The organism is Mycobacterium sp. NGS22, assembly GCF_059813095.1.
On record NZ_JCALDY010000012.1, the window covers coordinates 115,343 to 172,036 of the forward strand.

General features: G+C 66.7%; 51 protein-coding genes and 3 pseudogenes (1 of these 54 running past the window's edge). 31 read left to right on the top strand and 23 right to left on the bottom strand.

The features are described 5' to 3' along the window. Nucleotides 1–434 carry the start of a hypothetical protein gene (locus AC5Y47_RS13720; RefSeq protein WP_499944529.1) on the bottom strand. Its footprint begins 1,072 nt before the window's first position, so 434 of the gene's 1,506 nt are visible here — the first part of the coding sequence; its start codon is at nucleotides 432–434; its stop codon lies beyond the left edge, outside the window. Between the two features lie 270 nt (nucleotides 435–704). Here AC5Y47_RS13720 and AC5Y47_RS13725 point away from each other — a divergent pair, with 270 nt between their 5' ends. From AC5Y47_RS13725 to AC5Y47_RS13735, 3 genes and pseudogenes are all read left to right on the top strand, one after another. Next, the gene (locus AC5Y47_RS13725) at nucleotides 705–1,229 is read left to right on the top strand and encodes a PAS domain S-box protein (protein ID WP_499944606.1); all 525 of its coding nucleotides are present in this window, start codon (nucleotides 705–707) and stop codon (nucleotides 1,227–1,229) included. Next, a pseudogene (locus AC5Y47_RS13730) lies at nucleotides 1,157–1,624 on the top strand (diguanylate cyclase domain-containing protein); the annotation flags it as partial. The gene AC5Y47_RS13725 and the pseudogene AC5Y47_RS13730, both read left to right, overlap by 73 nt. After that, the gene (locus AC5Y47_RS13735; protein ID WP_499944607.1) at nucleotides 1,607–2,464 is read left to right on the top strand and encodes a putative bifunctional diguanylate cyclase/phosphodiesterase; all 858 of its coding nucleotides are present in this window, start codon (nucleotides 1,607–1,609) and stop codon (nucleotides 2,462–2,464) included. The pseudogene AC5Y47_RS13730 and the gene AC5Y47_RS13735, both read left to right, overlap by 18 nt. Nucleotides 2,465–2,708: 244 nt before the next feature. On the opposite strand, the gene secG is transcribed toward AC5Y47_RS13735, so the two are convergent. Together secG and AC5Y47_RS13745 are read right to left on the bottom strand one after the other, a co-directional pair. Then, nucleotides 2,709–2,942, bottom strand: coding sequence for a preprotein translocase subunit SecG (gene secG / locus AC5Y47_RS13740; protein ID WP_499944530.1), 234 nt, complete (start codon nucleotides 2,940–2,942; stop codon nucleotides 2,709–2,711). A 47-nt stretch (nucleotides 2,943–2,989) separates the two neighbouring features. Continuing rightward, nucleotides 2,990–4,078, bottom strand: coding sequence for a S1C family serine protease (locus tag AC5Y47_RS13745; protein WP_499944531.1), 1,089 nt, complete (start codon nucleotides 4,076–4,078; stop codon nucleotides 2,990–2,992). A 117-nt stretch (nucleotides 4,079–4,195) separates the two neighbouring features. On the opposite strand from AC5Y47_RS13745, the gene ppc reads away from it, so the two are divergent. Continuing rightward, nucleotides 4,196–7,003, top strand: a complete 2,808-nt coding sequence (ppc, locus tag AC5Y47_RS13750; RefSeq protein ID WP_499944532.1) for a phosphoenolpyruvate carboxylase — start codon at nucleotides 4,196–4,198, stop codon at nucleotides 7,001–7,003. 40 nt (nucleotides 7,004–7,043) lie between these two features. Here ppc and AC5Y47_RS13755 read toward each other — a convergent pair whose 3' ends face one another. The 7 genes from AC5Y47_RS13755 to tkt all read right to left on the bottom strand — a co-directional run bounded on the left by AC5Y47_RS13755 (nucleotide 7,044) and on the right by tkt (nucleotide 14,700). After that, nucleotides 7,044–7,712: a TetR/AcrR family transcriptional regulator gene (locus tag AC5Y47_RS13755; protein ID WP_499944533.1), complete on the bottom strand. Its 669-nt coding sequence runs from the start codon at nucleotides 7,710–7,712 to the stop codon at nucleotides 7,044–7,046. 93 nt (nucleotides 7,713–7,805) lie between these two features. Beyond that, nucleotides 7,806–8,204: a plant Invertase/pectin methylesterase inhibitor family protein gene (locus AC5Y47_RS13760; RefSeq protein ID WP_499944534.1), complete on the bottom strand. Its 399-nt coding sequence runs from the start codon at nucleotides 8,202–8,204 to the stop codon at nucleotides 7,806–7,808. A 25-nt stretch (nucleotides 8,205–8,229) separates the two neighbouring features. Further along, nucleotides 8,230–8,976, bottom strand: coding sequence for a 6-phosphogluconolactonase (pgl, locus tag AC5Y47_RS13765; protein ID WP_499944535.1), 747 nt, complete (start codon nucleotides 8,974–8,976; stop codon nucleotides 8,230–8,232). Beyond that, nucleotides 8,973–9,884: a glucose-6-phosphate dehydrogenase assembly protein OpcA gene (opcA, locus tag AC5Y47_RS13770; protein ID WP_499944536.1), complete on the bottom strand. Its 912-nt coding sequence runs from the start codon at nucleotides 9,882–9,884 to the stop codon at nucleotides 8,973–8,975. The genes pgl and opcA overlap by 4 nt, the downstream gene beginning before the upstream one ends. 52 nt (nucleotides 9,885–9,936) lie before the next feature. Continuing rightward, on the bottom strand, nucleotides 9,937–11,478 hold the full coding sequence (gene zwf / locus AC5Y47_RS13775; protein WP_499944537.1) for a glucose-6-phosphate dehydrogenase: 1,542 nt from the start codon (nucleotides 11,476–11,478) through the stop codon (nucleotides 9,937–9,939). Continuing rightward, the gene (gene tal, locus AC5Y47_RS13780; RefSeq protein ID WP_499944538.1) at nucleotides 11,475–12,593 is read right to left on the bottom strand and encodes a transaldolase; all 1,119 of its coding nucleotides are present in this window, start codon (nucleotides 12,591–12,593) and stop codon (nucleotides 11,475–11,477) included. The genes zwf and tal overlap by 4 nt, the downstream gene beginning before the upstream one ends. A 16-nt stretch (nucleotides 12,594–12,609) precedes the next feature. Beyond that, a complete protein-coding gene (gene tkt / locus AC5Y47_RS13785) occupies nucleotides 12,610–14,700 on the bottom strand; it encodes a transketolase (RefSeq protein WP_499944539.1) in 2,091 nt (696 codons plus the stop codon). A 243-nt stretch (nucleotides 14,701–14,943) separates the two neighbouring features. Between tkt and AC5Y47_RS13790 the strand changes: the two genes are divergently transcribed. Continuing rightward, nucleotides 14,944–15,882 (top strand): heme o synthase, encoded by a 939-nt coding sequence (locus AC5Y47_RS13790; protein WP_499944540.1) that lies wholly within the window; start codon nucleotides 14,944–14,946, stop codon nucleotides 15,880–15,882. A gap of 73 nt (nucleotides 15,883–15,955) precedes the next feature. On the opposite strand, the gene AC5Y47_RS13795 is transcribed toward AC5Y47_RS13790, so the two are convergent. After that, the gene (locus AC5Y47_RS13795) at nucleotides 15,956–16,933 is read right to left on the bottom strand and encodes a quinone oxidoreductase family protein (protein ID WP_499944541.1); all 978 of its coding nucleotides are present in this window, start codon (nucleotides 16,931–16,933) and stop codon (nucleotides 15,956–15,958) included. Nucleotides 16,934–16,953: 20 nt separating this feature from the next. Here AC5Y47_RS13795 and AC5Y47_RS13800 point away from each other — a divergent pair. Further along, nucleotides 16,954–17,133: pseudogene (locus AC5Y47_RS13800) on the top strand (DcsG N-terminal domain-containing protein); the annotation flags it as partial. Nucleotides 17,134–17,619: 486 nt separating this feature from the next. Here the strand turns inward: AC5Y47_RS13800 and AC5Y47_RS13805 are convergent. The 4 genes from AC5Y47_RS13805 to mptB all read right to left on the bottom strand — a co-directional run bounded on the left by AC5Y47_RS13805 (nucleotide 17,620) and on the right by mptB (nucleotide 22,141). Then, on the bottom strand, nucleotides 17,620–18,633 hold the full coding sequence (locus AC5Y47_RS13805) for a COX15/CtaA family protein (RefSeq protein ID WP_499944608.1): 1,014 nt from the start codon (nucleotides 18,631–18,633) through the stop codon (nucleotides 17,620–17,622). Nucleotides 18,634–18,720: 87 nt separating this feature from the next. Next, on the bottom strand, nucleotides 18,721–19,497 hold the full coding sequence (locus AC5Y47_RS13810; RefSeq protein WP_499944542.1) for an ABC transporter permease: 777 nt from the start codon (nucleotides 19,495–19,497) through the stop codon (nucleotides 18,721–18,723). Then, complete coding sequence (locus tag AC5Y47_RS13815) at nucleotides 19,494–20,435, bottom strand: ABC transporter ATP-binding protein (RefSeq protein ID WP_499944543.1); 942 nt, start codon at nucleotides 20,433–20,435, stop codon at nucleotides 19,494–19,496. The genes AC5Y47_RS13810 and AC5Y47_RS13815 overlap by 4 nt, the downstream gene beginning before the upstream one ends. Then, the gene (gene mptB / locus AC5Y47_RS13820; RefSeq protein WP_499944544.1) at nucleotides 20,432–22,141 is read right to left on the bottom strand and encodes a polyprenol phosphomannose-dependent alpha 1,6 mannosyltransferase MptB; all 1,710 of its coding nucleotides are present in this window, start codon (nucleotides 22,139–22,141) and stop codon (nucleotides 20,432–20,434) included. Before mptB ends, AC5Y47_RS13815 begins: the two co-directional genes overlap by 4 nt. Nucleotides 22,142–22,359: 218 nt before the next feature. Here mptB and AC5Y47_RS13825 point away from each other — a divergent pair, with 218 nt between their 5' ends. The 7 genes and pseudogenes from AC5Y47_RS13825 to AC5Y47_RS13855 all read left to right on the top strand — a co-directional run bounded on the left by AC5Y47_RS13825 (nucleotide 22,360) and on the right by AC5Y47_RS13855 (nucleotide 29,656). Continuing rightward, a complete protein-coding gene (locus AC5Y47_RS13825; protein ID WP_499944545.1) occupies nucleotides 22,360–23,106 on the top strand; it encodes a helix-turn-helix transcriptional regulator in 747 nt (248 codons plus the stop codon). Next, nucleotides 23,103–25,661 (top strand): Fe-S cluster assembly protein SufB, encoded by a 2,559-nt coding sequence (sufB, locus tag AC5Y47_RS13830; RefSeq protein WP_499944546.1) that lies wholly within the window; start codon nucleotides 23,103–23,105, stop codon nucleotides 25,659–25,661. The genes AC5Y47_RS13825 and sufB overlap by 4 nt, the downstream gene beginning before the upstream one ends. Next, nucleotides 25,658–26,812, top strand: a complete 1,155-nt coding sequence (gene sufD / locus AC5Y47_RS13835; protein ID WP_499944547.1) for a Fe-S cluster assembly protein SufD — start codon at nucleotides 25,658–25,660, stop codon at nucleotides 26,810–26,812. The genes sufB and sufD overlap by 4 nt, the downstream gene beginning before the upstream one ends. Next, entirely contained in the window at nucleotides 26,809–27,591 is a 783-nt protein-coding gene (gene sufC / locus AC5Y47_RS13840; protein WP_499944549.1) for a Fe-S cluster assembly ATPase SufC, read from the top strand. The genes sufD and sufC overlap by 4 nt, the downstream gene beginning before the upstream one ends. A 1-nt stretch (nucleotide 27,592) precedes the next feature. Continuing rightward, nucleotides 27,593–28,828, top strand: coding sequence for a cysteine desulfurase (locus AC5Y47_RS13845; RefSeq protein WP_499944550.1), 1,236 nt, complete (start codon nucleotides 27,593–27,595; stop codon nucleotides 28,826–28,828). Nucleotides 28,829–28,844: 16 nt separating this feature from the next. Continuing rightward, a pseudogene (gene sufU, locus AC5Y47_RS13850) lies at nucleotides 28,845–29,298 on the top strand (Fe-S cluster assembly sulfur transfer protein SufU); the annotation flags it as partial. Beyond that, nucleotides 29,288–29,656, top strand: a complete 369-nt coding sequence (locus AC5Y47_RS13855) for a metal-sulfur cluster assembly factor (protein WP_499944551.1) — start codon at nucleotides 29,288–29,290, stop codon at nucleotides 29,654–29,656. The pseudogene sufU and the gene AC5Y47_RS13855, both read left to right, overlap by 11 nt. A 2-nt stretch (nucleotides 29,657–29,658) precedes the next feature. Here AC5Y47_RS13855 and AC5Y47_RS13860 read toward each other — a convergent pair whose 3' ends face one another. After that, entirely contained in the window at nucleotides 29,659–31,488 is a 1,830-nt protein-coding gene (locus AC5Y47_RS13860) for an acyl-CoA dehydrogenase (protein WP_499944552.1), read from the bottom strand. 101 nt (nucleotides 31,489–31,589) lie between these two features. Then, a complete protein-coding gene (locus tag AC5Y47_RS13865; protein WP_499944554.1) occupies nucleotides 31,590–32,711 on the bottom strand; it encodes a PE family protein in 1,122 nt (373 codons plus the stop codon). A 174-nt stretch (nucleotides 32,712–32,885) separates the two neighbouring features. Between AC5Y47_RS13865 and AC5Y47_RS13870 the strand changes: the two genes are divergently transcribed. From AC5Y47_RS13870 to AC5Y47_RS13885, 4 genes are read left to right on the top strand one after another with little or no spacing between them, the layout of a single operon-like run. Beyond that, entirely contained in the window at nucleotides 32,886–33,251 is a 366-nt protein-coding gene (locus tag AC5Y47_RS13870) for a thioredoxin family protein (protein WP_499944555.1), read from the top strand. Nucleotides 33,252–33,300: 49 nt separating this feature from the next. After that, nucleotides 33,301–33,642, top strand: coding sequence for a thioredoxin (gene trxA / locus AC5Y47_RS13875; protein ID WP_499944556.1), 342 nt, complete (start codon nucleotides 33,301–33,303; stop codon nucleotides 33,640–33,642). Between the two features lie 10 nt (nucleotides 33,643–33,652). After that, on the top strand, nucleotides 33,653–34,492 hold the full coding sequence (locus tag AC5Y47_RS13880; RefSeq protein WP_499944609.1) for an enoyl-CoA hydratase: 840 nt from the start codon (nucleotides 33,653–33,655) through the stop codon (nucleotides 34,490–34,492). A gap of 30 nt (nucleotides 34,493–34,522) precedes the next feature. Beyond that, nucleotides 34,523–36,151, top strand: coding sequence for an ABC-F family ATP-binding cassette domain-containing protein (locus AC5Y47_RS13885; protein ID WP_499944557.1), 1,629 nt, complete (start codon nucleotides 34,523–34,525; stop codon nucleotides 36,149–36,151). 6 nt (nucleotides 36,152–36,157) lie between these two features. On the opposite strand, the gene AC5Y47_RS13890 is transcribed toward AC5Y47_RS13885, so the two are convergent. Beyond that, nucleotides 36,158–36,736, bottom strand: coding sequence for a TetR/AcrR family transcriptional regulator (locus AC5Y47_RS13890; RefSeq protein WP_499944558.1), 579 nt, complete (start codon nucleotides 36,734–36,736; stop codon nucleotides 36,158–36,160). 20 nt (nucleotides 36,737–36,756) lie between these two features. Beyond that, complete coding sequence (locus tag AC5Y47_RS13895) at nucleotides 36,757–39,579, bottom strand: aconitate hydratase (RefSeq protein WP_499944559.1); 2,823 nt, start codon at nucleotides 39,577–39,579, stop codon at nucleotides 36,757–36,759. A gap of 237 nt (nucleotides 39,580–39,816) precedes the next feature. Here AC5Y47_RS13895 and AC5Y47_RS13900 point away from each other — a divergent pair, with 237 nt between their 5' ends. From AC5Y47_RS13900 to AC5Y47_RS13925, 6 genes are all read left to right on the top strand, one after another. Next, nucleotides 39,817–40,386: an Rv1476 family membrane protein gene (locus AC5Y47_RS13900; protein WP_499944560.1), complete on the top strand. Its 570-nt coding sequence runs from the start codon at nucleotides 39,817–39,819 to the stop codon at nucleotides 40,384–40,386. Nucleotides 40,387–40,628: 242 nt separating this feature from the next. Further along, complete coding sequence (gene ripA / locus AC5Y47_RS13905) at nucleotides 40,629–42,053, top strand: NlpC/P60 family peptidoglycan endopeptidase RipA (protein WP_499944561.1); 1,425 nt, start codon at nucleotides 40,629–40,631, stop codon at nucleotides 42,051–42,053. A 9-nt stretch (nucleotides 42,054–42,062) separates the two neighbouring features. Further along, nucleotides 42,063–42,788 carry an NlpC/P60 family peptidoglycan endopeptidase RipB gene (ripB, locus tag AC5Y47_RS13910; RefSeq protein WP_499944562.1) on the top strand — a complete coding sequence of 242 codons (726 nt, stop codon included), beginning with the start codon at nucleotides 42,063–42,065 and terminating at the stop codon, nucleotides 42,786–42,788. 152 nt (nucleotides 42,789–42,940) lie between these two features. Next, on the top strand, nucleotides 42,941–44,059 hold the full coding sequence (gene moxR1 / locus AC5Y47_RS13915) for a chaperone MoxR1 (protein WP_499944563.1): 1,119 nt from the start codon (nucleotides 42,941–42,943) through the stop codon (nucleotides 44,057–44,059). Between the two features lie 53 nt (nucleotides 44,060–44,112). Continuing rightward, nucleotides 44,113–45,024, top strand: a complete 912-nt coding sequence (locus tag AC5Y47_RS13920; RefSeq protein WP_499944610.1) for a DUF58 domain-containing protein — start codon at nucleotides 44,113–44,115, stop codon at nucleotides 45,022–45,024. Between the two features lie 28 nt (nucleotides 45,025–45,052). Next, nucleotides 45,053–46,060, top strand: coding sequence for a VWA domain-containing protein (locus AC5Y47_RS13925; RefSeq protein ID WP_499944564.1), 1,008 nt, complete (start codon nucleotides 45,053–45,055; stop codon nucleotides 46,058–46,060). A 20-nt stretch (nucleotides 46,061–46,080) separates the two neighbouring features. Here the strand turns inward: AC5Y47_RS13925 and AC5Y47_RS13930 are convergent, their stop codons facing one another. Continuing rightward, nucleotides 46,081–47,598, bottom strand: coding sequence for a hypothetical protein (locus AC5Y47_RS13930; RefSeq protein WP_499944565.1), 1,518 nt, complete (start codon nucleotides 47,596–47,598; stop codon nucleotides 46,081–46,083). A gap of 66 nt (nucleotides 47,599–47,664) precedes the next feature. Between AC5Y47_RS13930 and fabG1 the strand changes: the two genes are divergently transcribed. From fabG1 to AC5Y47_RS13945, 3 genes are read left to right on the top strand one after another with little or no spacing between them, the layout of a single operon-like run. Beyond that, nucleotides 47,665–48,432 (top strand): 3-oxoacyl-ACP reductase FabG1, encoded by a 768-nt coding sequence (gene fabG1 / locus AC5Y47_RS13935; protein ID WP_499944566.1) that lies wholly within the window; start codon nucleotides 47,665–47,667, stop codon nucleotides 48,430–48,432. Between the two features lie 23 nt (nucleotides 48,433–48,455). Then, a complete protein-coding gene (gene inhA / locus AC5Y47_RS13940; RefSeq protein ID WP_499944567.1) occupies nucleotides 48,456–49,265 on the top strand; it encodes an NADH-dependent enoyl-ACP reductase InhA in 810 nt (269 codons plus the stop codon). Between the two features lie 6 nt (nucleotides 49,266–49,271). Then, nucleotides 49,272–50,273, top strand: a complete 1,002-nt coding sequence (locus AC5Y47_RS13945; protein ID WP_499944568.1) for a ferrochelatase — start codon at nucleotides 49,272–49,274, stop codon at nucleotides 50,271–50,273. 230 nt (nucleotides 50,274–50,503) lie between these two features. On the opposite strand, the gene AC5Y47_RS13950 is transcribed toward AC5Y47_RS13945, so the two are convergent. After that, a complete protein-coding gene (locus AC5Y47_RS13950; protein WP_499944569.1) occupies nucleotides 50,504–51,382 on the bottom strand; it encodes an Rv1486c family protein in 879 nt (292 codons plus the stop codon). A gap of 67 nt (nucleotides 51,383–51,449) precedes the next feature. Between AC5Y47_RS13950 and AC5Y47_RS13955 the strand changes: the two genes are divergently transcribed. From AC5Y47_RS13955 to AC5Y47_RS13965, 3 genes are read left to right on the top strand one after another with little or no spacing between them, the layout of a single operon-like run. Further along, nucleotides 51,450–51,884: an NfeD family protein gene (locus tag AC5Y47_RS13955; protein WP_499944570.1), complete on the top strand. Its 435-nt coding sequence runs from the start codon at nucleotides 51,450–51,452 to the stop codon at nucleotides 51,882–51,884. 21 nt (nucleotides 51,885–51,905) lie between these two features. Next, nucleotides 51,906–53,036: an SPFH domain-containing protein gene (locus AC5Y47_RS13960; protein WP_499944571.1), complete on the top strand. Its 1,131-nt coding sequence runs from the start codon at nucleotides 51,906–51,908 to the stop codon at nucleotides 53,034–53,036. 9 nt (nucleotides 53,037–53,045) lie between these two features. Beyond that, nucleotides 53,046–53,411, top strand: a complete 366-nt coding sequence (locus AC5Y47_RS13965; protein WP_499944572.1) for a DoxX family protein — start codon at nucleotides 53,046–53,048, stop codon at nucleotides 53,409–53,411. A 135-nt stretch (nucleotides 53,412–53,546) separates the two neighbouring features. Here AC5Y47_RS13965 and AC5Y47_RS13970 read toward each other — a convergent pair whose 3' ends face one another. Beyond that, complete coding sequence (locus tag AC5Y47_RS13970; RefSeq protein ID WP_499944573.1) at nucleotides 53,547–53,966, bottom strand: hypothetical protein; 420 nt, start codon at nucleotides 53,964–53,966, stop codon at nucleotides 53,547–53,549. A gap of 72 nt (nucleotides 53,967–54,038) precedes the next feature. Beyond that, nucleotides 54,039–54,329, bottom strand: coding sequence for a hypothetical protein (locus tag AC5Y47_RS13975; RefSeq protein WP_499944574.1), 291 nt, complete (start codon nucleotides 54,327–54,329; stop codon nucleotides 54,039–54,041). Nucleotides 54,330–54,416: 87 nt separating this feature from the next. On the opposite strand from AC5Y47_RS13975, the gene AC5Y47_RS13980 reads away from it, so the two are divergent. Then, nucleotides 54,417–55,148: a response regulator transcription factor gene (locus tag AC5Y47_RS13980; protein ID WP_499944575.1), complete on the top strand. Its 732-nt coding sequence runs from the start codon at nucleotides 54,417–54,419 to the stop codon at nucleotides 55,146–55,148. Further along, a complete protein-coding gene (locus AC5Y47_RS13985; RefSeq protein ID WP_499944576.1) occupies nucleotides 55,145–56,602 on the top strand; it encodes an ATP-binding protein in 1,458 nt (485 codons plus the stop codon). The genes AC5Y47_RS13980 and AC5Y47_RS13985 overlap by 4 nt, the downstream gene beginning before the upstream one ends. Nucleotides 56,603–56,694: the final 92 nt, after the last annotated feature.

Sequence of the window (56,694 nt, forward strand, 5' to 3'; positions counted from 1 at the left end):
TCTCCGGCCTCGGAGTGCCCGAACCGGATCAACGCATCGTCACCGTCGTCGACGACCAGCCTGATGAACTCGATTCCACTGCGGCGGAACGGTTCCTGATCCGGAGACAGAAACAACCACCACAGCGTGTCGCTGGTGCGCCAGCCCAAGCGTGCGTCCAATTCGAGCTTGCGCCAATCCTCGAGAAACATCTTGGAATGCTTCTCGTCTTCCAGGGTGCCGAGATTGATCACCCATTCGTATTCGGTGTGCGGCTCGGGGAACCGCAGCACCCACCGGTTCATGTCCCGGAACTGCATGATGAACAGTGCGCCCGCTGGACCGATGGACAACCGGTCCTGGGCTGGGACCCGATCGCTGGTCAGCCAGTCGAAGAACGCGTGTCCTCTGACAGCTTGTTGCCCTGCATCCCGCAGACGCATCACATGTTTCATTGCGAGGTCATTCCTTCGCTGACTTCATCCACCGATTGTTGAACCGCTACGCGCCACGGACCTTTCGCAAAAGGTGCGGCAATTGTACGTCTGCGCAACGCGAGCCGAACGTCGGACAGGAGTCACCCGCGAACGTGGCGGGAACTCGTCGATTCTGTTTACCCCAATCCGCCCATTTCTATGTGTTGCATGAGAAAGTAGCTGTGCAGCGGGCAGCGTTGATCTGGCTTTCTCGGTAGCAACCCGGGGGAGGAGGTGGAGTCGGTGGTAATGATCGACCACGACGACAGGCGCGAAGATTCCGCGGGCGATGTGCCCGCCGAAACCAGCCAGCCGACGCCTGACGAAAACTGCGCGCTCGAGTCGATGCTCACCGGACGCGCGAGTGGCCGCGATGCCGAGCTGCTGCGCGCCGTGTTCGCGCAGACCGGAATCGGGGTCGGCCTCTCCGACATGGCCGGCAAGATCCTGGTGGTCAACACCGCATTTGCCCGCATGTTCGGTTACGAGGTCGAAGAATTCGTCAAACTGCACATCACCGACCTCAACCACCCGGACGACACCTCGGAGACCTGGCAGCAGTACGCGGCGTTGATGCGCGGTGACGTCGACCGGGTCAGCCTGGAGAAACCGCACCTGCATCGCGACGACACACCATATGGAACAGCGTCAACGTCTCGCTGGTCCGGGACGCCAACGGCGTCCCCATCCACACCGTGGCGATGTTCGAGGACGTCACCGATCGTCACCAGCTCGAACAGCAACTGCGCCACCAGGCTCTCTTCGATCCGCTGACCGGCCTGCCGAACCGGGTGCAGTTCTTCGAGCGTCTCGGTGCGGCGTTCGACAATCCGCATTCGCGGGTCGGGATCTGCTATATCGACCTGGACTGTTTCAAGGATGTCAACGACACCCTGGGCCACGACATCGGCGACAAGGTCCTGGTCAAGGTCGCCGACCGACTTTCGTTGTGCCTGCAGCGATCTGAACAGATGGTCGCGCGGCTGGGCGGCGACGAATTCGTGTTCTTCGTACCAGAACCCAGTGGCACCAACGAGGTCACCGAGCTGGCCGACTCGGTGCTGCGGGTCCTGGAGTCGCCCTTCGACATCGACGGGCACCTGATCAACATCTCCGCCAGCGTGGGCGTCATGGAGCAGGAAGTCTCCGAGATGTCCCAGGTCGACCTGATGAAGGGAGCCGACATCACGCTGGCGCGGGCCAAGCAAGCCGGCCGCAACCGATGGGCGCTGTATGACCGCGACCACGACAACACCCCGATCTACAAGGCGCTGGACCGCGGTGAGTTCTTCCTCCTGTACCAGCCGATCGTGCGGCTGTCCGACAACTCCATCATCGGCGCCGAGGCCCTGCTGCGGTGGGCGCACCCCACGTTGGGCACGCTGCTTCCCGAGCGATTCATCAATCTGGCCGAGCGGAACGGGATGATCGTGCCGCTCACCACGTTCGTCGTCGAACAAGCCTGCCGCGACCTGCGTGCCTGGCATGCGGGCGTCACCGCCGACCCGTTGCCGTTCGTCAGTGTCAACGTCTCCGTCCGCAGCATCTGCGCTGCCGGCTTCATCTCGGTCGTCAAGAATGCCGTGCAGGACAGCGGGCTGCCGTCACACGCGTTGCAGCTGGAACTGACCGAGAATGCGATCCTCGGCAAAGACGAGACGTCGGTGACGCGGTTGCAGCAGCTGTCGGCGATGGGCGTGGCGATCGCCATCGACGACTTCGGCACCGGCTTCTCCAGCCTGGCCTACCTGCGCAACCTGCCCGTGGACGTGGTCAAGCTGGCCGGTGAGTTCATCAAGAACATCGGTGGCAACATCCACGGCAGGCTGGCCGACGAGCAGATCACCCGGGCGATGATCGACCTGGCTCACACGCTGGGCCTCAGCGTCACCGCAGAGCAAGTCGAGACCGCCAGTCAGGCCGCCCGGTTGCGGGCCTTCGGCTGCGACGCCGCGCAAGGCTGGCACTTCGCCAGGCCGATGCCCGCCGACGAATTGTTCGGACGCTGAGCGGCCGCGCCGCGAACGTGCCGCTACTGCGAATACCCGGCCCTGATTTTCGCAGCGGCAACACACTCGGCGAACCTGCCTGTGGCCCCCTTCGCCGAACGTGTAACCGCTGCCAAATCCAGGCCGAAATTTCGCAACAGCGACACGCTCGGCGCTCACCACCACGCCATGTTGTCTTGACCACTTGACAATGGGGGCCTGATTTTCGCAGCGGCAACACACTCGGCGAGAGGCTGCCGCTAGCTCACTTGTATTTGATCAGCAGTGCCATGCCGATGATCGACACCAGCCAGATTCCGGTGATGAACAGCGTCAACCGGTCCAGGTTCTTCTCGACGACGGTCGACCCGGACAGACTGGACTGCACTCCGCCACCGAACAGTGTCGACAGGCCGCCGCCCTTGGCGCGGTGCAGCAGCACCAGCAACACGACCAGCACGCTGGTGACCACCAGGGTGATCTGCAGGGCCAACTCCATAACGGGCAGCCTACCGAACGTGGCCGGACGGGCCGCGACCGCCAGGCTCAGTTGGGCGGACCAACCACCAGCGTCACCGGCACGGTGCGACTGACCTGCCCGCCGTCCAGGTAGGTGACCATCACGGTTTCGTCGGGACGACGCCGGTCCAGCACGTCGGTGAGGACGGTTGCGTCGGGCACCTGCGTGCCGTCGATCGCCGTGATGACGTCGCCGCCGTCCAGGCCCGCCGCCTCGGCGGGTGAGCCGCGCAGGACGCCTTCGACGGGGACGCCCCCGCCGCGGCTGTTGCTGACCGCCACACCGAGGATGGCCGTCGGGCCGACATGGATCGACCCGGCAGGGGTGCCGGAGCGGACGGCGTCGGCGATCCCCAGCGCGCGATTGAGCGGGATGGCAAAGCCGCCGGTGCTGACCATCTGGTAGGTCTCCGAGGCGGCGGTGACGATTCCGACGACCTGGCCGTTCCGGTCGACCAGGGGGCCGCCGGAATTGCCGGGCCGGACGTTGGCGCCGAACTCGATGAGGTCGCTGAGTTGCTCGCTGCTGCCGGTGGTTCGATCGTTGGCGACGATGCTCTGGCCGAGCGCCCGGACAGCCCCGCCCGCCGGGGTCAATCCGCCGCCCTCGGGGAATCCGACCGCGGTCACCGGGTCGCCGACTCGCACGCTCGAGGAATCCGTGGTGGGAGCGACGGGCAGGCCGGCCGCACCGCGTAGTTGCAGGACGGCGATGTCACTCTTGCGGTCGTACCCGAGCACGTCGGCCGCGTAGGCCTGCCCGTTGCCCACGTTGGTCACCGTGATGTCCGTGGCGCCCCGGATGACGTGGTTGTTGGTCAGCACGACGCCGTCCGGGCTCAGCACGATCCCGGTGCCGGTGCCGGTCGCCCGTTCGAACGGGATGTTGGTATCGATCCGCACGACGCCCGGCTCGACGCGGGTGGTGTCGACGACGAGGCTCGGTGCCGTCTTGATGCCGTCGTGCGGTCGCCCGCCCGACGACACGTCGGCGGAAGCCTCGGGTGTGGCGGTAGTGAGTCCGGCGGTGGTGAGAACCAGGACGAGCATCAGCAGGTAGCGGCTGATCCGCGCGCGCAGCGCCCCTGCTGGGTGACGCCCATTGGTCGAAAGCATGTCTGGTTCCTTTGGTTACTGGGTCAAAGCGACGGTTGGCGTCCTTTACCCAGGCCCGAGCTGGCTAAACTCGGCGCCAAATGGCCGAGTCGACAGCCGGCACCGATACTTGGACGCATGGTCGAGGTCTCAGACACCGCTTTAGAGCCGATCGGCGACGTCCATCGGACCGCGTTGGGTCGGGAGGCGACCGAGCCGATGCGCGCCGACATCAGGCTGTTGGGCGCCATCCTCGGTGACACCGTGCGCGAGCAGAACGGCGAAGAGATCTTCGACCTCGTGGAGCGGGCCCGCGTGGAATCCTTCCGGGTGCGACGCTCGGAAATCGACCGCGCCGAGGTGTCGCAAATGTTCGACGGCATCGACATTCACCAGGCCCTGCCCGTGATCCGCGCGTTCACCCACTTCGCGTTGTTGGCCAACGTGGCCGAAGACATCCACCGCGAACGTCGCCGTAGCGTCCACGTCGCCGCCGGGGAGCCGCCGCAGGACAGCAGCCTGGCCGCGACCTATCTGAAACTCGAAGAGGCTCAACTCGATTCGCAGACGGTGGCCGATGCGCTGCGGGGGGCGCTGGTGGCTCCGGTGATCACCGCCCATCCCACCGAGACCCGCCGGCGCACCGTCTTCGTCACCCAACACCGGATCACCGAGCTGATGCGGCTACACGCGGAAGGGCACACCGAGACCGACAGCGGGCGCAGCATCGAACTCGAATTGCGCCGCGAGATCCTCACGCTGTGGCAGACCGCCATCATCCGGTTGTCCCGGTTGCAGATCAGCGACGAGATCGCCGTGGGTTTGCGGTACTACCCGGCCTCGTTCTTCGAGGTCATCCCGAAGGTGAACGCCGAGGTCAGGGCGGCGCTGCGGGCCCGCTGGCCGGACGCCGAGCTGTTGTCCGGGCCGATCCTGCGGCCGGGCTCCTGGATCGGCGGTGACCGCGACGGCAACCCCAACGTCACCGGCGAGGTGGTGCGGCTTGCCACCGGCAGCGCCGCTTACACCGCACTGGCTCATTACCTGGCCGAGCTCGACCACCTCGAGCAGGAACTGTCGATGTCCTCGCGATTGCTCACGGTGACACCCGAACTCGCCGAACTCGCCGGCGGGTGCGAGGACAAGGCCCGCGACGACGAGCCGTACCGGCGTGCATTGCGGGTGATCCGCTCCCGGTTGAGCACCACCGCCGTCCAGATCTTGGACCGGGAGCCACCGCACCTGCTCGACCTGGGCCTGCCGGCCTACGACGCGCCTGCCGAGTTGCGTGCCGATCTGGACACCGTCGATGCTTCGCTGCGCAGCCACGGCAGTGCGGTGCTGGCCGACGACCGGCTGGCGCTGTTGCGAGAAGCCGTGCACGTGTTCGGATTTCACCTCAGCGGATTGGACCTGCGGCAGAACTCAGACGTGCACGAGGAGGTGGTGGCCGAACTGCTGGCCTGGGCCGGAGTGCACCCCGACTACGCCTCGCTCCCGGAAGAAGAGCGGGTGGAATTGCTGGTGACCGAACTGGGCACCCGGCGTCCTTTGGTGGGGGACCGGACGCAACTGTCCGATCTCGCGCGCAGCGAACTGGAGATCGTCGGCGCCGCCAGGCACGCCGTCCAAACCTACGGCCCCGCATCGGTTCCCAATTACGTCATCTCCATGTGCCGGTCGGTGTCGGACATGCTGGAGCCGGCGATCCTGCTCAAAGAAGTTGGCCTGCTGGACGCTTCGGGTGACGAACCGTACTGCCCGGTGGGTATCTCCCCGCTGTTCGAGACGATCGACGACCTGCACAACGGCGCGTCGGTGCTGCAGTCGATGCTGGAACTCCCGCTCTACCGGGCCATGGTGGCGGCCCGCGGCGACGAGCAGGAGGTGATGCTGGGCTACTCCGACTCCAACAAGGACGGCGGATACATGGCCGCCAACTGGGCCGTCTACCGTGCCGAGCTGGCGTTGGTCGAAACCGCCCGCGACAACGGAATCCGGTTGCGGCTCTTCCACGGTCGCGGCGGCACGGTGGGCCGCGGTGGCGGCCCGAGCTACCAGGCCATCCTGGCGCAGCCGCCGGGGGCGGTGAACGGGTCGCTTCGGCTCACCGAGCAGGGCGAGGTTATCGCGGCAAAATACGCCGAACCCCGTACCGCCCGGCGCAACCTGGAGAGCTTGGTGGCCGCGACCCTGGAGTCGACGCTGCTCGACGTCGAGGGCCTCGGTGACCGCGCCGAGCCCGCCTACGCGGTGATGGACGAGATAGCCGACCTGGCGAAGCGGGCCTACGCCGAATTGGTGCACGACACAGAGGGTTTCGTCGAATACTTCAAGGCGTCCACGCCGGTCGGGGAGATCGGTTCGCTGAACATCGGGAGCCGGCCCAGCTCGCGCAAACCCACCGAGTCCATCGCCGACCTCCGCGCCATCCCGTGGGTACTGGCCTGGAGTCAGTCGCGGGTGATGCTGCCCGGCTGGTACGGCACCGGCACGGCCTTCGAGCAGTGGATCGGCGCCGGGCCGGAAAGTGAAGAGGACCGGCTTGCGGTGCTGCACGAACTGTATGAGCGGTGGCCGTTCTTCAGCAGTGTGCTGTCCAACATGGCGCAGGTGCTGGCCAAGAGCGATCTCGGGCTGGCCGCTCGGTATTCGGAGTTGGTGGACGACGAAGCGTTGCGGCGCAGGGTGTTCGACAAAATCGTCGACGAGCATCGCCGGACCATCGCGATGTACAAGCGCATCACCGGCCAGGACGACCTGTTGGCCGACAACGCCGCGCTGGCGCGTTCGGTGTTCAACCGGTTTCCGTATCTCGAGCCGCTCAATCACCTTCAGGTGGAATTGCTCCGGCGCTACCGCTCCGGTGAGGACAACGAGTTCGTGCAGCGCGGAATCCTGCTGACGATGAACGGTTTGGCCAGCGCGCTACGGAACAGCGGCTGAAACGGCGGCTCAAGCCGGCGCGTCAGACTGAACAAGGTGCTCACGACGCGGTGCGGCGGCGCGCCCGGCGCGCAGTAGCTTCCATTTTGGTGTTGATCGGTTCGACGGCCGCGGCCAGGCGCGGATAGGCGATCGCCGGCCCGACCCAGCGGGCCAGGAAGCGGCGCAATTCAGCCGGACCGCGCGAATCACGTTCGGTGAGAAACGAATACAACACGCGGATGCTGAACTCGGAAAGTTCGTCCAGCGCCGCTTCGTCGAAACCGTGTGCCTCCCAATCGACGTCGAACCTATGCAGCATGGAGCGACTGAACGTCAACGCGGTGTCGGAGGCCAGTGAGGTGGTGACCTTGCCGCCCGGCCGGTTCGTCAGGATGAAGTTGATCCGCTGGTCGTCGGCCAGCGTCTCCACGGCGAATGCCATGCCTTCGACGATCGCGTCGACCGGTTCGGTCAATCCGCGCACGCGCGCGGCGAGTCGCTCCAGGAATCCGTCGCCGGAGCGCATGGACGTGGTCAGGATGAGCTGTTCGGCATTGGGGAAATAGCGATACACGGTCTGGCGCGTCACGCCGAGTTTTCGCGCCACATCGGCGATGCGCAGCGAAGGACCGCGTTCGACGAGCAATTGTTCGGCTGCGTCGAGGATTCGGCTGATCGCTTCTTCGTCAGATGCCGGGGTATCGCCTGACCACCCGTGGCTACGCATCGCTACCCAGCCGCTTCTGCAGACATATCCGGATCATAAAGGGTGCTGTCGCCTGCGACTTGAGTCGTTGACTCAGCGCAGAATCATCACGTTCTAGTGGACGGTTCGATTCCGCAGCCGGTCCAGCACCCCGCGCATCACGTGCTCGGTCGCGTTGATCGGCGTCATCATCGTCTCGCCCCAGCTGACGATGTTGTCCATCCGCTCGAGAATGGCTTCTACCGGCTGCAGCACTCCCAGCAGGCGTTTCGCCAGATCGTCGAGGCTGGACAGGGTGCGGTCCAGATGGTTGAGGGCGTCTTCCATCCGCTCCACGGTGGTGTTGAGCGCCTCCAGCGACGTGTTGAGTTGCTCGAGGGAACTGCTGAGCCCGTCGAGGACATCCTCCACCTGCTCTACAGTCTTGTCGGCATTCAACGCCGCTTGGGTGAGCGTCTTCACCCTTTGCCTAGCGGGCGGGCGGCCACCGCTTCTGTCTGCCATGTTGGTCATTATTACCAGCTGGCCAGTCAGCTTCCTACCCTCGGGAGAGTTTGCTCGCGGCGCCCTCGTCGAGTAGCCACAGCGTGGCCTCGCGACCGACGGCCCCGGCGGCCGGCAGCGACACCGGTTCGGCACCTCCGATCGCCGTCGCCACCGCGTCGGCTTTGCCTTCCCCCGACACCATCAGCCAGACCTCGCGGGAACGCTGAATTGCGGGCAACGTCAACGTGATTCGCAGCGGCGGCGGCTTGGGGCAGTCTTCGACCGCGACCACCATGCGGTTGGCCTCGCGCACCGCCGGAGTGTCCGGGAACAGCGAGTTGACGTGGCCCTCGGGTCCCATTCCCAGCAGGTGGACGTCGAAGGTGGGTGCCGGTTCGCCGTCGGTGGCGTTGGCGGCCAGGATCTGCTCGTAGGCCAGGGCGGCGGCGTCGATGTCGGAGCCGAATTCGCCGTCGCCGGCGGCCATCGGGTGCACCTGGCTGGCCGGGATCCCGACGTGGTCGAGGAGCGCCTCGCGGGCCTGTTTCTCGTTGCGTTCGTCGTCGTCCTCGGCGACGTAGCGCTCGTCGCCCCAGAAGACGTGCACCTTCGACCAGTCGATCTGTCCGTCCCGGGTCGCCAGATAGCGCAGCAGCCCGATCCCGTTGCCGCCGCCGGTCAGCACGATCAGGGCCTGACCGCGCGCCGCTACCGAGTCCTGCACGACTTTGATCAGCCGCTCGCCGGCGGCTTCGACGAGCTTGTCGCCGTCGGCAAACGTCTGGATTTCGGTGCTCATGCGTACTGCACTTTCTTGATGCCCTCCAGTGCCGACAGATAGATCTCGTCGGCGTCGAGTCGACGCAGGTCTTCGGCCAGACATTCGCCGGTCACCCTGCGCGGCAACGGGACCAGTGCGTCGGGCTTGGCGGTGCGGCTCAGGGTTGCGGTCGTTCCGTCCTGCGGGCGGCTGAGCGAGATCGTCTCGCTGTCACGCACCAGTTCCACCTTGAGGTCGCCGACCTCACGGCGCACCGGACCGTCGATGCGGCTGGCGAGCCAGCCGGCCAGCACATCGAGCGCGGGTTCGGTACGTAACCCGGAGATCAGCGCCGATTCGATCGGTTCGTGCGGCGGCAGATCGACGGCCGAGGTCAGCAGCGCTCGCCAGTAGGTGATGCGGCTCCACGCCAGATCGGTGTCCCCGGCGGTGTATCCGGCCAGCCGGCTCCTGATCGCCGACAACGGGTCGGCACCGTTGGTGGCGTCGGTGATGCGACGAATCGCCAACTTGCCCAACGGGTCTCGAGCCGGCACTGCCGGGGCGATGTCGGGCCACCAGGCCACCACCGGGATGTCGGGCAACAGGAAGGGGACGACGACGCTGTCGGCGTGACCGGACAACGCACCGGACAGACGCAGGATCAACACCTCACCGGCACCCGCGTCGCGACCCACCCGGATCTCGGCGTCCAGTCGTGGCTTGTCCGCGTACGGGTCTCCGCGCATGGCCACGATGATCCGGCTCGGGTGTTCGTGGCTGGCGTCGTTGGCGGCCTGGATGGACTCTTCCAGTACGGCGTCGCTGTCGGGCGCGATGATCAGTGTCAGAACCCGGCCCATCGTGACGATGCCGGCCTCTTCGCGAAGCTGGTCCAGCTTCTTGTTGATCGCGGTCGTGGTGGTTTCCGGTACGTCGACGATCATCTGCGCCGCTTCCCTCCGCGAGCCGGTGGTGCCTGCATCGTCGCGGCGCGGATCACGGCCGCCGCCATTCCCGGCCGGTGCGGCGCAGCATCTCGAACGCCGACTCCGGACCCCAGGTGCCGGCCTCATAAGGATCGGGTTTGCCGTGGGCTGCCCAGTTGTCGAGCACCGGATCGAGTATCTGCCAGGCCAATTCGACCTCTTCGTTGACCGGGAACAGCGACGGCTCACCGAGCAGCACGTCGAGGATGAGCCGCTCGTAGGCCTCTGGTGACTCTTCGGCGAAAGCCGAACCGTAGGAGAAGTCCATGTTGACGTCGCGGACTTCCATTGCGGTGTCAGGGACTTTGGACCCGAACCGCAAGGTGATGCCCTCGTCGGGCTGCACCCTGATGACCATGGCGTTGGCGCCGAGCTCGTCGGTCATGGTGGCGTCGAACGGCAGATGCGGGGCGCGCTTGAACACCAGGGCTATCTCGGTGACTCTGCGGCCCAGGCGCTTTCCGGTGCGTAGGTAGAACGGCACCCCCGCCCAGCGGCGGGTATCGACCTCGAGGGTGATCGCGGCGAAGGTCTCGGTGGTGGAGTCTTTGGCGAACCCCTCCTCCTCGAGCAGGCCGACCACCCGTTCCCCGCCCTGCCACCCGGCGGTGTACTGGCCGCGGCTGGTGGTCTCGTCGAGGGGTTCGGCCAGCCGTACCGCCGAGAGCACCTTGATCTTCTCCGTCTGCAACGACTGCGGGGTGAAGCTGACCGGCTCTTCCATCGCGGTCAGCGCGAGCAGTTGCATCAGGTGATTCTGGATCACGTCGCGGGCCGCGCCGATGCCGTCGTAATAGCCTGCGCGACCGCCCAATCCGATGTCTTCGGCCATCGTGATCTGCACGTGGTCGACATAGTGCGCATTCCAGATCGGGTCGAACAACTGGTTGGCGAAGCGCAGCGCCAGGATGTTCTGCACCGTCTCCTTGCCGAGGTAATGGTCGATGCGGAAGACCGCCTCCTCGGGGAAGACCGCGTTGACCGACTTGTTGAGGTCCTGCGCGCTTTGCAGGTCGTGGCCGAACGGCTTCTCGATTACCACCCGGCTCCACTGGTCGCCGTGCGGGCGGGCCAGTCCGGACTTGTGCAGTTGATCGCACACCACCGGAAAGGACTTGGGCGGGATCGCCAGGTAGAACGCGTGATTGCCGCCGGTGCCCCGATCGGCGTCCAGCTTCTCCAGCGTCTCGGCCAGGCGGGCGAAGGCGTCGTCGTCGTCGAAAGTCCCAGGGACGAACCGGAATCCCTCGGAAAGGCGGTCCCAGTTCTCCTGCCGAAAGGGGGTGCGACAGTGTTCCTTGACGGCCTTGTACACGACGTCACCGAAATCCTGGTGGCTCCATTCGCGGCGCGCGAAACCGACCAGAGAGAAGGTCGGCGGCAGCAGGCCGCGGTTGGCCAGGTCGTAGATCGCCGGCATCACCTTCTTGCGGGCCAGGTCGCCGGTGACCCCGAAGATCACCATGCCGCACGGACCGGCGATGCGGGGGAGCCGTTTGTCCCGCTTGTCGCGCAACGGGTTCTGCCATTGCGCGGCTTCGGAGCGGGTCATTTGTCGGCGGAGTCCAGCTGCTTCTGCGTCTCCTCGAGCAGTTCCTTCCAGGAATCCTCGAACTTCTCCACACCTTCGTTCTCCAGCACGACGAAGACGTCGTCGAGGTCGATCCCGATCTCGTCGAGCTTGTCGAACACCTGCTGCGCTTCGGAGGCGGTGCCGGTGACCGTGTCGCCCTTCACCTCCCCGTGGTCGGCGACGGCGTCAATCGTCTTCTCCGGCATGGTGTTCACCGTCTTGGGGGCGACCAGCTCGGTCACGTAAAGCGTGTCGGAGTAGTCCTCGTTCTTGACCCCGGTCGATGCCCACAGCGGGCGCTGCACCCGGGCGCCGTCGGACTTGAGTGCCTCGAACCGGTCACCGCCCTCGAACACCTCCTGATACGCCGCGTAGGCCAACCGCGCGTTGGCAACCGCGGCCTGACCGAGCAGCTTGCGCGCGTCTTCGGAGTCGATCTTCTCCAGCCGCTTGTCCACCTCGGTGTCCACCCGGGACACGAAAAACGATGCGACAGAGTGGATCTTGGACAGGTCGTGGCCGGCCTGTCTGGCCTTCTCCAGTCCGTCCAGGTAGGCGCCCATCACCGCGCGGTAGCGTTCGACCGAGAAGATCAGCGTCACGTTGACCGAGATGCCTTCGGCCAGCGTCGCGGCGATCGCGGGAATGCCCGCTTCGGTGGCCGGAATCTTGATCAGCAGGTTGGGCCGGTCGACGATCTTCCACAACTCGATCGCCTGCTGGGTGGTCTTGTCGGTTTCGTGCGCCAGCCTCGGGTCCACCTCGATGGACACCCGCCCGTCGACACCGTCAGAGGCCTCCCACTGCGGCCTCAGCACGTCACAGGCGTTGCGCACGTCGTCGGTGGTCACGGTGCGGATGGTGGCGTCGACGTCGGCGCCACGCTCGGCCAGTTCGGAGATCTGGTCGTTGTAGGTGTCGCTGTCCGCCAATGCCTTCTGGAAGATGGACGGGTTGGTCGTCACCCCGACGACACTCTTGGTGTCGATCAGTTCCTGCAGGTTCCCGGACTTGATCCGGTCCCGCGACAGATCGTCCAGCCACACCGACACCCCTGCGTCGCTCAGTGCGGCGAGGTTTGGATTCTGGGTCATCTTCAATCACCTTTTCTCAGTTATCGAGCGCTTCTTCCGCGGCGGCAGCGACGGCTTCCGCTGTGAAGCCGTACTCACGGAACAACGTCTTGTAGTCAGCGGACTCGCCGTAGTGCTCGATCGACACGATCTTGCCGGTGTCACCGACCAGCTTGTGCCAGGACTGCGCGACTCCGGCTTCGACCGCCACCCGGGCCGAGACCGTCGGCGGCAGCACGCTGTCGCGGTAGTCCTGCGGCTGGGACTCGAACCACTCCACACACGGCATCGACACCACCCGGGCGAGAATGTCCTTGTCCGCCAACAATTTCTGGGCAGCCACGGCGAGCTGCACCTCCGAACCGGTGCCGATGAGGACGACGTCCGGTTCCTCGTCGCCCGGGTCGCCGACCACATAACCGCCCCGGGCGACCCCGTCGGCGCTGGTGCCTTCCAGGATCGGGACGTTCTGCCGGGTCAGTATCAATCCAACCGGGCCGCTGCCGTTGCCCCGAGCCAACACGGTGCGCCACGCATACGCGGTCTCGTTGGCGTCGGCGGGGCGCACCACCGACAGGTTCGGGATCGCGCGCAGCGCCGACAGGTGCTCGATCGGCTGGTGGGTCGGGCCGTCCTCACCCAGTCCGACCGAGTCGTGCGTCCACACGTAGATGGTGTCGATGTCCATCAGCGACGCCAGTCGCACCGCCGGGCGCATGTAGTCGGAGAACTGCAGGAACGTGCCGCCGTACGCCCGGGTCGGCCCGTGCAGCACGATGCCGGACAGGATCGATCCCATCGCGTGCTCGCGGACACCGAAGTGCAGCGTCCGGCCGTACCAGTCCGCGTCGTAGTCCTTGGTCGAGATCGACGGCGGCCCAAACGATTTGGCGCCATCAATGGTGGTGTTGTTGCTGCCCGCCAGGTCGGCCGAACCGCCCCACAACTCCGGCAGCTTCGGTCCGACCTTGTTCAGCACCTCGTTGGAGGCCTTGCGGGTGGCGATCTCGTCGTCACCGGCATCCCAGTGCGGCAGATCGTCGTCCCAGCCGTCGGGCATCTCCTGCGCGGTGAGCCGGTCCAGGAGTGCCTTGCGCTCGGGTTCGCGCTCCGCCCAAGAATCGAAGTCGGTCTGCCACTTCTCGTGGGCTTCCTTGCCGCGGTCCACCAGCTTGCGGGTGTGGGCGATCACCTCGTCGCGGACCTCGAAGTTCTTCTCCGGGTCGAAACCGAGGATCTTCTTGACCTCGGCCACTTCGTCGTCGCCGAGCGCCGCGCCGTGCGCCTTGCCGGTGTTCATCAGGTTGGGTGCCGGGAAGCCGATGATGGTGCGCAGCGAGATGAACGAGGGCCGGCCGGTCTCGGCCTTGGCGTTGGCGATGGCTTCTTCGATGCCGACGACGTTCTCGCCTCCCTCGACTTCCTGCACGTGCCAGCCGTAGGCGCGGTAGCGGGCGGCGGTGTCCTCGCTGAGCGCGATGTTGGTGTCGTCTTCAATGGAGATCTCATTGCGGTCGTAGAAGACGATCAGGTTGCCCAGCTGCTGGACTCCGGCCAGCGACGAGGCTTCCGAGGTCACCCCTTCTTCGATGTCGCCGTCGGAGGCGATCACGTAGATGAAGTGGTCGAACGGGCTGGTGCCCGGCTCGGCATCCGGGTCGAACAGGCCGCGCTCGTAGCGCGCTGCCATCGCCATGCCGACCGCGGAGGCCAACCCCTGGCCGAGGGGGCCGGTGGTGATCTCCACGCCCTTGGTGTGCCGGAACTCCGGGTGCCCCGGTGTCTTGGACTTCCAGGTGCGCAGCGCCTCGATGTCGTCGAGTTCCAGACCGAATCCGCCCAGGTAAAGCTGCAGGTAGAGGGTCAGGCTGCTGTGTCCGGCCGACAACACGAACCGATCGCGGCCCAGCCAGTGGACGTCGCTGGGATCGTGCCGCATGGCCCGCTGAAACAGCGTGTAGGCCAGCGGAGCCAGGCTCATCGCCGTCCCGGGATGCCCGTTACCGACCTTCTGAACGGCATCGGCGGCCAGCACGCGGATCGTGTCGACCGCGGCCGAATCGATCTCGGTCCAATCGTCGGGGTGGTGCGCTTGGGTAAGGGCGGAGATCTCTTCGGTAGTGGTCAATTCATTCCTCAGTTCAGTGCACAGGCCGGTGTGGTCAAACTGATCAATCCCACCCTAGTGCGGGATCGTGGGTCGTTGCAGGTCCCAGATTTGGGTGTACCCGGGTGGGACCTCTGTGAAAATATCGCGTCGGGGGCAAAAGCGGCCGAACCGACCCTGCGGGCCAGTGGTCGGGCGTGCGCGGTCTACCATCGTGCGTAGTAGAAGCTGCGCGCGGCTGCGATTTCACCGAGGAGTTAATGCGTGAGCGTTCGCGGGCATGTCGCGCCCGGCCGGACATCAAGCCGGTTACGGGGACGGGTAACCGGCACCATGCTGGCTTATCTGGCGTTGACCAAGCCGCGTGTGATCGAGTTGCTGCTGGTCACCGCGATACCGGCGATGCTGCTGGCGCACCGCGGCACCGTCGACCCGCTGCTGATCCTCAACACGCTGGTCGGCGGGATCATGGCCGCCGGCGGCGCCAACACGCTGAACTGCGTGGCCGACGCCGACATCGACAAGGTGATGAAGCGGACCGCGCGACGGCCGCTGGCCCGGGCCGCGGTGCCGACCCTTCATGCGCTGATCTTCGGGTTGGCGCTGAGCGTGGGCTCGTTCTTCTGGCTCTGGTGGACCACCAACCTGCTTTCGGGTCTGCTGGCCGTGGCCACCATCGCGTTCTACGTGTTCGTCTACACGCTGCTGCTCAAGCGGCGCACCTCGCAAAACGTGGTGTGGGGCGGGGCGGCCGGCTGCATGCCGGTGATGATCGGCTGGTCGGCCGTCACCGGCACCATCGGTTGGCCGGCGCTGGCGATGTTCGCGGTGATCTTCTTCTGGACGCCGCCGCACACCTGGGCGCTGGCGATGCGGTACAAGGAGGACTACAAAGTCGCCGGGGTGCCGATGTTGCCGGCCGTGGCGACCGAGCGTCAGGTCACCAAGCAGATCTTGATCTACACCTGGCTGACGGTGCTGGCGACGCTGGCGCTGGCGCTGGCCGCCGGCTGGCTGTACGCGGGGGTCGCCGTGGTGGCCGGGGTGTGGTTCCTGGCGATGGCCCACCAGTTGTACTCGGGGGTGCGCGGCGGCGACGAGATCAAGCCGCTGCGGCTGTTCCTGCAGTCGAACAACTACCTTGCGCTGGTGTTCTGTGCGCTTGCCGTCGACTCGGTGATCGCGCTGCCCACGCTGTTCTGACGTTCCCTTCCGCGAGGGCGCCCAAATGTACGCCGAAACCCGACAATCCTGGCATTTTGGGGACGCTCGACGCTCAGGGCAGCAGCACGATCGAGCCGCTGGTCTTGCGGCCCTCTAGGTCGGTGTGCGCCCGCGCGGCCTCGGCCAGCGGATAGCTCCCGCCGACCGTGACCCGGACCGCACCGCTGCCGATCACGTCGAACAGTTCGGCGGCGCGCCGACTGAACTCCGGCCCGGTGCGGATGAAATGGGCCAGCGACGGCCGAGTCAGATACACCGACCCGGCGTAGTTGAGGCGCTGAGGGTTGAACGGCGGGACGGGACCGCTGGCGCCCCCGAACAATGCCAGCGTCCCGCGCACGGCCAAGCTGGCCAGGCTCGCGTCGAAGGTGCTCGCGCCCACGCCGTCGTACACCGCGGCCGCGCCCGCGCCGTCGGTGAGTTCGCGCACTTGGCGGCCGAATGCGTCGGCGTCCTCGGGGTAGGGGAGCACTTCGGCCGCGCCCGCCTCCCGCGACAACCGCTCCTTTTCCGGGGTCGACACCGTAGTGATCACCCGGGCGCCCAGCGCGGTGGCCCACTGGGTCAGGATCAGCCCCACACCCCCCGCGCCGGCATGTACCAGCACGGTGTCTCCGCTTTGCACCGGGTACACCGACTTCACCAGGTACTGCGCGGTCAGCCCCTTGAGCAAGACCGACGCGGCGACGTCAGAGGCGATCCCGTCGGGCACCTTTGCCGTCAAAGAGGCTGGCGCAGTACAGAATTCGGCGTAACCATCGTTGGCCGACGCGCTCACCACCCGGTCGCCCACCGCGATGCTGTCTCCCGCGTCCGGGCCCAGGGCGACCACCGTCCCGCACACCTCAGACCCGAGCACGAAGGGCAGTGGACGCGGGTACTGGCCGGAGCGGAAGTAGGTGTCGATGAAGTTGACGCCGATAATTTCGGACTCGATCAGCAGCTCACCCTGACCGGGCTCGGGCTGGGGCAGTTCGGTGTAGTTCAGAACTTCGGGGCCACCGGTTTCGCCGACTTCGATCGCGCGCATGAGAGATATCATGCCCGGGCATGAAACTAGCCCGACCGGACGTCTTCCATCCGCGCATCGTGCTGGCGGGTCGTCGGCACGGTGACGACGCGGGTCTGGTGGCCGCGCTCCGACACCGCGGCTTGCACGCCCGGTGGTTGTCCTGGGACGACCCGGACGTCGCCGATGCGCATCTGGTGATCCTGCGCGACACCCCGGACTACGCGGAGCGCCTGGACGAGTTTCTGGCCTGGACGGTCCGCGTGCAGAACCTGCTCAACCCGCCCGCCGTCGTCGCCTGGAACGCCGACCGACGCTACCTGGACGATCTGGCGCGCCATGGCGTGCCGACCGTGCCGGGTTCGCAATGGGCGCCCGGCGCGACCGTGCCCAGCGACGGCCACGTGTTCGTCGGCCCCGCCGTCGGCAGCGGGACGCGGCGATTCAGCGATCCCGCCGAGGCGACCACCTACCTCGCCGAGCAACCCGAGACCGTCTTCGTGCAGTCCGCTTCGGGGCCGGAAACAGTGCTGATCTTCGTCGGCGGCGAACCCTCGCATGCGTTCATCACCAGGGACAACGGCCTACACCACGGGGAGGCCGACTTCGGACTCTGGGACGTCGGTGCCGCCGCTCTGGACGTCGCGCCGGGGGACTTGCTCTACGGGCGGGTCCATCTGGTCGGTGACCGGGTCTTGGAATTGCAGCTAATCGACCCGCCGCTGGGCTGGCTGCGGCTGGACGCCCGCACCCGCGACCTGGCCCAACGGGAATTCGCGCTGGCCGTCGAATCGGCCTGCGAGCGCCTCGGTCTGGGCCCGTTCTCGCATCGACGCCCATAGCGCCGCGGTGGCCGCGGTGCATGCCGCCGCACCGGCGACGTGGATAGCGACCAGCACCGCGGGCACTCCGTTGTAGAACTGGGCGGTACCCACGGCGGCTTGGGCGAAGACCAGCGCCAGCAGCACGCCGAGCCGCCGCATGGTGGCCCGGCCCGCGTGTAGCGCCGCCAGCCCGAAACCCAGGCCCACCAACAGCGACAGGTAGGACACCAGCAACGACGAGTGCAGGTGCACCAGAGTGGTGATCTCGATCTCGAGTCGCGGCACGGTGCGGCTGGGGCTCTTGTCGCCGGCGTGCGGGCCGGCCGCGGTCACCAGCGTGCCGGTGACCAGCACCGCGGCCAGATTCACAGCGCTGAGCACGGTGAGCATGCGCAGCGGTGCGGCGACCGTGTGATGCGCCTCGCCGTCGTCGGGTTCGCCGACCTTGACGAAGAGCAGCACCGACAACCACACCATCGTCATCGACGCCAGCAGGTGGATCGCCACCGTCCACCACAGCAATCCGGTCCGTACGGTGATGCCGCCGATGACGGCCTGCACGACCGTCGAGGCCGGCATCAGCCAGGCGTAGAACAGCACCTCACGCCGCCGACGAGCCCTGGTGACGGCCAGCACGGCCAGCGCGGCGGTGACGACCACGGCAAAGGTGACCATTCGGTTGCCGAATTCGACGGCCTGGTGGATGCGGGGGACCTCGGCGTGCGCGACGGGGGTGAAGCTGCCCGGGAAGCACTGCGGCCAGGTGGGGCAGCCCAGGCCCGACGCGGTGACCCGAACGATCGCTCCCGTGACGGCGATGCCGCCCTGGGTCAAGATCACCGCGGCCGCGATCAGCCGCTGGACACGCAGACTGGGCTCGGGCAGCTTGTCCACCACCCGGAGCAACGCTTGTCCGACAGCCACCGCCCGATCGTATCGACAACTACGTCATGTAGTAGAAGCGGCTCCGGGTTGCAGGCCCGCTCAGGTGAAGCGGAACCACCGCCGCGCCGCCACCGCGGCCATTGCGCCCCAGGCGGCCAGTACCGCGATACCGAACCAGTCCACCCGCAGGCTCATCGCCTGCGACAGCGCCTCGGTCAATGCCCCGGACGGTGTCACCCGCGCCGCAAACTTGATCGCCGTCGGGACGACGTCCGTCTCGAGGGTCAGCGCGCCGAACCCGGCGAAGACGAACCACAACAGGTTCGCCAGCGCCAGCACGATCTCGGCCCGCAACGTTCCGCCGAGCAGCAGGCCCAATGCGGCGAAGGCGGAGGTGCCCAGCCCGATCACCACCGCGCCCAGTGCCAGCGCCGCCGGTGCCGGTCGCCATCCGACCGCAAAACCTATGCCGCCCAGGATGATTGACTGCAAGAGCACGGTGAAGACCACGGCCAGCGACTTGCCGGCGATGATGCCCCACACCGGCAGCGGGGTCGCTCCGAGCCGCTTCAGCGCGCCGTAACGGCGGTCGAAGCCGACCGCGATCGCCTGCCCGGTGAACGCAGTGGAGATGACGGCGAGCGCCATGATGGCCGGCACGAACACGTCGGCGCGGCGCGGACCGAAGGAACCCAACGGCAGCAGCGTGAGCCCGACGAGCAGCGTGATCGGGATGAACATCGTCAACAACAACTGCTCGCCGTTGCGCAACAGCAGCTTGGTTTCCAGCTTCGACTGCGCGGCCAGCATCCGGGACACGGGGCTGGGCCGCGGGTCCGGGGTGAAGGTGCCGACCGGGAACGCGTCAGCACTCATGACCGCAACCTCCTGCCGGTCAGGTCCAGGAAAACGTCCTCGAGGCTGCGTTGTTCGACGCGCATGTCGGTGGCCAGCACGTCGATCTGGGCACACCAGGACGTGACCGTCGCCAGCACCTGGGGTCCGACCGGGCCGGCCACCAGGTACTCGCCGGGGGACAGTTCGCTGGCCTCGTAGTCTTCGGGCAGCGCCGAGGACAGCAACGAGAGGTCGAGTCGCGGCGGCGCGCTGAACCGCAGCTGGTTCTTCGCGCCGCTGCGCATCAGTTCGGCCGGGGTACCGGATGCGACAGTTTCGCCGTGGTCGATGATCACCAGCCGGTCGGCCAGTTCCTCGGCCTCCTTGAGCTGATGGGTGGTCAACACCACGGTGACCCCGTCGCGGCGCAGTGCGTCGATCAATTCCCACACCAGCAGCCGCGCGTGCGCGTCCATCCCGGCGGTGGGTTCGTCGAGAAACACCAATTCGGGGCGGCCGACCAGGGCGCAGGCCAGCGCGAGTCGTTGCTGCTGCCCGCCGGAAAGCCGCTTGTAGGTGGTGCGGGCGGCTTCGGTCAGGCCCAGGATGTCCAGCAGCCAGGCCGGGTCCAGCGGGTTGGCGGCGTAGGAAGCCACCAGTTCCAGCATCTCGCCGGCCCGCGCTGCCGGGTAGCCGCCGCCGCCCTGCAACATCACCCCGATGCGGGGCCGCAGCCGCGCGTTGTCGGCGATCGGGTCCAGTCCCAACACCTCGATGGTGCCGCCATCTGAGCGCACGAAGCCCTCGCACATCTCGACGGTGGTCGTCTTACCGGCGCCATTGGGCCCCAACAGCGCGAACACCTCGGCGGCATGCACGTCCAGATCGAGACCTGACACCGCCTGGACGGACCCGTACCTCTTGGACACCCCGCGTAGCCGCAAAACGATTTCGCGGTCTTGGGGGACTGAGCTCACGTGGAATCAGCGTAGGCGTCGGGCGTCGTGGCTGCTTCCGAGGGCCGGTTTGAGGTGGTTGGACTCCCCACAGTCTCGGCGACTTCGGGCGGGGGCGCGCGGTCTTCGTCCTCATCCGGCAGCGGTCGCCACGGCAGCCGGTGATAGGTCAGCGAAATGAGCAACACCACGATGAAAGCGCTGGCCAGCGTCGCGTCGACGATCTGGAACAGCGCGAAACGGTCGCCGTTGGCGGTGGGTCCGAAGATGCCGACGACCAACGTGATGGCGATCGCGGCGGCGCGAAAGCCGGTGCGGGTAGCCCAGGCAGCCAGCGGGATGATCGCCCACAGCAGATACCACGGCTGCACGACGGGAAACAGCAGCACCGTCAGGCCCAGCGCCACGCCCAGTCCGCCGATCGGGTGCAACCTGCCGCGGAAGACGGCCAGCAGCAGCCAGCAGACGATCACCATGATCAGCAACACGCCGATCCCACGGGTCAACGACAGGATCGCGGTGGTGTGATCGCCCAGGCCCAACAGGATGCCGACCTGCCCGGTGCCCAGCGCCAGCAGCGTGGGCGGCGACATCCAGCTGCGCACCACGTTCGCGGTGCCCAGGGTGTAGATCCAACCGAATCCGAGCCCGCTGGCCGAGCCGACGAGCCCCATCACGGCCAGCGCCAACCCCGCCATCGCAGAGCTCGCCACCAGCAGCGCCTTGAGGGTGCCGCCCCACCGATAGGCCAGCGCCCCGGTGACGAAACCCAGCGCCAGCAGCGACGGCAATTTCACCTGGGAGGACAGCACGATCAGGATCGACCCGCCGACCAGCATCCCCAGCGGCTCCCAGTCCGGTCCTAGCCGCCACGACGCGGGTTTGAGGCGGTCGGCGTCCAGGCCACGCAGCGCGAATTCGGCGCCGGTCAGCATCAGCCCCAGCATCAGGGCCTCGTTGTGGATGCCGGCGACCAGGTGCATGAACAGCAGCGGGTTGGCCGCGCCCAGCCAGAGCGCGCTGACTTCGGCCACCCCGCAGCGACGCGCCAGCCGTGGCGTCGCCCACACGATCAAGGCCACACCCAGCAGCACCACCAGCCGGTGGCAGAGCACGGCTGCGACGATGTTCTCCCCGGTCAGCGAGGAGATGCCGCGTCCGATCCACAGGAACAACGGACCGTAGGGCGCCGGCGTCTCGCGCCACAGGCTGGGCACCGACAGGGTGAACACGTGGCCCAGGCCCAGCCCGGAGGCAGGCCCCACCCGGTATGGGTCCAGTCCTTCCAACGAGATCTGGCTCTGCGCCAGGTAGGAGTAGACGTCCTTGCTGTACATCGGCGGAGCGATGAGCAGCGGCAGCATCCACAACACCAGGGTGCGGTCCAACTCGCCACGCGACATTCGCCGCTTACCGGAGGCGAACCGGCCCAGCATCAGCCAGGCGAGTGCCATCATCACCGCACCGGTGGTGGTCATCGTCAGCGAGACCGTCTGGATGCGGGAAGGCAGATTGAGCAGCCGAACCCCGAAAGTGGGGTCCTGCACGACCGGTCTGGCGCCGTCACCCAGCGCTCCGATCGCCATCAGGACGGTGCCCGTGGCACCGAACAGCCGGGTGCGTTTGAGTGCGGACAGTTCGGTGGCGTTGAGTGGCTTGCCCACGGTCTGCTCGTCGCCGTGCAGCGCGGCGATCGACGAGCTCAACGTGTGGTGGCGGCCTGCCATGCGAGCAGCGTAGCCCCGGCGACGACGCGGGCTGTTGGATGCGGCCCGTGGAGGAGCGGGGCCATTGCTGTAGCCCCGGCGACGACGCGGGCTGTTGGATGCGGCCCGTGGAGGAGCGGGGCCATTGCTGTAGCCCCGGCGACGACGCGGGCTGTTGGCCTCGTCACGTAAGGGGACCCTTGCTGGACCGAGGCTCGGAATTGCGACACACTGGTGTTGTGAAAATCCGATCCGAGCTTGGCGTCGCCGTGCCTACGGCCGGTGCTGCCGGGTCGGACGGTCACACGAGGCGCGCGATCGTGCGACTGCTGCTGGAATCGGGATCAATCACCGCCACCGATATCAGTGAACGACTCGGGTTGTCGGCCGCCGGGGTGCGACGCCATCTCGACGCACTCATCGACGCCGGGGACGCCGAATCCGTGGCTGCCGCGTCCTGGCAGCAGGTGGGCCGCGGCCGGCCCGCCAAGCGCTACCGCTTGACCGCTGCCGGACGCGGCAAGCTCGACCACGCCTACGACGACTTGGCCTCTGCCGCAATGCGACAACTGCGCGAGATCGGCGGCGACGACGCGGTGCGCACATTCGCGCGCCGCCGCATCGACTCGCTGCTGTCCGATGTCGCACCCGCCGACGGTTCCGACGAAGCGTCCGTCGAAGCCGCGGCCGGCCGGATAGCCGACGCGCTCACCGATGCCGGCTACGTCGCCACCACCACCCGGGTGGGCGGGCCCATCCACGGTGTGCAAATCTGCCAGCATCACTGCCCGGTCTCGCACGTGGCCGAGGAATTCCCGGAGCTGTGCGAAGCCGAGCAGCAGGCCATGTCGCAGGTGCTCGGCACCCATGTGCAGTTGTTGGCGACGATCGTCAACGGTGACTGCGCCTGCACCACCCACGTACCACTCGCCCCGGCGCCCAGCCCGCGCCCGCCGATCACCCACACCAGAGGAGCGTCCCGATGACACTCGAAGCGCCGCTGACCCAGGAACAGACGATCGAGTCGCTGGGCCGGTACGGCTACGGCTGGGCCGACTCCGACGTCGCGGGTGCCAGCGCCCGGCGCGGGCTGTCCGAGGCCGTGGTCCGCGACATCTCGGCGAAGAAGAACGAGCCCGAGTGGATGCTGAAGACCCGCCTGAAGGCGCTTGGCATCTTCGACAAGAAGCCGATGCCCAACTGGGGGTCCAATCTCGAAGGCATCGACTTCGACAACATCAAGTATTTCGTGCGGTCGACGGAGAAGCAGGCGGCGTCTTGGGAAGAGTTGCCAGAGGATATTAAAAACACTTACGACCGGTTGGGCATCCCGGAGGCGGAGAAGCAGCGCCTGGTTGCCGGTGTGGCCGCGCAGTACGAATGCTTGGCGGGGGACACCTTGGTGTGGACGGCCAACCGAGGCCAGGTCCCGATCAAGGAAATCGAGTACGGCGACCGAATTTTCGCCTATGACGAGGACGCCGAGCGGTTCGTCGTCGCACCGGTCAGAGCCTCCGCTCAAACCGACACGAGGTTGACGCACGAGATCAAGACCACCCGGCGCGCTATCCGGGCTACCGACAATCACCCGATGTTGGTGTTGCGCGATGAGCGCAAGCAAGGGCGCCAGCGCGCCCGCTTCGCTCGTCGTTGGGTCACTGTCGGCGAGATCAAGGCGGGCGACTTCATCGCGGTGCCGCGGCGGGTGCCCGAGTTCGGCGTCGCCGCCGAGCTTCCGACCGTGGCGGGGCTGAAGACTCCGGCCTCGAGTTCTGTCGACCTGATGTGGCTGTTGGGCCTGTACATCGGTGACGGCAATCTGCATCTGTCGACGAAGACTTATCGGGTCCAATTGGCCATTCCCGCAACCGATGTCGAGTTGCGAGCCGAGGTGACGCGCGTAGTCAAGGAGTTGTTCGGGCTGCGGTGCATCGAGGCCGACGAGTACCGGATCGTCGTCAACTCGAAGGCGTTGACGGAGTGGATCGTCGCGCTGGGATTCAACGGGCTGTCGTTGACCAAGCGGGTGCCTGACTGGGTCTACGGGCTGCCGGTCGACCAGCGACTAGCCTTCTTGGGCGGATGGGTGGACGCCGACGGGTACGTGAACCCGGACAAGAGCGGTTCGATCCTGCTGACCAGCGCCAATGAACCCCTGATTGGTCAGGCGCGGGAGCTGGCCGAACTGTCCGGACTGCGCGCCGCCGGGCCGTGGTCGTTCACTCAGCCGTACCGGCATGCGCCCGACCGCATCCAAACCGCTTGGCGGCTCGGTATTTCCGGTGACTTCGAGCGCCTGGGCTGCCGTAATATCAAGCGCACCAGCCGCTTCGGGCGCCGTCGTTACATGCACTCGTCGAACAGCTCCCACGGCACCACGATCCGGGCGCACGTCAACGAGTGGCTCGGTTTCGAGCGGGTCAAATCGGTCGAGCCCTACGCCGTCGAGCCCGTCTACGACATCGAGGTGGACGGACCGCACAACTTCGTCGCTGCAGGCCTCGTCGTGCACAACTCCGAGGTGGTTTACCACCAGATTCGGGAGGACCTCGAAGCCCAGGGCGTCATTTTCCTCGACACCGACACCGGCCTGCGTGAGCACCCGGAAATCTTCCAGCAGTACTTCGGTACCGTGATTCCGGCCGGGGACAACAAGTTCTCGGCGCTCAACACCGCCGTATGGTCGGGCGGCAGCTTCATCTACGTGCCGCCGGGCGTGCACGTCGACATCCCGCTGCAGGCCTACTTCCGGATCAACACTGAGAACATGGGCCAGTTCGAGCGAACCCTGATCATCGTCGGAGAGAACGCTTACGTTCACTACGTGGAGGGCTGCACTGCTCCCGTTTACAAGTCGGATTCGCTGCACTCGGCGGTGGTCGAGATCATCGTAAAGCCCGGTGGCCGTTGCCGTTACACGACAATCCAGAACTGGTCGAACAACGTCTACAACCTGGTGACCAAGCGCGCGCGAGCCGAGGCCGGCGCCACCATGGAATGGGTCGACGGCAACATCGGCTCCAAGGTGACCATGAAGTACCCGGCGGTCTGGATGACCGGTGAGCACGCCAAGGGTGAGGTGTTGTCGGTGGCGTTCGCCGGCGAGGACCAGCACCAGGACACCGGCGCCAAGATGCTGCACCTGGCGCCCAACACGTCGAGCAACATCGTGTCCAAGTCGGTGGCGCGCGGTGGCGGCCGCACGTCCTACCGCGGCCTGGTCCAGGTGAACAAGGGTGCGCACGGCTCCAAGTCGAGCGTGAAATGCGATGCGCTGCTGGTCGATACGATTAGCCGCAGCGACACCTACCCCTACGTCGACATCCGCGAGGACGACGTCACGATGGGCCACGAGGCCACCGTGTCCAAGGTCAGCGAGAACCAGCTTTTCTACCTGATGAGCCGCGGGATGACCGAGGACGAGGCGATGGCGATGGTGGTGCGCGGGTTCGTTGAGCCGATCGCCAAGGAACTCCCGATGGAGTACGCGCTGGAGCTCAACAGGCTGATCGAGTTGCAGATGGAGGGCGCGGTCGGATGACCGCACCTGCAGCACTCAACAAAGGCGAGCTGTTCGCGTCCTTCGACGTCGACGCGTTCGAGGTACCGCACGGCCGCGACGAGCTCTGGCGGTTCACCCCGCTCAAGCGGTTGCGCGGCCTGCACGACGGTTCGGCGAAAGCCACCGGCAGTGCAAAGATCACCGTCAGCGAGCAGCCCGGCATCCGAACCGAGACCGTGCGCCGCGGCGACGAACGACTCGGCGAGGGCGGCGTTCCCGCGGACCGCGTTGCGGCGCAGGCTTTTTCGTCGTTCAACGCGGCCACGTTAGTGACCGTCGGGCGCGACACGCAGATCGCCGAGCCGGTCAACATCACCGTCACCGGGCCCGGCGCCGGCGCGGTCGCCTACGGGCACCTGCAGATGCGGGTCGAAGAACTCGGCGAGGCCGTCGTCGTCATCGATCATGACGGCAGCGGAACCTACGCCGACAACGTGGAATTCGTTGTCGGGGACGCTGCCCGGCTCACGGTCATCTGGCTCGCCGACTGGTCCGACGACACCGTGCATCTCAGCGCGCACCACGCGCGGCTGGGCAAGGACGCGGTGCTGCGCCATGTCGCCGTCACGTTGGGCGGCGAGGTGGTGCGGACGGCGACCAACGTGCGCTTCGCCGGACCCGGCGGCGACGCGGACCTGCTGGGTCTGTACTTCGCCGACGACGGTCAGCATCTCGAGTCGCGGCTTCTCGTCGACCACGCCCAGCCGGACTGCAAGTCCAATGTGCTGTACAAGGGTGCGCTGCAAGGGGATCCGACGTCGAAGTTGCCCGACGCGCACACGGTCTGGATCGGCGACGTGCTGATCCGTGCCGAAGCCACCGGCACCGACACCTTTGAGATGAACCGCAACCTGGTGCTCACCGACGGGGCGCGCGCGGACTCGGTGCCCAACCTGGAGATCGAGACGGGGGAGATCGCCGGCGCCGGACACGCCAGTGCTACCGGACGATTCGACGACGAGCAACTGTTCTACCTGCGCTCGCGCGGCATCCCCGAAGAGCAGGCCCGCCGGCTGGTGATCCGCGGCTTCTTCGGCGAGATCATCGCCAAGATCGCAGTGCCCGAGATCCGGGAACGCCTCACCGCAGCCATCGAACACGAACTGGAAATCACGGAAAAGATCTCATGACAACTCTGGAAATCAAGGATCTACACGTCAGCGTCGCCAACCCGAACGCCGCCGACGGCGAACGCGAGATCCCCATCCTCAACGGCGTCGACCTGACCGTGAAATCCGGTGAGACGCATGCCCTGATGGGCCCCAACGGCTCCGGGAAGTCGACGCTGTCCTACGCCATCGCGGGCCACCCCAAATACGTGGTCACGTCCGGGTCCATCACCCTGGACGGCGAGGACGTGCTGGCGATGAGCGTCGACGAACGGGCCCGGGCCGGGCTGTTCCTGGCCATGCAGTACCCCGTCGAGGTGCCCGGCGTGTCGGTGTCGAACTTCCTGCGCTCGGCCGCGACGGCCATCCGCGGCGAGGCACCCAAGCTGCGGCACTGGGTCAAAGAGGTCAAGGCCGCGATGGCCGCGCTGGACATCGACCCGGCCTTCGCCGAGCGCAGCGTCAACGAGGGCTTCTCCGGCGGTGAGAAGAAGCGCCACGAGATCCTGCAGCTGGAACTGCTCAAGCCCAAGATCGCCGTCCTCGACGAAACCGACTCCGGCCTGGACGTCGACGCGCTGCGCGTGGTGAGCGAGGGCGTGAACCGTTACGCACAGGCCGAGCATGGCGGGCTGCTGCTCATCACCCACTACACCCGGATTCTGCGCTACATCCACCCCGAACACGTGCACGTGTTCGTCGGCGGTCGAATCGCCGAATCCGGCGGCCCGGAGTTGGCCGACGAGCTCGAGCAGAACGGTTACGTGCGCTTCACTCAGGCCGCCACCACCGGTGCCTAGCATGCTGGACCTGACGGCTGTCCGGGCCGATTTTCCGATCCTCAAGCGCACCATGCGCGGCGGAAACCAGATGGCGTACCTCGATTCCGGTGCGACGTCGCAACGTCCGCTGCAGGTGCTCGACGCCGAGCGCGAGTTCATCCTGACCTCCAACGGCGGAGTGCACCGCGGGGCGCACCAGTTGATGGAAGAAGCCACCGACGCCTACGAGCAGGGCCGGGCGGACATCGCCGAGTTCGTCGGTGCCGACGCCGACGAACTGGTATTCACCAAGAACGCCACCGAAGCGCTCAACCTGGTGTCGTATGTGTTGGGGGACAACCGGTTCGAGCGCGCCGTCAGACCCGGTGACGTCATCGTCACCACCGAACTCGAGCACCACGCCAACCTGATCCCGTGGCAGGAACTGGCGCGCCGCACCGGTGCCACCGTGAAGTGGTATGGCGTGACCGAGGACGGCCGTATCGATCTGGACTCGCTCCAGCTCGACGACAACGTCAAAGTCGTTGCCTTCAGCCATCATTCGAATGTCACCGGCGCGCTGGCGCCGGTGGGCGAACTGGTCGCTCGCGCCAGCGCCGTCGGCGCGCTGACCATTCTGGATGCCTGCCAGTCAGTACCCCACCACCCGGTCGACTTCCATGAGCTCGACGTCGACTTCGCCTCGTTCTCCGGCCACAAAATGCTCGGACCCAACGGGATCGGAGTGTTGTACGGCCGCCGGGACCTGTTGAACGCCATGCCGCCTTTTCTTACCGGCGGGTCGATGATCGAAACGGTCACCATGGAATCGGCCACCTACGCGCCGGCGCCCCAGCGCTTCGAAGCCGGCACCCCGATGACCTCCCAGGTGGTCGGATTAGCTGCCGCCGCACGCTATCTCGAAGCGATCGGCATGGACGCCGTCGAGGCGCACGAACGGGAGCTGGTCGCCAAGACCATCGACGGCTTGTCCGGCATCGGGGGTGTCCGCATCGTTGGTCCCACGTCGATGGAGAACCGCGGATCGCCGGTGTCGTTCGTCGTCGACAGCGTGCACGCCCACGACGTCGGCCAGGTGCTCGACGACGAGGGTGTGGCGGTGCGGGTCGGTCATCATTGCGCGCTGCCCCTGCACCGTCGGTTCGGCCTCGCGGCCACCGCACGCGCGTCGTTCGCGGTGTACAACACCGACGAGGAAGTCGACCGGCTGGTGCGTGGCGTGCGACGGGCCGTGGATTTCTTCGGGAGATCCTGAGTTGCGGCTCGAGCAGATGTACCAGGATGTGATCCTGGACCACTACAAGCACCCGCATCACCGCGGGCTACGGGAGCCCTTCGGGGCCGAGGTGTTCCACGTCAACCCGGTGTGCGGCGACGAAGTGACGTTGCGGGTGGCGTTGTCCGCCGACGGTGAGACCGTCGCCGACATCTCCTATGACGGCCAGGGCTGTTCGATCAGTCAGGCCGCGACATCGGTACTGACCGATCAGGTGATCGGGCAGAGTGTGCCGCAAGCGCTGCGGACCGTCGACGCATTCAGCGAAATGGTGTCGTCGCGCGGAAAGGTTCACGGCGACGAGGATGTCCTGGGTGACGGAGTAGCGTTTGCAGGAGTGGCCAAGTATCCGGCGCGGGTGAAATGTGCGTTGCTCGGCTGGATGGCATTCAAAGATGCACTCGCGCAGGCCCACGCAGCTCTCGAGGAGGTCGACAGATGAGCGAAACCACGGTGCCCGGCAGCGGACAGAGCGCTTCGGACGAGGAGTTTCTCGCCGACATCGAGGAGGCGATGCGCGATGTCGTCGACCCGGAACTGGGAATCAACGTCGTCGACCTCGGTCTCGTCTACGGGTTGAACCTGGAAGAAGGCGACGCGGGCACTGTCGCCGTGGTCGATATGACCCTGACGTCTGCGGCCTGCCCGCTGACCGACGTCATCGAGGATCAGTCGCGTTCGGCGCTGGTGGGCAGTGGCCTGGTCGACGAGATCAAGATCAACTGGGTCTGGAACCCGCCGTGGGGTCCGGACAAGATCACCGAGGACGGCCGCGAGCAGCTGCGTGCCCTCGGTTTCACCGTCTGAGGTCAGAAGGCGTCTTCGGGGATCCGCATGACCTCGTCGTCGAGGTGCTCCAGGACGGCTCGTAAGCCGGCCAGCTTGGGCAGCATGTTCTTGGCGAAGAAACCCGATACCGCGACCTTGCCCTGATAGAACGCCCGGTCCGCTTGGGGCGGCTCACCGGCCAACGCCGCCTGCGCCACGTCCGCCTGCGCGAGCAGGCGCCACCCGATGAGCAGGTCGCCGACGGCAAGCAGGAAGCGCACCGAGCCGAGTCCGACCTTGTAGATGTCGCCGGGGTGTTGCGCGGCCGACATCAGGTAGCCCATCAACGCGGCGGTCATGCCCGTGACGTCGTCCAACGCGGCCTGCACCAGCTCCGCCTGGTCTTTGAGTGACTCGTCGACACTCTCGATCGTCTTGTTGATCTGAGTCGTCACATGCTGCAGAGCCTGGCCATGGTCACGCACGATTTTGCGGAAGAAGAGGTCCAGCGCCTGGATGGCCGTGGTGCCCTCATAGAGCGAGTCGATCTTGGAATCACGGATGTACTGCTCGATGGGATAATCCTGCAAGAAGCCCGAACCGCCCAGCGTCTGCAGTGACTCGGTCAGGACCTCGTAGGCGCGCTCGGAGCCCACGCCTTTGACGAGTGGTAGCAGCAAGTCGTCGATGCGGTGCGCCAAGTCGTGATCTGCACCCGAAACATGTTGTGCGACAGCATCGTCCTGATGGGCGGCGGCGTACAGATACAACGCCCGCAGTCCCTCGGCGTAGGCCTTCTGGGTCATCAGGCTGCGGCGCACATCCGGATGGTGCATGATCGTGACCCGCGGGGCCGTCTTGTCCGTCATCTGGGTCAGGTCGGCGCCCTGCACGCGTTCCTTGGCGTACGCCAGCGCATTGAGATAGCCGGTGGACAGGGTGCCCGCAGCCTTGACACCGATTGTCATGCGGGCGTTTTCGATCACGGTGAACATCTGCGCGATCCCGTCGTGCACGCCGCCGACCAGGTACCCGACGGCGGGTGTGTCGGTGGCGCCGAAAGTGACTTCGCACGTGGGGGAGGACTTCAGGCCCATCTTGTGTTCCAGCCCCGTGACATACACCCCGTTCCGGTCGCCGAGTTCGCCGGTGTCGGGGTCGAACAGGAAGTTGGGCACGTAGAACAGGCTCAGGCCCTTGGTCCCGGGTCCGGCGCCTTCCGGGCGGGCCAGCACCAGATGAAAGATGTTTTCCGCAGTGTCGCCGACGTCGCCTCCCGAGATGAACCGCTTCACTCCTTCGATATGCCAAGTGCCGTCGGGTTGTTCGATCGCTTTGGTGCGTCCCGCGCCCACATCGGATCCGGCGTCCGGTTCGGTCAGCACCATGGTGGCCTGCCACCCGCGCTCGACTCCCATTGCCGCCCAACGCTTTTGCTCGTCGTTGCCCTCCACGTACAAGGACTGCGCGAATACCGGCCCCAGGTTGAAGAAGCAGACCGACGGGTTGGCGCAGTAGATCATCTCGTTGACCGCCCACGTGAGCGGCGCGGGAGCGGCCATGCCGCCGATATCCTCGGCCATGCCCAGGCGCCACCATTCGGCGTCTTTGATCGCCTGCACCGTCTTGACCAATTCCGGCGCGACGCTGATGGTGTGCGTGCTCGGGTCGAAGACCGGGGGGTTGCGGTCGGCGAACGCGAATGTCTCGGCAATCGGCCCTTCGGCCAGCCGCGCCGCCTCGGACAAGATCGTGCGCGCGGTGTCGACGTCGAGATCGGCGTAGCGCCCGGTTCCCAGGACAGCGCCTACGTCGAGCACCTCGAACAAGTTGAACTCGAGATCGCGGACATTGGCGATGTAGTGCCCCACAGCGGTTCCTTCCACTCAGACCGGTGGGTCCTAAGTGTCTCCGACGTCGGAAAACGTACGCAACCGTAAGTAAGGGGCTCGGTGCGGCAGCTGACCGCCCGCTATGTTCCGTTCGCCCCTGGTGCGCCGAACAACAACCCGCCCCTGCCGCCGAGTCCACTGACGCCGGTCAAGCCACCGCCGTCGCCGCCCGCGCCGCCGTTGCCGATCAGCTGGGCGTTGCCCCCACCGCCGCCGTTGCCGTTCAGCGTCCCGCCGTCGCCACCTTCGCCGCCGTTGCCGATCAACCCGGACTGGCCGCCTGCCCCGCCGTTGGCGCCCGACAGCAGGCCCGCGCCGCTGCCGCCGGCGCCGCCGTTGCCGTAGAAGAATCCGGCGCTGCCGCCTGCGCCGGCGGTTCCGGCGGAAAGCGCAGCCCCGCCTGCGCCGCCGTCGCCGAACAGGAAGGCCCTGCCGCCCGCGCCACCGCCGCCGAGGAAACTGCTGTTCCCTGCGCCGCCGTTGCCGAAGAACAACCCGCCGTTGCCTCCGCCGCCGCCGGCTCCCGAGCCGTTGGGGCTGATACCGCCCGCGCCACCTGCCCCGAACAGCAGAGCGGAGCCACCTAGACCGCCGGCACCGCCACCGCCACCGCTGGCCCCACCGGCACCGCCGTTGCCGAACAGCCACCCGCCGCCGCCGCCGGCCCCGCCGTTCGCTCCGGCCCCGCCGACCCCGCCGACCCCGCCATTCCCGAGTAGTCCGGCGGCCCCGCCGTTACCGCCCGCCACGCCGGCCATACCTGGCGAGAACCCGTTGCCGCCGTTGCCCCACAGGATTCCGCCGGCCTGACCGTTCGGGCTCGCCGCCGTGCCGTCGGCACCGCTGCCGATCAAAGGGCGCCCCAGCAGAAGGTTGGTAGGTGCGTTGATCAGGTCGAACACCGGCTGTAGGGGGCCGAAGTTGGTGGCCTCGGCAAGGGCGTACGACTGTGCGCCGCCGGCCAAAGCCCGCACGAACTGCTCGTGGAACGCGCTGGCCTGTGCGCTGAGGTTCTGATAGCCCTGCGCGTGCGCGCCGAATACCGCGGCGACCGCTCTGGAAACTTCGTCGGCACCGGCGGCCAGCACGCCGGTGGTCTGTGCCGCTGCCGCGGAATTGGCTTCACTGATGAGCGAGCCGACCCGGGCCAGATTCCCGGCGGCTTGCGAAACGAAGTCTGTGTTGGCGACCACGAACGACATCTCGCACCTCCACATTGAGACAGCGACCCAAGAATCCTATCCCCATTTCGCACGGATGAATCCATCTACGGACCACCAATTTCGCAGCCGACCAGTCCGGACGTGCCGACATCGATTCGGCGGGCCCGCACAATGTCGTGCGGGTCTGGTCGCACTGGACGTAATCTCGGCTCGATGGACAACGCGCCGACGCGAGACCTCACCGCCGCCGACTTCCGGCAGGCGGTGCTGGGCAACGACAACGTGCTGGTCTACTTCTGGGCGCCGCTGTGCCAACCGTGCGACGTGTTCACCCCGACGTACGTGAAATCCGCCGAAACCTGCCCGGACATCGTGCACGGCAAGGTCAACTTCGAAACCGAGAAGGAGCTGGTCGAGACCGCCGGGGTGAAGCTGTTGCCCACCCTGATGGCCTTCAAGAAGGGCAAGTTGGTGTTCAAGCAGGCCGGGGTCGCCAATCCCAGGGTGATGCTGGACCTGGTCACCCACCTCAGGGCCTACCGGTTGACGCCCAGCGGCAGTTTGCTGGACCGGGCGTGAGTCCGCGCGGGCCGGGAACAAAGGTGCCGCCGGTGGCGTTACCGCAGACGTGACTACCCGAGACCTCACTGCTGCACAGTTCAACGACACAATCGCCGAAAACGACATGGTGCTCGTCGACTTCTGGGCGTCCTGGTGCGGCCCGTGCCGGGCGTTCGCACCGACCTTCAAGGCGGCCTCGGAGAAACACCCCGATGTCGTCTTCGCCAAGGTGGACACCGAAGCCGAGCAGGAGTTGGCGGCGGCCGCTCAGATCCGGTCCATCCCGACCCTGATGGCGTTCAAGAAGGGCCAGCTGCTGTTCAACCAGGCCGGTGCGTTGCCGCCGGCGGCGTTGGAGGACCTGGTCCAGCAGCTCAAGGACTACGAGATCGAGGCCACCGAAGTCTGAGCCCCGACGGATCGCCGGCCGGCTGCGATACCGTTCACTGGTGAGTCTGGTCCTCCTCGAACATCCGCGACCCGAGATCGCCCTGATCACCCTCAACCGTCCCGAGCGGATGAACTCCATGGCCTTCGACGTCATGGTTCCGTTGCGCGAGACCCTCGAACAGGTCGGGTCGGACAACTCGGTGCGGGTGGTGGTGCTCACCGGCGCGGGGCGCGGTTTCTCTTCGGGGGCGGACCACAAGTCCGCGGGCACCGTCCCGCACGTCGACGGGCTGACCCGGCCGACATACGCGCTGCGCTCGATGGAGATCCTCGACGACGTCATCCTCAAGCTGCGTAGGTTGCACCAGCCGGTGATCGCTGCGGTGAACGGCGCGGCTATCGGCGGCGGGCTGTGCCTCGCCCTGGCCGCCGACATCCGGGTGGCCTCCACCAGCGCCTATTTCCGGGCGGCCGGCATCAACAACGGTCTGACCGCCAGCGAACTGGGCCTCAGTTACCTGCTGCCCCGGGCAATCGGGTCGTCGCGGGCGTTCGAGATCATGCTGACCGGCCGCGACGTCAGCGCCGAGGAAGCCGAGCGGATCGGCCTGGTGTCCTGTCAGGTGCCCGGCGCGCAGTTGCTGGACACCTGTTATGCGATCGCCGCGCGCATGGCGGCGTTCTCCCGCCCCGGCATCGAGTTGACCAAACGCACACTGTGGAGTGGACTCGACGCCGGTAGTCTGGAAGGGCACATGCAGGCCGAGGGCCTGGGACAGCTTTTCGTCCGTCTTCTCACCTCCAACTTCGAAGAAGCGGTTGCCGCACGTGCGGAGAGACGCCCGGCGGTGTTCACCGACGACAAGTAGGTCCGACGACGATGCGAGCTAGGAGCGAATGTGATCACGGCTACGGACCTGGAGGTCCGCGCTGGTGCGCGCATCCTGCTCTCACCGGACGGTCCCGATCTGCGGGTTCAGCCCGGGGACCGGATCGGGCTGGTCGGGCGCAACGGCGCCGGTAAGACGACCACACTGCGCATCCTGGCGGGGGAGGGCCAGCCCTACGCCGGTTCGGTGGTGCGCAAGGGGGAAATCGGTTATCTGCCACAGGATCCCAAAGAAGGCGACCTCGACGTGCTGGCGCGCGACCGGGTGCTGTCCGCCCGCGGGTTGGACGTGCTGCTGACCGATCTGGAGAAACAGCAGGCGCTGATGGCCGAAGTGGCCGACGACGACGCCCGGGATCGCGCCATCCGCCGTTACGGCCAACTCGAGGAGCGCTTCGTCGCGCTGGGCGGATACGGCGCCGAAAGCGAGGCGGGCCGCATCTGCGCCAGTCTGGGCCTGCCCGATCGGGTATTGACCCAGCAGTTGCGCACCCTGTCCGGCGGTCAGCGCCGACGGGTGGAGCTGGCCCGCATCCTGTTCGCCGCATCGGACAGCGGAGCCGGGTCGTCCACCACCTTGTTGCTGGACGAGCCGACCAACCACCTGGACGCGGATTCGGTTGGCTGGCTTCGGGATTTCCTGCGCGCCCATACCGGCGGCCTGGTCATCATCAGCCACAACGTCGACCTGCTCGCCGCGGTCGTCAACAGGGTGTGGTTCCTCGACGCCGTCCGCGGCGAGGTCGACGTCTACAACATGGGCTGGCAGAAATACCTCGATGCCCGCGCCACCGACGAGCAACGGCGCCGTCGGGAACGCGCCAACGCCGAACGCAAGGCCGCGGCATTGCGCACCCAGGCCGCCAAGTTGGGCGCCAAAGCCACCAAAGCTGTTGCGGCGCAGAACATGTTGCGTCGCGCCGACCGGATGATGGCTGCGCTGGACGAGGAACGCGTCGCCGACAAGGTGGCCCGCATCAAGTTCCCGACCCCCGCCCCGTGCGGGCGTACCCCATTGGTGGCCAAGGGTCTGAGCAAGACCTACGGCTCCCTCGAGGTTTTCACCGGCCTCGACCTGGCCATCGACCGCGGTTCCCGCGTGGTGGTGCTCGGGCTCAACGGCGCCGGCAAGACCACCCTGCTGCGGTTGCTGGCCGGGGTCGAGACCCCCGACACCGGCGGCCTGGAACCCGGACACGGGATGCGGATCGGGTATTTCGCGCAGGAGCACGACACCCTCGACGACGACGCGACGGTCTGGGAGAACATCCGGCACGCCGCGCCCGAAACCGGTGAACAGGATCTGCGCGGCCTGCTCGGTGCGTTCATGTTCAGCGGTCCGCAACTCGAGCAACCCGCGGGCACCCTGTCCGGTGGGGAGAAGACGCGGCTGGCACTGGCCGGTCTGGTGGCGTCGACGGCCAACGTGCTGCTACTCGACGAACCGACCAACAACCTCGACCCGGCCTCGCGTGAGCAGGTGCTCGACGCGCTGCGCAGCTACCAGGGCGCGGTGGTGCTGGTGACCCACGACCCCGGCGCCGCCGAGGCGCTCGACCCGCAGCGGGTGCTGCTGTTGCCCGACGGCACCGAGGACTACTGGTCCGAGGAGTATCGCGACCTCATCGAACTGGCCTGACGCCGGTCAGCTGCGGGTCGAAGCCGGTCTGCGCACCGAGTTCTCCACCAGGTCCAGCACGACGGCCAGCCGCTGCGGATCCTCGCCCGACGCCAGTCGTGCCACCAAACCGTCCAGCACCAGATCCAGATAGCAGTGCAGCGCGTCGGTGGGTACGTCGTCGCGGACCCGCCCGGCCTGCTTCTGGCGCTGCAGCCGCTCGGTGGTCGCCGCCGCCAGCTCGGCCGAACGCTCGGCCCAGCCGCGGCTGAACTCCGGGTCGTGGCGCAGCTTGCGGGCGATCTCCAGCCGGGTGGCCAACCAGTCGAACTGCTCCGGCGCGGCCAGCATGTTGCGCATCACCTGGATGAGCCCTTCGCGCGAGGCGACCTCCGCCATGCGCTGGGTGTCTTCGCGCGCGAGAGCGAAGAACAGGGCGTCCTTGTCCCGGAAATGATGGAAGATCGCACCGCGCGACATCCCGATCTCTTTTTCGAGCCGACGCACGGTCGCCTGGTCGTAGCCGTATTCGGCGAAACAGCGGCGGGCGCCGTCGAGGATCTGACGACGGCGGGCCTCCAGATGGTCCTCGCTGACCTTTGGCATCGACGGGCTTGAGTCGTCAGTTAGCCAGACTTGAGCATGTTGCGCAGCACGTACTGCAGGATGCCGCCGTTGCGGTAGTAGTCGGCTTCCCCGGGGGTGTCGATGCGTACCTTCGCGTCGAACTCGATCGGGTCACCGCCGGTCTCCTTACTGGCCTTGACCTTCACCGTCTTCGGCGTCTTGCCGTCGTTGAGCTCCTCGATGCCGGTGATGTCGAAGGTCTCGGTACCGTCGAGCCCCAGTGACTCCGCCGATTCCCCGTCGGGGAACTGCAACGGAATCACGCCCATGCCGATCAGGTTGGAGCGGTGGATGCGCTCGAACGACTCGGTGATCACCGCCCGCACACCCAGCAGTCGGGTGCCCTTGGCGGCCCAGTCCCGCGACGAGCCGGAGCCGTACTCCTTGCCGCCCAGCACCACCAGCGGGATGTCCTGCTCCGCATAGTTCTGCGCCGCGTCGTAGATGAAGGCCTGCGGCGCATCGTCTTGGGTGAAGTCGCGGGTGTAGCCGCCCGACACGTCGTCGAGCAACTGGTTGCGCAACCGGATGTTGGCGAACGTGCCCCGGATCATCACCTCGTGGTTGCCGCGGCGCGAGCCGAAGGAGTTGTAGTCCTTGCGTTCCACGCCGTGCTCGTCGAGGTACTTCGCCGCCGGAGTGTCGGGCTTGATCGCGCCGGCGGGGGAGATGTGGTCGGTGGTCACCGAATCTCCAAGCAGCGCAAGCACTCTGGCGCCCTTGATGTCGGTCACCGGCTCCGGTTCCTCGGACATGCCGTCGAAGTACGGGGGCTTGCGCACGTAGGTGGATTCCTCGTCCCACTCGAAGGTGTTGCCCTCGGGGGTCGGCAGGTTCTGCCAGCGCTCGTCGCCCTTGAACACGTCGGCGTAGTTCTTGGTGAACATCTCCTGGTTGATCGCCGAAGCGATGGTGTCGGAGACCTCTTTCTGCGACGGCCAGATGTCCTTCAAGTAGACGTCGTTGCCGTCCTCATCCTTGCCCAGCGGGTCCTCGTCGAAGTCGAAGTCCATCGACCCGGCCAGTGCGTAGGCGACCACCAGCGGCGGCGACGCCAGGTAGTTCATCTTGACGTCGGGGTTGATGCGTCCCTCGAAGTTACGGTTGCCCGACAGCACCGCCGCGACGGCAAGGTCGTTGTCGTTCACCGCTTTCGAGATTTCCTCGGGCAGCGGTCCGGAGTTGCCGATGCAGGTGGTGCAGCCGTAGCCGACCAGGTAGAAACCGAGCTTCTCCAGGTACGGCCACAGACCGGCTTTGTCGTAGTAGTCGCTGACCACCTGCGAGCCGGGCGCCATAGTCGTCTTCACCCAGGGCTTGGACGCGAGTCCCTTGTCGACGGCGTTGCGCGCCAGCAGGGCGGCCCCCAGCATCACCTCGGGGTTGGAGGTGTTGGTGCACGAGGTGATCGCGGCGATCACCACCGCGCCGTGATCCAGCACGAACTCGCCGTACTCCTCGGATTTCACTTCGACGGGGTTGCTCACCCGACCGTTGGCATGTACCGCGGCGGACTCCACGTTCGGCCTGTCGTCGACGCTGCCGTTCTCCGGTGACCCAGGATCGCTGGCCGGGAACGAGTCTTCTACGGTCTCGTCCAGCTTCGAGTAGTTCTTGTCGCCGTCGTCGTCGCCGACGTAGTTCGGGATCTGTTCGCGGAAGGTCGATTTGGCGTCGGAGAGCGCGATGCGGTCCTGCGGTCGCTTGGGCCCGGCGATCGAGGGCACCACCGTGGACAGGTCGAGTTCGAGGTATTCGGAGAACTTCGGCTCGTTCTCCGGGTCATGCCACAAACCCTGTTCCTTGGCGTAGGTCTCGACCAACGCCAGTTGCTCCTCGCTGCGCCCGGTGAACTTCAGGTACGAGATGGTCTCGTCGTCGATCGGGAAAATCGCTGCGGTGGAACCGAATTCAGGACTCATGTTGCCCAGCGTGGCCCGGTTGGCCAACGGCACCTCGGCCACGCCCTCGCCGTAGAACTCGACGAACTTGCCGACGACGCCGTGCTCGCGCAGCATCTCGGTCACGGTCAGCACCACGTCGGTCGCGGTCACGGCCGATTGGATCTCACCGGTCAGTTTGAAGCCGACGACCCGCGGGATCAGCATCGATACCGGCTGGCCGAGCATCGCGGCCTCGGCTTCGATGCCGCCTACGCCCCAGCCCAGGACGCCGAGGCCGTTGACCATCGTGGTGTGCGAGTCGGTGCCCACACAGGTGTCGGGGTAGGCCTGCCCGTCGCGTTCCATCACCACACTGGCCAGGTATTCGATGTTGACCTGGTGCACGATGCCGGTTCCCGGCGGCACCACCTTGAAATCGTCGAAAGCGCCCTGGCCCCAACGCAGGAACTGGTAACGCTCGCCGTTGCGTTCGTACTCGATCTCGACGTTGCGCTCGAAGGCGTTGGCGGTGCCGAAGAGGTCGGCGATGACGGAGTGGTCGATGACGAGGTCGGCCGGCGCCAGCGGGTTGACCTTCTCGGCGTCGCCGCCCAGGTCGCCGATGGCCTCACGCATGGTGGCCAGGTCGACGATGCAGGGCACGCCGGTGAAGTCCTGCATCACCACGCGCGCGGGGGTGTACTGGATTTCGATGCTGGGCTCGGCCTCGGGGTCCCAATTGGCGATGGCCTCGATGTGCTCTTTGGTGATGTTGCTGCCGTCTTCGTTGCGCAGCAGATTCTCGGCCAGCACCTTGAGGCTGTAGGGGAGTTTCTTGGTTTCCGGGACGGCATCGAGTCGGTAGATCTCGTAACTCTTGTCACCGATCTCGAGGGTGTCGCGGGCTTCGAACGAGTTCACCGAACCTTTGCTAGTCACATCAACTCCCAAAAATTAAGTTCTTTCCGCCGACGGGCCGTGCCGACGGAGTCGTGCCACTTTAACAGTACGCTTGTCCTGCATTAGCACGGCACACGCACTCTTCAGTCTTGTCCGGTGAGGCCGATGACGAAACCCCCACGGGAGGTGGGTGTCGAAATGCCCCGTGCACGCGTCTGCAGGTGCGCAATCGCGCGACAGGTACGGTGCTGCTAGCACTTCGGGAGGAGCGACACCATGACCGGTCGGGAACAGTTGACCGAACTGCCGTTGCCGCAGACCATCCCGTTCCTGCCCGCATACATTCCGCAGGACGTCGACATGACCACGATCAAGGCAGAGGTCAAAGCGGACGGTGTCGCGTCGGCGCCGGGTCCCGAACCCGGTCTGCTCGACATCGTCAACCAGGCCCGCAGCCACGGCATCAGCCTCAAGATCGTCCTGCTCGACCACAATCCGCCCAACGACACCCCACTGCGTGACATCGCGACCGTCGTGGGCGCCGACTACCCCGACTCCACCGTCCTGGTACTGAGCCCCAGCTACGTCGGCAGCTACAGCTCGCACTTTCCGCGGGTGACGCTGGAGGCGGGTGAAGACCATTCCAAGACCGGTAATCCGGTGCACTCCGCACAGAACTTTCTCAACGAACTGAGTACTCCGGAGTTCCCCTGGACCGCATTCACCATCGCGGTCTTGATCGGCGTATTCGCCGCGGCCGCCGGCACCCGGTTCCTGCAGCTTCGCCGGCGTTCGGCAGCAACGTCCGCCCCGCTCGCCGAAACAGTGTCCAGCGAAGATGTCTGACCTATCTTCCCAGGTCTTCACCTCGCGTCGAGGCGATAGCTGGCGCTGAAGCGCCGTATTCGGCAAACCCTGCAGGTCACCGTTCGGTCACAGTAAACGCACTTCCCGAGTGCGATTTGTGGCGTGCGTTTCGTCCGGGACAAGTGTGACGTACGGTGCGAATGATGCTTGTGATGCTTTTGGCGCTTTTCCCGAAAACCGGCGCCGTCCGTCCGATTTAAGCCCTAGGAGATCCAAGTCGAATGAGACGGACACGCCCTGGCTCCGCTTCCCGAACCACCGCACGGCTGGTACGCCCCGCCGTGCCGGCGATGCTGAGTGTGGCGATGTTGTTCTGCACCCCCGAGCTGGCGGGCGGAATAGCCCACGCCGAGCCCGCCGCGGACTCCATGGCAGTGCTGATCGCCAACGTCGCCAAGGCCAACCAGCGCCTCGAGGACCTGAGCAACACCGTCGAAATCGAACAGGAAAGCGTCAACAAGGCTCTGGTCGCGGTAGAGGAAGCGCGTGAGCACGCCGACACCGCCGGCCGCGAACTCGAAGCCAGCCAGCAGGCCGTCAAGGATGCCACCGCGGCCATCGCCGCGGCCCAGCATCGGTTCGACACCTTCGCCGCCGCCACCTATATGAATGGTCCGTCGGACGGTTACCTGACCGCGCGCAGTCCCGAAGACATGATCGCCGCCGCTACCGCCGCCCGAACCATGGCCGCCAGCTCGCAAGCGGTGATGACGAAGCTGCAGCGCGCCCGCACCGAACAGGTGAACAAGGAATCGGCATCGCGACTGGCCAAGCAGAAGGCCGACCAGGCCGCGGCCGACGCCAAGTCCAGCCAGGACGCGGCCGTGAACGCGCTGGCCGACACCCGCCGCAAGTTCGACGAGCAACGCGAGGAAGTCAATCGCCTGGCCGCCGAGCGCGACGAGGCCGAGAACAAGTTGCAGCAGGCGCGGTTCGTCGCCTGGACCCAGGCGGGCGGGCAGGGCACGCCGCCGAACATGTGGGACACCGCACCCGGCGCCAACGGCGGCCGTCGCTGGGACGGGTGGGACCCTTCGCTGCCGCAGATCCCCAGTGCCAATGTTCCCGGCGACCCGATCGCGGTGGTCAACCAGGTGCTGGGTTACTCGGCGACCTCGGCACAGGTCACCGCTCAGATGGGCAAACAGTTCCTGCAGGGGTTGGGCATCCTCAAGCCCGACGACACGGGAATCACCAATGTGCCGACCGGCGCGACGTCGGGACGGATTCCGCGGGTCTACGGGCGGCAGGCTTCCGAGTACGTGATCCGCCGCGGCATGGCACAGATCGGCGTGCCCTACTCCTGGGGCGGGGGAAACGCCGCCGGGCCCAGCAAAGGGATCGATTCCGGGGCCGGCATCACCGGGTTCGACTGTTCGGGGCTGGTGCTCTACTCGTTCGCCGGGGTCGGCATCAAACTGCCGCACTACTCGGGTTCGCAGTACAACCAGGGCCGCAAGATCCCTACCGCCCAGATGCGGCGCGGCGACGTCATCTTCTACGGCCCCGGCGGCAGCCAGCACGTGACGATCTACCTCGGCAACGGCCAGATGCTCGAGGCGCCCGACATCGGTTTGAAGGTGCGTACCGCACCGGTTCGCACCAGCGGCATGACACCCTTCGTGGTCCGCTATATCGAGTATTAACGAGGTCCCATGCGCCACAAGCGATTTCATCTGTCCCTAGCCTGGATCGCCCCGTTGATTCTGGGGTTGGTGAGCGGGCTCGTGATCGCTGTGGCCCCGCCCGCCGCAGCTGAGGGCGAGTGGGATCCGACCCTGCCGGCCGCGATCAGCGCCGGTGCACCCGGCGATCCACTGGCCGTCGCCAACGCCTCGCTGCAGGCCACCGCGCAAGCCACCCAGACCACCCTGAACCTGGGTCAGCAATTTCTCAGCGGGCTGGGCATCAACCTGGGCGGGCCGGCCGCGCCGGCCGCCGGCAACACCAGCGGCAGCCGCATTCCGCGGGCAAACGGTCGTCAGGCCATCGAACACGTGATTCGCCGCGCCGGATCGCAGATGGGCGTGCCCTACTCGTGGGGCGGCGGGTCGCTGGAGGGCCCCAGCAAGGGCGTTGATTCCGGTGCCGGCACCAACGGCTTCGACTGTTCGGGTCTGATGCGCTACGCCTTCGCCGGCGTCGGGGTGCTGATCCCGCGGTTTTCCGGCGACCAGTACAACGCCGGACGCCACATTCCGCAGAACGAAGCGCGGCGCGGCGACCTCATCTTCTACGGTCCCAACGGCAGCCAGCACGTCACCATGTATCTGGGCAACGGCCAAATGCTGGAGGCGTCCAGCCTGGCCGGCAAAGTCACCATCAGCCCGGTGCGCAAGCCCGGCATGACTCCTTATCTGACTAGGATCATCGAGTACTGAGCCGAACAGGCGGGGCAACGGCAGCCCGCCAGCGAACCCGGTGACGTCGACGGATCCCAGGACGCCTGGAATAGTTGAACGCGGGCACGTCGCTGCCCCGCGACATTGGTCGTGACGGCAGTCGTGTCCGAATGAGCTGTGGAGGGTTATTGATGACAACAGCAGGTGGCGGTTTCCCGGGCCAGGGTGCCCCTTCGGGCCCACCCACCCAGGAGGCGCACGGCGGCGGGGCCGACGGGCTGGCCGCCGAGGTACACACGCTGGAGCGGGCCATCTTCGAGGTCAAGCGGATCATCGTCGGCCAGGACCAGCTCGTGGAGCGCATGCTGGTCGGTCTGCTCGCCAAAGGTCACGTACTGCTGGAAGGTGTTCCCGGTGTCGCCAAGACGCTGGCGGTCGAGACCTTCGCCCGGGTGGTCGGCGGGACCTTCGCGCGTATCCAGTTCACCCCCGACCTGGTGCCCACCGACATCGTCGGTACCCGCATCTACCGCCAGGGCAAAGAGGAGTTCGACACCGAACTCGGCCCGGTGGTGGTCAACTTCCTGCTGGCCGACGAGATCAACCGTGCGCCGGCGAAGGTCCAGTCGGCGCTGCTCGAGGTGATGGCCGAGCGCCACGTGTCCATCGGCGGTAAGACGTTCCCGCTGCCCAACCCGTTCCTGGTGATGGCGACGCAGAACCCAATCGAGCAGGAAGGTGTCTACCCGCTGCCCGAGGCGCAGCGCGACCGCTTCCTGTTCAAGATCAACGTCGGTTACCCGACGCCCGAAGAGGAACGCGAGATCATCTACCGGATGGGTGTCACCCCGCCGCAGCCCAAGCAGATCCTCAACACCGGCGACCTGCTGCGGCTGCAGAACGTCGCGGCCAACAGCTTCGTGCACCACGCGCTGGTCGACTACGTGGTCCGCGTGGTGATGGCCACCCGTCACCCCGAGCAGTTGGGGATGAACGACGTCAAGACCTGGATCGCGTTCGGCGCCTCCCCGCGTGCCTCGCTGGGCATCATCGCCGCGTCGCGGGCGCTGGGGCTGGTGCGCGGGCGCGACTACGTGATTCCGCAGGACATCATCGACGTCATTCCCGACGTGCTGCGCCACCGTCTGGTGCTCACCTACGACGCCCTCGCCGACGAGATCACCGCGGAGACCGTCATCAACCGCGTGCTGCAGACGGTCGCGCTGCCGCAGGTGAATGCCGTTCCGCAACAAGGACATTCGGTCGCACCGGTGATGCAGGGTGCCACCGTGGCGGCTGGCGGTCGGTGACCGACCCGAAACCCGCCGCGGACAAGAAATCCGCGGTGCGTCATCCGCCCTCGATGATGCGTGGCACCATCGACGACCCGAAGTTGTCGGCGGCGCTACGCACCCTGGAGTTGACCGTCAGCCGCAAGCTGGACGGCATTCTGCACGGTGATCACCTGGGCCTGATCCCGGGACCTGGTAGCGAACCGGGTGAGTCGCGGATCTACCAACCCGGTGACGACGTGCGCCGGATGGATTGGGCTGTCACCGCCCGCACCACCCATCCGCACGTCCGGCAGATGATCGCCGACCGCGAACTGGAGACCTGGCTGGTAGTCGACATGTCGGCAAGCCTGGACTTCGGAACCTCGGTCTGCGAGAAGCGCGATCTGGCCGTGGCCGCCGCGGCGGCCATCTGTTATCTCAACGTCGGCGGCGGCAACCGGATCGGTGCGCTGGTCTCCAACGGCCAGAACACAATTCGGGTGCCGGCCCGGGCCGGCCGCGAGCACGTGCAGACCTTGTTGCGCACCATCGCCACCACTCCCAAGGCGCCAGTGGGTGTGCGCGGCGACTTGGCCGCAGCCATCGACGCATTGCGCCGACCGGAACGCCGTCGCGGCATGGCCGTGATCATCAGCGACTTTCTGGGGCCGATCAACTGGATGCGTCCGCTGCGGGCGATCGCGGCCCGGCACGAGGTGCTGGCCATCGAGGTGCTCGACCCCCGCGATGTGGAACTGCCCGACATCGGGGACGTGGTGTTGCAGGACGCCGAGTCGGGTGCGGTTCGCGAGTTCACCATCGACGCGCAGTTGCAGACCGATTTCTCCCGGGCCGCGGCGTCGCATCGCGCCGACGTGGCCCGCACCATCCGCGGTTGCGGTGCGCCGGTGATGACGCTTCGCACCGACCGTGACTGGATCGCCGACATCGTCCGTTTCGTCTCCAACCGCCGCCGCGGCGCGATGGCGGGGCGTCGGTGACGGACAGACTGACTATGACGGGTTTGTGATGAAGTTGCCGTTGCTGGGCCCGATGTCGCTGACGGGCTTCGAACATTCGTGGTTCTTCCTGTTCCTGTTTGTCGTGGCCGGCCTGGTCGCGCTGTATGTGGTGCTGCAGCTGGCGCGGCAGCGGCGCATGCTGCGATTCGCCAACATGGAATTGCTGGAAAGCGTTGCGCCCAAACGTCCTTCGCCGTTGCGGCACGTCCCGGCGATCCTGCTGGTGGGCGCGCTGGTGCTGTTGACGATCGCGATGGCAGGGCCGACCAACGACGTCCGTATCCCGCGTAACCGCGCGGTGGTGATGCTGGTGATCGACGTGTCGCAGTCGATGCGCGCCACCGACGTCGAACCCAACCGGATGGTCGCCGCGCAGGTGGCCGCCAAGCAGTTCGCCGACGAGTTGACCCCTGGGATCAACCTCGGACTGATCGCCTACGCGGGTACCGCGACGGTGCTGGTGTCGCCGACCACCAACCGCGAGGCGACGAAGGCCGCGCTGGACAAGCTGCAGTTCGCCGACCGCACCGCCACCGGGGAGGGCATCTTCACCGCTCTGCAGGCCATCGCCACCGTCGGTGCGGTGATCGGTGGCGGTGACACGCCGCCGCCGGCGCGCATCGTATTGTTCTCCGACGGCAAAGAGACGATGCCGACCAATCCGGACAACCCCAAGGGCGCCTTCACCGCCGCGCGGACCGCGAAGGACCAGGGTGTGCCGATCTCGACGATCTCGTTCGGCACCCCATATGGGTTCGTCGAGATCAACGACCAGCGTCAGCCGGTGCCGGTGGACGACGAGACCCTGAAAAAGGTCGCGCAACTCTCGGGTGGAAACGCTTACAACGCAGCCACTTTGGCTGAGCTGAAGGCGGTCTACTCCTCGCTGCAGCAGCAGATCGGCTACGAGACCATCAAGGGCGACGCGAGCGTGGGCTGGCTGCGGCTCGGCGCGCTGGTGCTAGCGGTGGCGGCGCTGGCGGCGTTGCTGATCAACCGCCGCCTGCCGACCTAGTCAGGCCACTCGGCGACCGGCTAATCGGCGGCAATGACCGCCGACGGCGGATACGACGCCGGGATCGGATTGAGATTCGGCACGATCGGCGTGCCCGGCGGCGGCGGTAGCACGCGACTGAGCGTGAACCGTGCCCCGTCCGCCAATTCTTCAGGCGTGCACATGAACTCGGTGGTGGTCCGCAACCGCCAGCGGTCCTGAGTCAGGCAGGCGCGCTTGCCGTCCCGGCTGACCGCCAACGCCAACGCGAGCGCGTCCGCCCACGATTCGTCGGTGCGTGTCTCCAGCAGCACCGGTCGGCCGTGGGCGTGGGCGTCGATGTAGCTCAGGGCGGCGGGCACCCCGGCCAGATCGTCGTGATCCCTGCGCAATCCGGGGGTGGTGAGGGCCAGCACCAGGCCCACCGCTACGACACCGACCGGCAGTCGTCGTATCCAGGAGTGACGCCGCGCGGTAGTCAGCACCACCAGTGCCGACGATCCGAGCATCAGCAACGTCAGCGGCAGCGCGTAGGAGAAGATCCCGATGTAGGACGCGAAGAGCTGATCCACCCCGTACCAGCAGTACAACCCGAACAGCACGGTGGCCGCGGCGGTCACCCGCAACAGGTGCCGGGAGAACTCGTGGGGATCGTCACTGTCGAGGCGCGCCAAAGCGCGGACCAGGAAGAAATTCCCGACGAACAACACGATCAAGAACAGCGTGCCCAGCGCGGGATTGGGACCCCAGAACTGCACGAGGAACTTGGCCGCGTCCAGCGGAGGGTTCGGCGCACGATGCCCGTACTCGATGTACTTCGGGATCTCCCCGGGCCAATTCAGCACGATCGGCAGCAAGAAGATCCCCAGCACGCCCGCGGCAATGAAAACCTCACGCCGGTGGGTGGACAAATTGCGCCACTGCGGGATCAGCGCGACCACCGCCAGCAGCGGAACCAGCACCAGGAACTCCGCGTGCCCGTGCACCAGCAGGCCGCCGGCCAGCACCATGATCCACAGATGACGCAGCCGCCCGGCCGACACGGAAGCGGCCGCGAACAGCAGCAACACGAACGGCGCGAAGCAGGCATGCGGGATCCAGGTCGAGCAGACCAGTTGCTTGTGCTCAGCCAGGAAGATCAGCGCGACGCCGGCCGCGGCGAGCACGCCCCACGACGAGCCCAGCCAGGTGTACAGAATCGTCAACGCCAGTCCCAGCAACGCCGCGTTGAGCGCCATGACCGCGACGACCTGGCCGTTGTAAGCCGCCGGGACCACGTGCAGCACGTCGTGCAGCAGCCATTCGCCGGCGGCCTGCAGGTAGAAGTACGCCGGTCCCGGATGGTGAAAACCGACCCTCGAGTAGTGGCCGGTCAACAGGGAGAAGTGCTTTGCCTGAATGGTGAGCATCGAGTTCGACGCGGGATCCCCGGCCTCGTAGATGGCGCGGGTGAACAGGTCTGAGTTGCGCAACAACAGCAGAATCAGCAAACCGCCGCCGCAAGCGGCGAAGATCGCTCGGGCGGACGGTGCGTTGGTACGGGTCGACGGGTCGGCCATGCAGCCCCGATCGTAAGCAACCGAGCCGATTGCAGTGAAATCGTGGCAAGGCGATAAGTTGGCGGGGTGACAGGAGCAGCCACCGAACTCGCATCCGAGCCCGCGGCTAACGGGGGTAAACCCCCTTTTGTGTCCCGATCGGTCCTGGTCACCGGCGGAAACCGGGGGATCGGGCTGGCCATCGCGCAGCGACTGGCCGCCGACGGACACAAGGTCGCCGTCACGCACCGCGGATCGGGGGTGCCCGAGGGCTTGTTCGGGGTCGTCTGTGACGTCACCGACACCGACGCCGTCGACCGTGCTTTTAAAGAGGTCGAGGAGCATCAGGGTGCGGTCGAGGTGCTGGTATCCAACGCCGGGATCTCCGCGGACGCCTTCCTGATCCGGATGACCGAGGAGCGGTTCCGGAAGGTCATCGACGCGAACCTCACCGGGGCGTTCCGGGTGACCCAGCGCGCCTCGCGCAGCATGCAGAAGAAGCGGTTCGGCCGGATCATCTACGTGGGCTCGGTCTCGGGCAGCTGGGGGATCGGCAACCAGGCCAACTACGCCGCCTCCAAGGCCGGCCTGATCGGCATGGCCCGCTCGATCTCGCGGGAACTGTCCAAGGCCGGGGTGACGGCGAACGTGGTCGCTCCCGGTTACATCGACACCGAGATGACCCGCGCGCTGGACGAGCGGATTCAGGCTGGGGCGCTGGACTTCATTCCGGCCAAGCGGGTCGGCACCGCCGAGGAAGTCGCCGGGGTGGTCAGCTTCCTCGCGTCCGAGGATGCGAGTTACATCGCCGGCGCGGTCATTCCTGTCGACGGCGGCATGGGTATGGGGCACTGAGGGTCAGAGGGAAGAGGACAAACATGACAGGACTGCTCGAAGGCAAACGAATCCTGGTCAGCGGGATCATCACCGACGCGTCGATCGCGTTCCACATCGCCCGGGTCGCCCAGGAGCAGGGCGCGCAACTGGTGCTGACCGGATTCGACCGACTCCGGCTGATTCAGCGCATCGCGGACCGGTTGCCGGAGAAAGCGCCGCTGATCGAACTCGACGTCCAGAACGAAAAGCACCTGGACACCCTCGCCGACCGGGTCGTCGAGGTGATCGGCGAGGGCAACAAACTCGACGGCGTGGTGCACTCGATCGGCTTCATGCCGCAGTCCGGCATGGGGATCAACCCGTTCTTCGACGCACCTTATGAGGACGTCTCCAAAGGCATCCACATCTCGGCGTACTCGTATGCCTCGCTGGCCAAAGCGGTGCTGCCGATCATGAACCAGGGCGGTTCGATTGTCGGGATGGACTTCGACCCGAGCCGGGCCATGCCGGCATACAACTGGATGACGGTCGCCAAGAGTGCCCTGGAATCGGTGAACCGGTTCGTGGCGCGCGAGGCCGGCAAGCACGGCGTGCGGTCGAATCTGGTTGCGGCCGGCCCGATCCGGACGCTGGCGATGGCCGCGATCGTCGGCGGCGCGCTGGGCGAAGAGGCAGGTGCCCAGATCCAGTTGCTCGAAGACGGCTGGGATCAGCGCGCTCCGGTTGGCTGGAACATGAAAGACCCGACGCCGGTCGCCAAGACGGTGTGCGCGCTGCTGTCCGATTGGCTGCCGGCCACCACGGGTGACATCATCTTCGCCGACGGCGGCGCTCATACCCAATTGCTCTAGGACACAATGAACTTCGACGCCGTCCTGCTGCTGTCTTTCGGTGGGCCGGAAGCGCCCGAACAGGTTCGCCCGTTCCTGGAGAACGTCACCCGCGGCCGGGGTGTGCCGCCGGGGCGCCTCGACGCGGTCGCCGAGCACTACTACCATTTCGGCGGTGTGTCCCCGATCAACGGCATCAACCGCGCGTTGATCGCCGAATTGGAAGCCGAGCAGAACCTGCCGGTCTACTTCGGCAACCGCAACTGGCAACCGTATGTCGAAGACACAGTAAAACTCATGCGAGACAACGGTGTTCGTCGGGCGGCGGTGTTCACCACGTCGGCGTGGAGTGGCTACTCCAGCTGCACGCAGTATGTCGAGGACATCGCGCGGGCGCGGGAGGCGGCCGGTCCGCAAGCGCCCGAGTTGGTCAAGCTGAGAACCTACTTCGACCATCCGCTGTTCGTGGAGATGTTCGCCGACGCCGTCGTCGCCGCCGCCGACACCGTGCCACGGGATGCCCGGTTGATTTTCACCGCGCATTCCATCCCGATCGCCGCCGACCAGCGGTGCGGGCCGAATCTCTACAGCCGCCAAATCGGATATGCCGCAAGGCTTGTAGCGGCGGCAGCCGGCTTCCGGGATTACGACGTGGTGTGGCAGTCCCGGTCCGGTCCGCCGCAGGTTCCGTGGCTCGAGCCCGACGTCGCCGATCACCTCGCTGCGCTGTCCGCTTCCGGTATCAGGTCCGTAATCGTGTGTCCCATCGGCTTCGTCGCGGACCACATCGAAGTGGTGTGGGATCTCGACCACGAACTACGCCTGGAGGCCGACGCTCTCGGTGTCACGTTCGCCCGCGCCGCCACGCCCAACGCAGACCGCCGATTCGCCCGGCTGGCAGCGGATTTGATCGACGAACTACGCGATGGCCGCGAACCCGCGCGCGTCACCGGCGCCGACCCGGTCCCGGGATGCCTGGGCAGTCGAGACGGCCAGCCGTGCCGGCCACCGCACTGCGCGGCGACCTAGCCGCTCAAGCGCGAGGCCTGGGCTTTGGGCGTGAGCCCTGGGTTTTGAGTGTGAAGCCTGGGTTTTGAGTGTGAAGCCTAGGTCTTGCGCGTGAAGCCTGGGTGGGATTGCGCCCGGTTTCCCGCCCTGAGCTCACAACGAAAGCCGTTGATTCACACTCAAAGCCAAGGATTCACCGTGCAGACGTAAAGCACCCATACGTTGCCCACGGGCGACTTCGCGGACGCCGCTCAGTCCGTCCAGGCGGACTGCAGAATCGCGGTGACCGCGGCCATCCGTGCCGAGCGGACCACGGCGCTCAGCGGCCGCAGCGCATCGTTGGCGATCTGCCCCTCCGAAGACGATTGCGTCCCCGTCATTTCCGGTGCGGCAGTCCCGCGATCAGGCAGACGGCTCAGTCCGGCGCTGACCGCGATGATCGCATCGACGTGTGCCGCGTTCTCCAGCACCCGCAGCGCGCGGGTCGGCGCATGATCCGGGATCCGGTGCTGCCGTGCAGATTCCAGCATCTGCTCGACGAGTCCGCGCGGATTGTCAACGCCGCTGGCCGATTCCAGGCCCATGGAGCTCAGCGCGTCGGCGGCCGAGCGCACCGCTGACCGCAGCGTGTATTCGGCGTCTCCCAGTTCGTGATGGTCGAACACCGGCGCGCCCGGCAACGAGTAGACCATCCAGGTCAGCGCGCACAGTTCGGGCTCTTCGGCCTCGTCGTCGTCGCTGTAGGAATATTCGGGGACGAGTCCGATCGCGGTGCCGGGGTCGTCGGCCTTCGTGACGATCACCGCCTCGCCGGCGGCCAGCGCGTCGCGCTCGAACTGGGTCCCCGCTGTCAGCCCCCGGACGTCGCCGGGCACCGGCAGCACCACGTTGATCGTTCCCCGGCCCTCGCGGCCGACCGCACCCCGCAACGTCTGCAGCAACGAAACCGTCCCGGCGTCGTCCACGTCCGGCCACGGCAGACCGGTGTGGCCCGCGGCGACGGCGTCGTATGCGGCAACGGATTGCCTTGGCGCCCAGAGTGATAACGCATCAAGAACGTCGTCGGGCGCGGCCTTGCCTGCGAGCCAGGCGTTGGCCCACATCGACAGCGAAACACTCGGGCACCACATGGTCTCGCAGTGTAATGGCTCGCCGCCTTGGACGCGGTTTGTCACCGATCGCGCGTATTCTGTGCCCATGCCCGTCGCGCTGATCTGGCTCATCGGGGCCTTGGTGCTCATCGGGGCGGAGGCCTTGACGGGCGACATGTTCCTGCTGATGCTCGGCGGCGGCGCGCTGGCCGCCTCCGGTGCCAGTTGGTTGACGGACTGGCCAATCTGGGTCGACGGTGTGGTGTTTCTGATCGTCTCGGTACTGCTGCTGACACTGGTTCGGCCGCCGCTGCGTCGCCGACTGACCCCGCACACCGGGTTGAAGATCGGCGTCAAGGCCCTGGAGGGCAAGAGCGCACTGGTGCTCGACCGGGTGGCCAGCGATGCCGGTCAGGTCAAATTGGACGGTCAGGTGTGGACGGCCCGCCCGCTCAACGACGGCGACGTCTATGAGCCCGGCCAGTCGGTCACCGTCGTGCACATCGACGGCGCCACCGCCGTGGTGTTCAAAAACGCATAGCGCTTCGAGAGAGGAGTCCCGGTGGACGGTGCGGTAGCCGGTTTGGTTCTGCTGGTCGTTCTGGTGGTCTTCGCCATCATCGTGGTGGCCAAGTCCGTGGCGTTGATACCGCAGGCCGAAGCCGCGGTGATCGAGCGGCTGGGCCGGTACAGCCGCACAGTCAGTGGGCAGCTGACCCTCCTGGTTCCGTTCATCGACCGCATCCGCGCCCGGGTGGACCTGCGGGAGCGGGTGGTGTCGTTCCCGCCGCAGCCGGTGATCACCGAGGACAACCTGACGCTGAACATCGACACGGTCGTCTACTTCCAGGTCACCGTTCCGCAGGCGGCGGTCTACGAGATCAGCAACTACATCGTCGGCGTCGAGCAGTTGACCACCACCACGCTGCGCAACGTGGTCGGCGGCATGACCCTGGAGCAGACGTTGACCTCGCGCGATCAGATCAACGCGCAGCTGCGCGGCGTGCTCGACGAGGCGACCGGCCGCTGGGGCCTGCGGGTGGCGCGGGTCGAGCTGCGCAGCATCGATCCGCCGCCGTCGATCCAGGCGTCGATGGAAAAGCAGATGAAAGCCGATCGGGAGAAGCGCGCGATGATCCTGACCGCCGAGGGCACCCGGCAGGCGGCCATCATGCAGGCCGAAGGTCAGAAGACCTCGCAGATCCTGGCCGCCGAGGGCGCCAAGCAGGCCGCGATCCTGAGCGCCGAAGCCGACCGGCAGTCCCGGGTGCTGCGCGCCCAGGGCGAGCGGGCAGCCGCGTACCTGCGGGCGCAGGGTGAGGCCAAGGCCATCGAGAAGACGTTCGCCGCGATCAAGGCCGGCCGGCCGACCCCGGAGATGCTGGCCTACCAGTACCTGCAGACGCTGCCGCAGATGGCGCGCGGCGACGCCAACAAGGTGTGGGTGGTGCCCAGCGACTTCAACGCGGCATTACAGGGCTTCACCAGACTGCTCGGCAAACCCGGTGAGGACGGCGTATTCCGCTTCGAGCCGTCCCCGGTGGACGACGCGCCCAAGCACTCCGCGGATGACGACGACGCCGAGGTCGCGGACTGGTTCGCCACCGAGAACGGTCCGGCGATCGCATCGACCCCGACGACGGAGGTTTTGTCTCGCAACCCGCTGACCGGGCCGCCGGAACTGCGCCAATAGGATTGCGTGATGAGCACTTTGACGTCTCCGAAAACCTACGCCGGGCTGGCCGCGTTCCATGCCGTCGATGCGGTGTTGTGTGCGGTTCAGGTGCCGCCCATCAAGAAGGCGTTGGACACCGTCGAATGCCCGGAAAGCATCCGCCCGGTGTTGCCGGTGGTGAAGGTCGCGGCCGCGGTCGGGCTGGCGTCGGTGAACCGGTTTCCGGGCTTGGCCAGGCTGACGACAGCTCTGTTGACGCTGTACTTCATCTTGGCGGTCGGCGCACATATCCGGGTACGTGACAAGGTGGTCAACACACTGCCGGCGGCGACGTTTCTGACGGTGTTCGCCGCGATGACGGTGAAGGGGCCGGACACCTCGCGCTTCGCGTAATACCCCTCGCTCGGCTGGCGTCGGGCGGCGGCTCGGCTCGTATCGGCGGGAGTTTGGTCTCGCGTCGCGAGGGTGCGCAGATGTACACCGACACGCCGGTGCGGCCGGCATTTTGCGCACCCTCGCGACGGCCCACTACCGCGGCGGAGTCGGCGAAGCGCTGGGCCCTGCCGAGGGCGACGGCGACTGACCCTGCCCAGGCGCCTGCTGCGCACCCGGCGAGCCCGGCGCACCGGGTCCACCCGGCCCCATCGGAGGAGGTCCGCCGGGGAACGGCGGCGGCGGCATCATGCCGTGCGGGCCGTGTGCTCCGGGTCCGCCAGGTCCCGGGAAGCCGAAGTGCGATGCCGCCGGAGGCGGCCCGTGGCCCGGTGGCGGCGGGGGAGGACCGAAGAAAGTGATCGCCAGCACGGCCGCGCCCGCGGTGAATACCGAACCGATCAGGCCGCCGAGTACCCCGGCGCCCAGGACCGCTCGGCCGGGATAGCGCCGTTTCTCAGCTACGACCGGCGCAGGCACGACAGGCGTCTGGTCGGATGTGTCGTCGGAGGTCATGTGACTCCTCGCGTCGTTGGATTGTTGCCGAGCGCGACGGTAGGAGTCGAACTTGAAACGAAGCTGAAGAAGTCAGCGCGGCCCGGGTAGCGGCGGTACCGGCACGATGCTCGGCGCCGGAGCGGACGGGACGGTCGGCACGGCGCTGGAGCTCGGCGGCGGGGGAGACGGCAAGCTCACCGTCGGTGTCGAAGACAGCTGCGGGTAGGGAGGCGGCGGCAGTTCGACGCGAACCGTGAAGACCAGACCGGTCACGGCGAACGCGGCCGCAGCGCCGAGCACCGCACCCGCGAGTCCCGCGCCGACCACCGCCGCGGTGGAGTGCCGTCCGACAGCGGTCTTGTTGGAGGCGTCCGAGACCATTTCGCTTCCCCTCTGATCGGTTCGTGCGCGCTGAGCGTAACCCGCTCCCGGTGCGGCGAGAGCCGACTGAACAGCAACGCGTGAACAATGGAGGCCATGACTCGCGCGGATCGCACCGGCAGAGTGACCGACCAATTCAGCGTCGGCACACCGCGGGTACTCGTGGTCGAGGACTCCGAAACGATTCGGGAGATGGTCGGCGAGGCGCTCGCCGACGTCGGCTATCACACCGACACCCGTTGCGACGGAAACGGATTGGAAGAGGTGCTGGAAGGTCTGCGACCGGACCTCGTGGTGCTCGACGTGATGTTGCCCGGCCGCGACGGCTTCGAGCTCATCGATGTGGTCCGCGAATGGGGCGACATCGGGATCGTGTTGATCACCGCCCGCGACGGGTTGACGGACCGGTTGCGCGGGCTCGACGGGGGTGCCGACGACTACGTCGTCAAACCGTTCGAGCTCGCCGAACTCGTGTCGCGGGTAGGTGCGGTGTTACGACGCCGGGGACGGCTGCCCAAGGTGGTGCAGTTGGGCGACGTGATCCTCGACGACGATGCGGGCGTGGCGGCACGCAACGGCCACCCGCTGGACCTGACCGCCACCGAGCTGAGGCTGTTGGGATTCCTGATGGAACAGCGGGGCCGGATCGTCAGCGCGAACCAGATCCTCAATGCGGTATGGGGCTACGACGCCTATGACCCGAATCTGGTGCAGGTGCATGTCAGCGGGTTGCGTCGCAAGCTCGAGGCGCACGGACCCCGGATACTGCACACCGTGCGCGGCATCGGCTACCGGTTGCAGCCCCAGCAGCGCTCGTGACGGACGCGGTCACTGCCACCCCGTCCCTGCAGCGACGGGTGATCCTGCTGGTCGTGGCATTGCTGGCGGTGCTGTTGGTGGTGCTGGGGGTGACGGTCGACGTCAGCCTGGGCATCCAGGCCCGGCGCAACCTGCACGACCGACTGCTGGCCGCCACATCGCGCGCCGACGCGCTGGTCGCCGCGCACACCTCCCCGGAACTGCTGGCCGCGCAACTCAACAGCGGCAGCGTGCGGGCATTGGTGGTGATGGCCGACGGCGTCACCTACGGCGATCCCGGGATCAGCGCCGACACCAAAGCCGGCTCCACGGTCCCGCCCCCCTTTCCGCCGCCTCCGGGCCGCCGACCCGGGCCGATGCCGTCGGGTGTGCCGCCCAGGCCGCCGCCCCCGCCGCCGGGTCCGCTGCCGGACGCGACGGCGACCGTGGTGGTGCACCCGCTGCCCGACGGCGCCCGGCTCATCCTGGTCGCCGACACCACCCAGACCACGCAGGTGACCCGGCAGCTGCGGCAGCTGATGATCGGTGCTGGTGTGGCGACGTTGCTGTTGGCCGCGCTGCTGCTGGTCGCGGTCAGCCGCACGGCATTGCGGCCATTGGACCGGCTGACCGCGCTGGCCAAGGACATCACCACCGGTGACCGCGGCAAGCGACTCCGACCATCCCGAACCGACACCGAATTAGGGCGCGCCGCAACCGCTTTCGACACGATGCTGGATGCGCTGGAGGATTCGGAGTCGCGTGCTCAACAGGCGGCCGACGCCGCGCAACGCGCCGAAGCCGCCACCCGGCAGTTCCTGGTCGACGCCGCACACGAGCTGCGCACCCCGATCGCGGGCATCCAAGCGGCCGCCGAGCAGCTTGCCGCCCATGAGGTCGACCCGGAGTCGAGCGCGCAGCACCGCCGGGCCGGCCTCCTGCAATCCGATGCCCGACGAGCCGGGCGCCTGGTCGCCGACATGTTGGATCTGAGCCGCATCGACGCCGGATTGTCGCTGGACGTCGGAGACACCGACCTCGCCGCCATCGTGGACGCCGAAGTGCAGCGCGCCGCCATGCTGGCCCCGCAGCTCTCGATCGTCCGCACGGGTCTACCGGAATTGATGGCGGTGGCCGACCCCACCCGGGTGGCGCAGATTCTGTCCAACCTGCTCGACAACGCCCGCCGGCACACACCGGATGGCGGCTCGATCACCGTAGAACTCGGCGGCGACCCTGCGACGGCCGTCGTCACCGTCACCGACACCGGCCCGGGCATCCCCGACGACGAGCGCTTCCGCATCTTCGAGCGCCTGGTCCGGCTGGACGCCGATCGTGCCCGCGATCACGGCGGTGCCGGACTGGGACTCTCGATCGCGCGTGCGCTGGCTCGGGCGCACGGGGGCGACCTGGTTTGTGTGCGGCACGACGGGGGTGCGCAGTTCCGGCTGAGTTTGTCGAGGGGTGAATGGTGACGTGCGCGTTGCGCGCGTCCAGGTGGTGCGACCCGTCTTCCGCGAGCGACGGCTTTACGGATGGCACGGTATCTGGAGCAGCGGGCAGGGCG

Bases quoted from the DNA above. Each gene is read 5' to 3' on its own strand.
- AC5Y47_RS13865 (WP_499944554.1), bottom strand. From the start codon at position 32,711: ATGTCGTTCGTGGTCGCCAACACAGACTTCGTTTCGCAAGCCGCCGGG.
- ppc (WP_499944532.1), top strand. From the start codon at position 4,196: ATGGTCGAGGTCTCAGACACCGCTTTAGAGCCGATCGGCGACGTCCAT.
- sufD (WP_499944547.1), top strand. From the start codon at position 25,658: ATGACCGCACCTGCAGCACTCAACAAAGGCGAGCTGTTCGCGTCCTTC.
- AC5Y47_RS13955 (WP_499944570.1), top strand. From the start codon at position 51,450: ATGCCCGTCGCGCTGATCTGGCTCATCGGGGCCTTGGTGCTCATCGGG.
- zwf (WP_499944537.1), bottom strand. From the start codon at position 11,478: ATGACCCGCTCCGAAGCCGCGCAATGGCAGAACCCGTTGCGCGACAAG.
- AC5Y47_RS13755 (WP_499944533.1), bottom strand. From the start codon at position 7,712: ATGCGTAGCCACGGGTGGTCAGGCGATACCCCGGCATCTGACGAAGAA.
- AC5Y47_RS13855 (WP_499944551.1), top strand. From the start codon at position 29,288: ATGAGCGAAACCACGGTGCCCGGCAGCGGACAGAGCGCTTCGGACGAG.
- AC5Y47_RS13745 (WP_499944531.1), bottom strand. From the start codon at position 4,078: ATGCTTTCGACCAATGGGCGTCACCCAGCAGGGGCGCTGCGCGCGCGG.
- AC5Y47_RS13925 (WP_499944564.1), top strand. From the start codon at position 45,053: ATGAAGTTGCCGTTGCTGGGCCCGATGTCGCTGACGGGCTTCGAACAT.
- AC5Y47_RS13970 (WP_499944573.1), bottom strand. From the start codon at position 53,966: ATGACCTCCGACGACACATCCGACCAGACGCCTGTCGTGCCTGCGCCG.
- opcA (WP_499944536.1), bottom strand. From the start codon at position 9,884: ATGATCGTCGACGTACCGGAAACCACCACGACCGCGATCAACAAGAAG.
- AC5Y47_RS13795 (WP_499944541.1), bottom strand. From the start codon at position 16,933: ATGCGCGCGATCGAAGTCGGCGAAACCGGTGGCCCCGAAGTTCTGAAC.
- AC5Y47_RS13845 (WP_499944550.1), top strand. From the start codon at position 27,593: ATGCTGGACCTGACGGCTGTCCGGGCCGATTTTCCGATCCTCAAGCGC.
- tal (WP_499944538.1), bottom strand. From the start codon at position 12,593: ATGACCCAGAATCCAAACCTCGCCGCACTGAGCGACGCAGGGGTGTCG.
- secG (WP_499944530.1), bottom strand. From the start codon at position 2,942: ATGGAGTTGGCCCTGCAGATCACCCTGGTGGTCACCAGCGTGCTGGTC.
- pgl (WP_499944535.1), bottom strand. From the start codon at position 8,976: ATGAGCACCGAAATCCAGACGTTTGCCGACGGCGACAAGCTCGTCGAA.
- mptB (WP_499944544.1), bottom strand. From the start codon at position 22,141: ATGGCAGGCCGCCACCACACGTTGAGCTCGTCGATCGCCGCGCTGCAC.
- AC5Y47_RS13920 (WP_499944610.1), top strand. From the start codon at position 44,113: ATGATGCGTGGCACCATCGACGACCCGAAGTTGTCGGCGGCGCTACGC.
- AC5Y47_RS13760 (WP_499944534.1), bottom strand. From the start codon at position 8,204: ATGACCAACATGGCAGACAGAAGCGGTGGCCGCCCGCCCGCTAGGCAA.
- AC5Y47_RS13965 (WP_499944572.1), top strand. From the start codon at position 53,046: ATGAGCACTTTGACGTCTCCGAAAACCTACGCCGGGCTGGCCGCGTTC.
- AC5Y47_RS13980 (WP_499944575.1), top strand. From the start codon at position 54,417: ATGGAGGCCATGACTCGCGCGGATCGCACCGGCAGAGTGACCGACCAA.
- AC5Y47_RS13975 (WP_499944574.1), bottom strand. From the start codon at position 54,329: ATGGTCTCGGACGCCTCCAACAAGACCGCTGTCGGACGGCACTCCACC.
- AC5Y47_RS13725 (WP_499944606.1), top strand. From the start codon at position 705: ATGATCGACCACGACGACAGGCGCGAAGATTCCGCGGGCGATGTGCCC.
- AC5Y47_RS13945 (WP_499944568.1), top strand. From the start codon at position 49,272: ATGAACTTCGACGCCGTCCTGCTGCTGTCTTTCGGTGGGCCGGAAGCG.
- ripA (WP_499944561.1), top strand. From the start codon at position 40,629: ATGAGACGGACACGCCCTGGCTCCGCTTCCCGAACCACCGCACGGCTG.
- AC5Y47_RS13870 (WP_499944555.1), top strand. From the start codon at position 32,886: ATGGACAACGCGCCGACGCGAGACCTCACCGCCGCCGACTTCCGGCAG.
- AC5Y47_RS13950 (WP_499944569.1), bottom strand. From the start codon at position 51,382: ATGTGGTGCCCGAGTGTTTCGCTGTCGATGTGGGCCAACGCCTGGCTC.
- sufC (WP_499944549.1), top strand. From the start codon at position 26,809: ATGACAACTCTGGAAATCAAGGATCTACACGTCAGCGTCGCCAACCCG.
- AC5Y47_RS13890 (WP_499944558.1), bottom strand. From the start codon at position 36,736: ATGCCAAAGGTCAGCGAGGACCATCTGGAGGCCCGCCGTCGTCAGATC.
- inhA (WP_499944567.1), top strand. From the start codon at position 48,456: ATGACAGGACTGCTCGAAGGCAAACGAATCCTGGTCAGCGGGATCATC.
- AC5Y47_RS13930 (WP_499944565.1), bottom strand. From the start codon at position 47,598: ATGGCCGACCCGTCGACCCGTACCAACGCACCGTCCGCCCGAGCGATC.
- sufB (WP_499944546.1), top strand. From the start codon at position 23,103: ATGACACTCGAAGCGCCGCTGACCCAGGAACAGACGATCGAGTCGCTG.
- moxR1 (WP_499944563.1), top strand. From the start codon at position 42,941: ATGACAACAGCAGGTGGCGGTTTCCCGGGCCAGGGTGCCCCTTCGGGC.
- AC5Y47_RS13735 (WP_499944607.1), top strand. From the start codon at position 1,607: ATGTCCCAGGTCGACCTGATGAAGGGAGCCGACATCACGCTGGCGCGG.
- ripB (WP_499944562.1), top strand. From the start codon at position 42,063: ATGCGCCACAAGCGATTTCATCTGTCCCTAGCCTGGATCGCCCCGTTG.
- AC5Y47_RS13810 (WP_499944542.1), bottom strand. From the start codon at position 19,497: ATGAGTGCTGACGCGTTCCCGGTCGGCACCTTCACCCCGGACCCGCGG.
- AC5Y47_RS13900 (WP_499944560.1), top strand. From the start codon at position 39,817: ATGACCGGTCGGGAACAGTTGACCGAACTGCCGTTGCCGCAGACCATC.